At 61.1% G+C, this 57,009-nt stretch carries 49 protein-coding genes and 1 other RNA gene (2 of these 50 cut by a window edge); 26 read left to right on the top strand and 24 right to left on the bottom strand.

The window, feature by feature from the left end; genetic code table 11:
• The 5 genes from AC4PS6_RS21970 to AC4PS6_RS21950 all read left to right on the top strand — a co-directional run.
• Positions 1–390 carry the 3' portion of a secretin N-terminal domain-containing protein gene (locus AC4PS6_RS21970; protein WP_032903098.1) on the top strand. Its footprint begins 342 nt before the window's first position, so 390 of the gene's 732 nt are visible here — the last part of the coding sequence; the start codon falls outside the window, past its left edge; it ends in the stop codon at positions 388–390.
• Between the two features lie 15 nt (positions 391–405).
• Positions 406–621, top strand: coding sequence for a FliM/FliN family flagellar motor switch protein (locus AC4PS6_RS21965; RefSeq protein ID WP_003193267.1), 216 nt, complete (start codon positions 406–408; stop codon positions 619–621).
• A gap of 164 nt (positions 622–785) precedes the next feature.
• The gene (locus AC4PS6_RS21960; RefSeq protein ID WP_014719476.1) at positions 786–1,175 is read left to right on the top strand and encodes a winged helix-turn-helix domain-containing protein; all 390 of its coding nucleotides are present in this window, start codon (positions 786–788) and stop codon (positions 1,173–1,175) included.
• The gene (locus AC4PS6_RS21955) at positions 1,162–1,629 is read left to right on the top strand and encodes a transglycosylase SLT domain-containing protein (RefSeq protein ID WP_032903099.1); all 468 of its coding nucleotides are present in this window, start codon (positions 1,162–1,164) and stop codon (positions 1,627–1,629) included. Before AC4PS6_RS21960 ends, AC4PS6_RS21955 begins: the two co-directional genes overlap by 14 nt.
• A gap of 85 nt (positions 1,630–1,714) precedes the next feature.
• The gene (locus AC4PS6_RS21950) at positions 1,715–2,734 is read left to right on the top strand and encodes a quinone-dependent dihydroorotate dehydrogenase (RefSeq protein ID WP_014719474.1); all 1,020 of its coding nucleotides are present in this window, start codon (positions 1,715–1,717) and stop codon (positions 2,732–2,734) included.
• 121 nt (positions 2,735–2,855) lie between these two features.
• Here the strand turns inward: AC4PS6_RS21950 and rmf are convergent, their stop codons facing one another.
• Positions 2,856–3,071, bottom strand: coding sequence for a ribosome modulation factor (rmf, locus tag AC4PS6_RS21945; RefSeq protein WP_002553055.1), 216 nt, complete (start codon positions 3,069–3,071; stop codon positions 2,856–2,858).
• Positions 3,072–3,603: 532 nt separating this feature from the next.
• Here rmf and rlmKL point away from each other — a divergent pair.
• Positions 3,604–5,868 carry a bifunctional 23S rRNA (guanine(2069)-N(7))-methyltransferase RlmK/23S rRNA (guanine(2445)-N(2))-methyltransferase RlmL gene (gene rlmKL, locus AC4PS6_RS21940; protein WP_014719473.1) on the top strand — a complete coding sequence of 755 codons (2,265 nt, stop codon included), beginning with the start codon at positions 3,604–3,606 and terminating at the stop codon, positions 5,866–5,868.
• 200 nt (positions 5,869–6,068) lie between these two features.
• The gene (locus tag AC4PS6_RS21935; RefSeq protein ID WP_020302639.1) at positions 6,069–8,453 is read left to right on the top strand and encodes a sensor domain-containing diguanylate cyclase; all 2,385 of its coding nucleotides are present in this window, start codon (positions 6,069–6,071) and stop codon (positions 8,451–8,453) included.
• 129 nt (positions 8,454–8,582) lie between these two features.
• Here AC4PS6_RS21935 and dacB read toward each other — a convergent pair whose 3' ends face one another.
• Complete coding sequence (dacB, locus tag AC4PS6_RS21930) at positions 8,583–10,043, bottom strand: D-alanyl-D-alanine carboxypeptidase/D-alanyl-D-alanine endopeptidase (RefSeq protein ID WP_014719471.1); 1,461 nt, start codon at positions 10,041–10,043, stop codon at positions 8,583–8,585.
• A 236-nt stretch (positions 10,044–10,279) separates the two neighbouring features.
• Here dacB and AC4PS6_RS21925 point away from each other — a divergent pair, with 236 nt between their 5' ends.
• The gene (locus tag AC4PS6_RS21925; protein ID WP_003193255.1) at positions 10,280–10,624 is read left to right on the top strand and encodes a YggL family protein; all 345 of its coding nucleotides are present in this window, start codon (positions 10,280–10,282) and stop codon (positions 10,622–10,624) included.
• Between the two features lie 37 nt (positions 10,625–10,661).
• Here AC4PS6_RS21925 and AC4PS6_RS21920 read toward each other — a convergent pair whose 3' ends face one another.
• A complete protein-coding gene (locus AC4PS6_RS21920) occupies positions 10,662–11,852 on the bottom strand; it encodes a benzoate/H(+) symporter BenE family transporter (protein WP_020302648.1) in 1,191 nt (396 codons plus the stop codon).
• A 222-nt stretch (positions 11,853–12,074) separates the two neighbouring features.
• Between AC4PS6_RS21920 and AC4PS6_RS21915 the strand changes: the two genes are divergently transcribed.
• A complete protein-coding gene (locus AC4PS6_RS21915; protein WP_014719469.1) occupies positions 12,075–12,839 on the top strand; it encodes a GntR family transcriptional regulator in 765 nt (254 codons plus the stop codon).
• 154 nt (positions 12,840–12,993) lie between these two features.
• On the opposite strand, the gene guaD is transcribed toward AC4PS6_RS21915, so the two are convergent.
• From guaD to xdhA, 4 genes are all read right to left on the bottom strand, one after another.
• Complete coding sequence (gene guaD / locus AC4PS6_RS21910; protein ID WP_014719468.1) at positions 12,994–14,298, bottom strand: guanine deaminase; 1,305 nt, start codon at positions 14,296–14,298, stop codon at positions 12,994–12,996.
• 12 nt (positions 14,299–14,310) lie between these two features.
• Entirely contained in the window at positions 14,311–15,150 is an 840-nt protein-coding gene (xdhC, locus tag AC4PS6_RS21905) for a xanthine dehydrogenase accessory protein XdhC (protein ID WP_014719467.1), read from the bottom strand.
• 123 nt (positions 15,151–15,273) lie between these two features.
• Entirely contained in the window at positions 15,274–17,673 is a 2,400-nt protein-coding gene (gene xdhB / locus AC4PS6_RS21900; RefSeq protein ID WP_019820507.1) for a xanthine dehydrogenase molybdopterin binding subunit, read from the bottom strand.
• Complete coding sequence (gene xdhA, locus AC4PS6_RS21895; protein WP_014719465.1) at positions 17,666–19,114, bottom strand: xanthine dehydrogenase small subunit; 1,449 nt, start codon at positions 19,112–19,114, stop codon at positions 17,666–17,668. Before xdhA ends, xdhB begins: the two co-directional genes overlap by 8 nt.
• A 279-nt stretch (positions 19,115–19,393) precedes the next feature.
• On the opposite strand from xdhA, the gene AC4PS6_RS21890 reads away from it, so the two are divergent.
• The 9 genes from AC4PS6_RS21890 (at position 19,394) to AC4PS6_RS21850 (ending at position 32,553) form a co-directional block, all read left to right on the top strand.
• A complete protein-coding gene (locus AC4PS6_RS21890) occupies positions 19,394–20,053 on the top strand; it encodes a GntR family transcriptional regulator (protein WP_014719464.1) in 660 nt (219 codons plus the stop codon).
• Between the two features lie 2 nt (positions 20,054–20,055).
• Positions 20,056–23,544 (top strand): chromosome segregation protein SMC, encoded by a 3,489-nt coding sequence (smc, locus tag AC4PS6_RS21885; RefSeq protein ID WP_336826933.1) that lies wholly within the window; start codon positions 20,056–20,058, stop codon positions 23,542–23,544.
• Positions 23,545–23,803: 259 nt separating this feature from the next.
• The gene (gene zipA / locus AC4PS6_RS21880) at positions 23,804–24,667 is read left to right on the top strand and encodes a cell division protein ZipA (protein ID WP_014719462.1); all 864 of its coding nucleotides are present in this window, start codon (positions 23,804–23,806) and stop codon (positions 24,665–24,667) included.
• Positions 24,668–24,754: 87 nt separating this feature from the next.
• Positions 24,755–27,121: an NAD-dependent DNA ligase LigA gene (gene ligA, locus AC4PS6_RS21875; RefSeq protein ID WP_103451353.1), complete on the top strand. Its 2,367-nt coding sequence runs from the start codon at positions 24,755–24,757 to the stop codon at positions 27,119–27,121.
• Between the two features lie 161 nt (positions 27,122–27,282).
• Positions 27,283–28,449, top strand: a complete 1,167-nt coding sequence (locus tag AC4PS6_RS21870) for a putative zinc-binding metallopeptidase (RefSeq protein WP_198833357.1) — start codon at positions 27,283–27,285, stop codon at positions 28,447–28,449.
• A 98-nt stretch (positions 28,450–28,547) separates the two neighbouring features.
• Positions 28,548–28,644: signal recognition particle sRNA small type (gene ffs / locus AC4PS6_RS21865), an RNA gene on the top strand.
• Between the two features lie 150 nt (positions 28,645–28,794).
• A complete protein-coding gene (locus tag AC4PS6_RS21860; RefSeq protein ID WP_020302652.1) occupies positions 28,795–30,756 on the top strand; it encodes a hypothetical protein in 1,962 nt (653 codons plus the stop codon).
• Between the two features lie 158 nt (positions 30,757–30,914).
• The gene (locus AC4PS6_RS21855) at positions 30,915–31,961 is read left to right on the top strand and encodes an N-acetylmuramidase family protein (protein WP_014719458.1); all 1,047 of its coding nucleotides are present in this window, start codon (positions 30,915–30,917) and stop codon (positions 31,959–31,961) included.
• A gap of 1 nt (position 31,962) precedes the next feature.
• Positions 31,963–32,553, top strand: coding sequence for a hypothetical protein (locus AC4PS6_RS21850; RefSeq protein ID WP_014719457.1), 591 nt, complete (start codon positions 31,963–31,965; stop codon positions 32,551–32,553).
• 18 nt (positions 32,554–32,571) lie between these two features.
• Here the strand turns inward: AC4PS6_RS21850 and AC4PS6_RS21845 are convergent, their stop codons facing one another.
• Positions 32,572–33,435 (bottom strand): LysR family transcriptional regulator, encoded by an 864-nt coding sequence (locus AC4PS6_RS21845; RefSeq protein WP_014719456.1) that lies wholly within the window; start codon positions 33,433–33,435, stop codon positions 32,572–32,574.
• Between the two features lie 98 nt (positions 33,436–33,533).
• Between AC4PS6_RS21845 and AC4PS6_RS21840 the strand changes: the two genes are divergently transcribed.
• From AC4PS6_RS21840 to AC4PS6_RS21815, 6 genes are all read left to right on the top strand, one after another.
• Entirely contained in the window at positions 33,534–34,475 is a 942-nt protein-coding gene (locus AC4PS6_RS21840; RefSeq protein ID WP_336826934.1) for a DMT family transporter, read from the top strand.
• Between the two features lie 77 nt (positions 34,476–34,552).
• Entirely contained in the window at positions 34,553–36,634 is a 2,082-nt protein-coding gene (dnaX, locus tag AC4PS6_RS21835; protein ID WP_014719454.1) for a DNA polymerase III subunit gamma/tau, read from the top strand.
• Between the two features lie 43 nt (positions 36,635–36,677).
• The gene (locus AC4PS6_RS21830; RefSeq protein ID WP_003193199.1) at positions 36,678–37,016 is read left to right on the top strand and encodes a YbaB/EbfC family nucleoid-associated protein; all 339 of its coding nucleotides are present in this window, start codon (positions 36,678–36,680) and stop codon (positions 37,014–37,016) included.
• 139 nt (positions 37,017–37,155) lie between these two features.
• Positions 37,156–38,190, top strand: a complete 1,035-nt coding sequence (gene curA / locus AC4PS6_RS21825) for an NADPH-dependent curcumin/dihydrocurcumin reductase (protein WP_003193196.1) — start codon at positions 37,156–37,158, stop codon at positions 38,188–38,190.
• 66 nt (positions 38,191–38,256) lie between these two features.
• Positions 38,257–38,859, top strand: coding sequence for a recombination mediator RecR (recR, locus tag AC4PS6_RS21820; RefSeq protein WP_014719453.1), 603 nt, complete (start codon positions 38,257–38,259; stop codon positions 38,857–38,859).
• Positions 38,860–39,070: 211 nt separating this feature from the next.
• Positions 39,071–40,219 carry an acyl-CoA dehydrogenase family protein gene (locus tag AC4PS6_RS21815; protein ID WP_014719452.1) on the top strand — a complete coding sequence of 383 codons (1,149 nt, stop codon included), beginning with the start codon at positions 39,071–39,073 and terminating at the stop codon, positions 40,217–40,219.
• Between the two features lie 109 nt (positions 40,220–40,328).
• Here the strand turns inward: AC4PS6_RS21815 and AC4PS6_RS21810 are convergent, their stop codons facing one another.
• Together AC4PS6_RS21810 and fnr are read right to left on the bottom strand one after the other, a co-directional pair.
• Positions 40,329–40,877, bottom strand: a complete 549-nt coding sequence (locus tag AC4PS6_RS21810; RefSeq protein ID WP_003193191.1) for an adenine phosphoribosyltransferase — start codon at positions 40,875–40,877, stop codon at positions 40,329–40,331.
• A gap of 76 nt (positions 40,878–40,953) precedes the next feature.
• Positions 40,954–41,688: a fumarate/nitrate reduction transcriptional regulator Fnr gene (gene fnr / locus AC4PS6_RS21805; RefSeq protein WP_005790290.1), complete on the bottom strand. Its 735-nt coding sequence runs from the start codon at positions 41,686–41,688 to the stop codon at positions 40,954–40,956.
• A 155-nt stretch (positions 41,689–41,843) separates the two neighbouring features.
• On the opposite strand from fnr, the gene AC4PS6_RS21800 reads away from it, so the two are divergent.
• Positions 41,844–42,305: a hypothetical protein gene (locus tag AC4PS6_RS21800; protein WP_014719451.1), complete on the top strand. Its 462-nt coding sequence runs from the start codon at positions 41,844–41,846 to the stop codon at positions 42,303–42,305.
• 6 nt (positions 42,306–42,311) lie between these two features.
• On the opposite strand, the gene hemN is transcribed toward AC4PS6_RS21800, so the two are convergent.
• The 14 genes from hemN to ccoN (AC4PS6_RS21730) all read right to left on the bottom strand — a co-directional run bounded on the left by hemN (position 42,312) and on the right by ccoN (AC4PS6_RS21730) (position 56,496).
• Positions 42,312–43,694 carry an oxygen-independent coproporphyrinogen III oxidase gene (gene hemN / locus AC4PS6_RS21795; protein ID WP_073452579.1) on the bottom strand — a complete coding sequence of 461 codons (1,383 nt, stop codon included), beginning with the start codon at positions 43,692–43,694 and terminating at the stop codon, positions 42,312–42,314.
• Between the two features lie 103 nt (positions 43,695–43,797).
• Positions 43,798–44,481, bottom strand: coding sequence for a sulfite exporter TauE/SafE family protein (locus AC4PS6_RS21790; RefSeq protein WP_014719449.1), 684 nt, complete (start codon positions 44,479–44,481; stop codon positions 43,798–43,800).
• Positions 44,474–44,686: a cbb3-type cytochrome oxidase assembly protein CcoS gene (gene ccoS, locus AC4PS6_RS21785; RefSeq protein ID WP_014719448.1), complete on the bottom strand. Its 213-nt coding sequence runs from the start codon at positions 44,684–44,686 to the stop codon at positions 44,474–44,476. Before ccoS ends, AC4PS6_RS21790 begins: the two co-directional genes overlap by 8 nt.
• A 22-nt stretch (positions 44,687–44,708) precedes the next feature.
• Positions 44,709–47,159 (bottom strand): heavy metal translocating P-type ATPase, encoded by a 2,451-nt coding sequence (locus tag AC4PS6_RS21780; protein WP_032903106.1) that lies wholly within the window; start codon positions 47,157–47,159, stop codon positions 44,709–44,711.
• Positions 47,160–47,284: 125 nt separating this feature from the next.
• Positions 47,285–47,824: a FixH family protein gene (locus AC4PS6_RS21775; RefSeq protein WP_014719446.1), complete on the bottom strand. Its 540-nt coding sequence runs from the start codon at positions 47,822–47,824 to the stop codon at positions 47,285–47,287.
• Between the two features lie 14 nt (positions 47,825–47,838).
• Entirely contained in the window at positions 47,839–49,242 is a 1,404-nt protein-coding gene (gene ccoG / locus AC4PS6_RS21770; protein ID WP_019820489.1) for a cytochrome c oxidase accessory protein CcoG, read from the bottom strand.
• 429 nt (positions 49,243–49,671) lie between these two features.
• Positions 49,672–50,649: a cytochrome-c oxidase, cbb3-type subunit III gene (ccoP, locus tag AC4PS6_RS21765; protein ID WP_014719444.1), complete on the bottom strand. Its 978-nt coding sequence runs from the start codon at positions 50,647–50,649 to the stop codon at positions 49,672–49,674.
• Positions 50,646–50,831, bottom strand: coding sequence for a CcoQ/FixQ family Cbb3-type cytochrome c oxidase assembly chaperone (locus AC4PS6_RS21760; RefSeq protein ID WP_003193169.1), 186 nt, complete (start codon positions 50,829–50,831; stop codon positions 50,646–50,648). Before AC4PS6_RS21760 ends, ccoP (AC4PS6_RS21765) begins: the two co-directional genes overlap by 4 nt.
• A 5-nt stretch (positions 50,832–50,836) precedes the next feature.
• On the bottom strand, positions 50,837–51,445 hold the full coding sequence (gene ccoO, locus AC4PS6_RS21755; protein ID WP_003193167.1) for a cytochrome-c oxidase, cbb3-type subunit II: 609 nt from the start codon (positions 51,443–51,445) through the stop codon (positions 50,837–50,839).
• Positions 51,445–52,887: a cytochrome-c oxidase, cbb3-type subunit I gene (ccoN, locus tag AC4PS6_RS21750; RefSeq protein ID WP_014719443.1), complete on the bottom strand. Its 1,443-nt coding sequence runs from the start codon at positions 52,885–52,887 to the stop codon at positions 51,445–51,447. The genes ccoO (AC4PS6_RS21755) and ccoN (AC4PS6_RS21750) overlap by 1 nt, the downstream gene beginning before the upstream one ends.
• 417 nt (positions 52,888–53,304) lie before the next feature.
• On the bottom strand, positions 53,305–54,252 hold the full coding sequence (gene ccoP, locus AC4PS6_RS21745; protein WP_014719442.1) for a cytochrome-c oxidase, cbb3-type subunit III: 948 nt from the start codon (positions 54,250–54,252) through the stop codon (positions 53,305–53,307).
• A complete protein-coding gene (locus AC4PS6_RS21740; RefSeq protein WP_003193161.1) occupies positions 54,249–54,449 on the bottom strand; it encodes a cbb3-type cytochrome oxidase subunit 3 in 201 nt (66 codons plus the stop codon). Before AC4PS6_RS21740 ends, ccoP (AC4PS6_RS21745) begins: the two co-directional genes overlap by 4 nt.
• A gap of 3 nt (positions 54,450–54,452) precedes the next feature.
• A complete protein-coding gene (gene ccoO, locus AC4PS6_RS21735) occupies positions 54,453–55,061 on the bottom strand; it encodes a cytochrome-c oxidase, cbb3-type subunit II (protein WP_003193159.1) in 609 nt (202 codons plus the stop codon).
• Positions 55,062–55,071: 10 nt separating this feature from the next.
• Positions 55,072–56,496, bottom strand: coding sequence for a cytochrome-c oxidase, cbb3-type subunit I (gene ccoN / locus AC4PS6_RS21730; protein ID WP_003193158.1), 1,425 nt, complete (start codon positions 56,494–56,496; stop codon positions 55,072–55,074).
• A 79-nt stretch (positions 56,497–56,575) separates the two neighbouring features.
• Between ccoN (AC4PS6_RS21730) and AC4PS6_RS21725 the strand changes: the two genes are divergently transcribed.
• Positions 56,576–57,009: the 5' portion of an alpha/beta family hydrolase gene (locus AC4PS6_RS21725; protein ID WP_019820480.1), read on the top strand. 259 nt of this gene lie beyond the right edge of the window; the window shows 434 of its 693 coding nt (coding positions 1–434); it begins with the start codon at positions 56,576–56,578; its stop codon lies beyond the right edge, outside the window.

Here is a 57,009-nt window from a genome sequence, read left to right as displayed (position 1 = left end):
TTCGGCGTGGTGAAAGTGATCAACGTCCTCGTGGACGATCACCTGCAGGGCGCAGGTGCCAACAGGATCCTTGTACCGGGCATGGCTTCAATGATCAAAGCTCGGTTATCCCAGGCGCAGAAGGACCAACTGGCCGATGGCCGCCTTGTGTTAATGGCTTATCCGGATACCAACAGTCTGTTGATCAAGGGTTCACCTGCCCAAGTGAAGGTTATCGAAAAACGGGTGGCCGAGTTGGATGTCGCCCAGCCGCTGGATGAAGCCTCGCCGGGGCCGGCGCAGGCTGTCGGTGGAGACGTGCAACTGGTCGGCGCACCTCAGTTGACCGCCGCGCAATATGAGTACGTGCGACGTGCGTTCCTGCGAGCGGACCCTGAGTCTTCCCCCTGAAAAAGGCGTTTGTCCATGCACCTGGAAATATTGCTGCAGGAGCAACTGATCAGCCGCAAGCGTTTGGCCGCATTCGCACCGGGGAAGGTGCTGCCCTTGGACCCAGGCGTCACCCGCTGTGTGGAGGTGCGGGTCAATGGGCAACTGATGGCAGTGGGAGAGTTGGTGCAGTTGGAGGATCGGCTAGGGGTTGAATTGCAGGAAACCTTTCAGGAGTGGCTGCCGCGATAAGGGTGCGAGCGAATTATCTGACCGGCTTCGGCCCAAAAAAGGCAAATGAATGGGTTTTTTCCTAACGCAGGTACGGGGCGCGGTTTTTATAGTCATGCCAATGGCAGATGAATTGGTTCACACAGTATGGATTTGAATGTCAGTAGTCGACTACAGAGGTGCGTATGGCCGTCGTAATGGATGAAACGACGACGTCCCTGGTCTTCGCTCGTTGGACCTTGCATGGCGATGGCCGGTTGACGGGTGTGGAGGCGGATATTCAGTTGGCTCCCAAGGAGGGGCATGTGCTGCGGTTGCTGCTGGCTTCCGGCGGCGCGCTGATGACCAAGGACCGCTTGCTGGAACTGGCCTGGCCTCGGGGGGAAGTGGCCGATGAGTCACTCACGCGGTGTATCTATTCCCTGCGCAAGCACTTGAGGGCCGACAAAGGCTTTATCAAGACGATTTATGGCAAGGGCTATCGCTTTACCTGCCCGGTGCGCACAGGTGATCAACCCAGGGCAGTGGCGCACGTGTGCGCCGTCTGTGGTCAGGCCAGCAATGTCCAGAGTTAAGGCATGGGGCAAAGGCCTGGTGCTCGGGGTATGGATGGGCAGCAGCCAGGCCTGGGCCTTTTGCTGGGAAGAGGCGGCCAGCCGCCACGACCTTGAGCCGGAGTTGCTGCAAGCTATCGCCTCGGTCGAATCGGGTTACCGGGCGCAAGCGATGAACTACACCAACCGCAATGGCACGCGGGATATCGGCTTGATGCAAATCAACAGCATCCATTTGCCGCGCTTGCTCAAGCAGGGCATTACCGAAGAACGGCTGTTGAGCGAGCCCTGCCTGTCGGTAGAAGTAGGCGCCTCGATTCTTGCCGAGTTCATCCAGCGTTTTGGCTATAACTGGACGGCGGTGGGGGCTTACAACGTGGGGCCGGGGCCCGGGCCACAGCGTGAGGCATTACGCCTGCGCTACGCCGAAAGGATCTGGGTGCGTTATGAGGCGTTGACGGCGCAACGTCAATGAGATCAGGTGGCACGCCTCGCATGCAGGCCGCCACCCCGGCTATAATCAGCGTCACCTTTTGCCGCCATCCGAGTCTAGCCCGCCCATGTATACCCTGGCCCGCCAGCTGTTGTTCAAACTCTCCCCGGAAACCTCCCACGATCTGTCCCTGGACCTGATCGGTGCCGGTGGCCGTCTGGGGCTCAATGGCCTGGTATGCAAGGCACCGGCGAAAGTGCCGGTGTCGGTGATGGGGCTCGACTTCCCCAACCCGGTCGGTCTGGCTGCCGGCCTGGACAAGAACGGCGCGGCCATCGACGGGTTTGCGCAACTGGGGTTCGGCTTTGTCGAAATCGGCACCGTGACCCCACGGCCGCAACCGGGCAACCCCAAGCCTCGCATCTTCCGGCTGCCGGAAGCGGAGGCGATCATCAATCGTATGGGCTTCAACAACCTCGGCGTCGACCATCTGCTGTCGCGGGTTCAGGCGGCAAAGTACACCGGCATTCTGGGTATCAACATTGGCAAGAACTTTGACACGCCCGTGGAACGTGCGGTGGATGACTACCTGATATGCCTGGACAAGGTCTACGCCCACGCCAGCTATGTCACCGTCAACGTCAGCTCGCCCAACACCCCGGGGCTGCGCAGCCTGCAATTTGGCGATTCCCTCAAGCAACTGCTCGAAGCCTTGCGCCAGCGCCAGGAAGACCTGGCCGTGCGGCATGGCAAGCGTGTGCCGCTGGCCATCAAGATCGCGCCGGACATGAGCGATGAAGAAACCGTCCTGGTGGCCCAGGCCCTGGTGGATTCTGGGATGGACGCGGTGATTGCGACCAACACCACCCTCAGCCGCGTGGGCGTCGAAGGCCTGGCCCATGGTGACGAGGCCGGCGGCCTGTCGGGCGCGCCGGTGCGGGACAAGAGCACCCATATCGTCAAGGTGCTGGCGGCCGAGTTGGCTGGGCGTTTGCCGATCATCGCGGTGGGCGGTATCACCGAAGGCAAACACGCGGCTGAGAAGATCGCGGCCGGCGCCAGCCTGGTGCAGTTGTACTCCGGCTTCATCTACAAAGGCCCGGCATTGATTCGCCAGTCGGTGGATGCCATCGCTGCCTTGCGCTGATCAGGCAATAAAAAGGGCTCCATAAAGGAGCCCCTGGGCCGAAGCCCGCCGCCCGGATGGGGCGCGCGTGGTTAAGTCGCTACAAGTTCAAAGATGTGTGTGTCGCAATTAAATCCCCTGATTAGCCGACGGCGTGAAGTTCGTTGAGTCTGTGGATGCCCGCAGTGCCAGTCATACCGTCCCAGTTGTCGCCGCGTCCTTCTCGCCAGCCGTTGATCCAGGCTTGGCGTACCGACGGTAGAGTAAATGGGCAAAGCTCACGGGATTTTCCATGAACGCCATATTGATATCCGCGTAAAAATGCTCTTTCCAACGGATCACGCTTAAGTCTTCTCATAGGGTGTTTCCCTCACTTGTTGACTGTCTAGATATCCTTCGGCCTTGTCCAAGGCCGGGCAGAGTTTTTCTGCCGTTGGTGGGCTCGCTGCCGGCGTGGCGAGCCAATGTGTTGGCACCGTTACGGCGCCAACCTGTGTTGAGTTCTAACCAATAGGTCACATGTATTCAATGATCGTTTTGTCATAAGCACGTAACGATAACGATGCTATAGCCATAAGCTGGGCTGGTTATTCGCCCCTTTTATAGGGCAAAGCCAGCTATGATGTGCCCTGTAAAGAGGAAAGGTTTAATTCCTTAGTGAGAATGCCCGCCTATTGCAGTCGGTTATTATTCGACGAAGGGTCGGAATATTTCTTTTTGTTGCGCAACATTCTTCTTCTGCCTCGCCAATAAAGGCTCAAGAGCCCGCCAGACGGGGTGGAACGGCACATTCGTGCCACGCGAGCACTCTTCGAGAAAAGTGCTTGATTGAAAACCGAACCGGCGATGCGTCGCCGGTTCACTTATTGCTGAAAAGCCTGGAATGCCCCATGTCGGACCGTTTTGAACTCTTCCTCACCTGCCCCAAGGGCCTCGAAGGCCTGCTGATCGAGGAAGCCGTCGGGCTTGGCCTTGAGGAAGCCCGCGAGCACACCTCGGCCGTGCGCGGCATGGCCGACATGGAAACCGCCTACCGCTTGTGCCTCTGGTCGCGCTTGGCCAACCGCGTGTTGCTGGTGCTCAAGCGTTTCCCGATGAAAGACGCCGAGGATCTTTACCACGGCGTGCTGGACATCGAGTGGGCTGACCACATGGTCCCCGACGGTACCCTCGCGGTAGAGTTCAGCGGGCACGGCTCGGGCATCGACAACACCCACTTCGGCGCGCTGAAGGTCAAGGATGCGATCGTCGACAAACTGCGCACCCCGACCGGCGAACGTCCGTCCATCGACAAGATTAACCCTGACCTGCGCATTCACCTGCGCCTGGACCGTGGCGAAGCGATCCTGTCCCTGGACCTTTCCGGCCACAGCCTGCATCAGCGTGGCTACCGCCTGCAGCAGGGCGCGGCACCCCTGAAGGAAAACCTGGCAGCGGCGATCCTGATTCGCGCCGGCTGGCCACGTATTGCCGCCGAAGGCGGCGCGCTGACCGACCCGATGTGCGGTGTCGGCACCTTCCTGGTTGAAGGCGCAATGATCGCCGCCGACATGGCCCCCAACCTTAACCGCGAGCTGTGGGGTTTCACCACGTGGCTGGGTCACGTCCCGGCGTTGTGGAAAAAGCTGCATACCGAGGCGACTGAGCGGGCGGCCATCGGCATGAACAAGCCGCCGCTGTGGGTACGTGGCTACGAAGCCGACCCGCGCCTGATCCAGCCCGCACGCAACAACATCGAACGCGCCGGCCTGAGCCACTGGATCAAGGTGTACCAGGGCGAAGTGGGCACGTTCGAGCCGCGCCCGGATCAGAATCAGAAAGGTTTGGTGATCTGCAACCCACCCTACGGTGAGCGCCTGGGTGACGAAGCCAGCCTGTTGTATCTCTATCAGAACCTCGGCGAACGCTTGCGCCAAGCCTGTATGGGCTGGGAAGCCGCAGTGTTCACCGGCGCGCCGGACCTGGGCAAGCGCATGGGTATCCGTAGCCACAAACAATATTCGTTCTGGAACGGCGCATTGCCGTGCAAGTTGCTGCTGATCAAGGTCAATCCGGACCAGTTCGTCACCGGCGAGCGCCGCACCCCGGAACAGCGCCAGGCCGAACGTGAGCAGGCGGCTTACGACCAGGCCCCGAGCGAGCCGGCAGAGCGTCAGTACAACAAGAACGGCAACCCGATCAAGCCCGCCCCGGCCCCCGTGGTGGAGCAGGCGCGCCTGAGCGAAGGCGGGCAGATGTTTGCCAACCGCCTGCAGAAGAACCTCAAGCTGCTGGGCAAATGGGCCAAGCGCGAAGGGGTGGATTGCTACCGTGTGTATGACGCCGACATGCCTGAGTACTCCATGGCGATCGACCTGTACCACGATTGGGTGCACGTGCAGGAATACGCGGCGCCAAAATCCATCGACCCGGAAAAAGCCTCGGCCCGCATGTTCGATGCCTTGGCGGCAATTCCCCAGGCACTGAACGTCGACAAGAGCCGTGTGGTGGTCAAGCGTCGTGAGCGTCAGAGCGGCACCAAGCAATACGAGCGTCAGAGTGCCCAAGGCAAGTTCACCGAGGTCAGTGAAGGCGGCGTTAAGTTGCTGGTCAACCTCACCGATTACCTGGACACCGGCCTGTTCCTCGACCATCGCCCGATGCGCATGCGCATCCAGAAGGAAGCGGCGGGCAAGCGCTTCCTCAATCTGTATTGCTACACCGCCACAGCCAGTGTGCATGCTGCCAAGGGCGGCGCGCGCAGCACCACCAGCGTCGACCTGTCCAAGACCTACCTGGACTGGGCGCGTCGCAATTTCTCCCTCAACGGCTTCTCCGACAAGAACCGCCTGGAACAGGGTGACGTGATGGCGTGGCTGGAAGCGAGCCGCGATGAATTCGACATGATTTTCATCGACCCGCCGACCTTCTCCAACTCCAAGCGCATGGAAGGCATCTTCGACGTGCAGCGTGACCATGTGCAGTTGCTCGACCTGGCCATGGCACGCCTGGCGCCGGGTGGCGTGCTGTACTTCTCCAACAACTTCCGCAAGTTCCAGCTGGAAGACAACCTCAGCGAACGCTATGCGGTCGAGGAAATCAGCGACAAGACCATCGACCCTGATTTTGCGCGCAATGCCAAGATCCACCGCGCCTGGAAAATCACCGCACGCTGATTTTTCTCTGTAGGAGCGAGCTTGCTCGCGAAGATCGTCAACGATAGCGCTGCGTATCCGGTTTAACGCAGCGCTCTCAGGTTCTTCGCGAGCAAGCTCGCTCCTATTGTTTTTGCACTGGTCAAACCCATGACCGATGGCTATAACTTAAGCCCTAGCCAAAGTGACACCCCCGCACACTGGCGCTGTGAGTGTTGCCTATGCCGATGCAAGTCGTTCGCCCGAAAATCCTTGGTTTTATCAGTGAGCAGGCATCGGCTTGGCTGGTGGCATTGGTGGTGTTACTGGTCGGTAGCGCGCTGACGGTGGTCGTCGCGTGGGCGGCTTCGGACCTGTATCAGCAGCAGGTGCGCCAGCGGTTCCAGTTGCTGGTCAACGAACGCTACAGCCGCATCCAGGAACGTTTTGAAGATCAGGAACAACGCCTGGGCAGCCTGCAGCGTTTCTTCGTCAATTCCGCAGAGGTATCCCGCGCCGAGTTCGACGGTTTCGCCAAACCGCTGTTGTTGCATGCCCGTGCCTATGCCTGGGCACCACGGATATTTCGTACGCAGCGCAGCTTGTTTGAGCAGGACATTTCTCGCCAGCGTGGCATTCCCTTCAGTATCCGCGAACTGAATACTGCAGGTGAGTTGGCGCCCGCGGCCGAGCGCGATGAATACGTACCGGTGCTGTACAGCCAGACCCAAAGTTTGCTGGGCTCGCCGCTGGGCTTTGATCTGCTGGCCCAGCCCCTGCGCCGGTCAGCGCTGGCGCGTGCGCAAGAAAGCGGCCAGTTGGCGGTGTCACAGCCCATGCAATTGGTGGGTGTGGAGCCCGCTTATGCGGCAGGCGTGTTGTTGGTGGCGCCCGTGAGCAAAGTCGCAGATGCCGAGCCTTACGGCTTTGTGATGGCGGTGATCAGCATGCGCCAGCTGGTGGCCGAGGGGTTGCCCAGGCCCAACCGGGACAACCTGGTGATGCAGATCGTAGACACCTCCGACACCCAGCAACGGGTGTTGTACGCGTCCAGTAACGCCTTGGGCAGCAGTGGCTTGACGGCTGCACGTCGCCTCACCCTGGGCGATCATGTCTACGCCCTGAGCCTGAGCGCCAGCGAAGTGTTCGACAAGGCCAACCATTCTTCGATGCACGCCATTCTGGCGATGGGCGTGTTGCTCAGCGCCTTGCTCAGTGCGCTGCTTTACATGCTGGTCAGCCAGCGCCAGCGCGCACTGAAACTGGTGGAGCAACGCACCGTTCAATTGCGTGCCCGTGAGCAGGAGTTGCGCGGTGCCCATGGGCAACTGCGCAGCGTGCTGAATGCGGCGACTCAAGTGGCGATCATTGCCACTGACCTGCGCGGTGTGATCAACACCTTCAATGCCGGTGCCGAACAGATGTTGGGCTTTACGGCCGAGGAGGTGCTGGGGCATATGACCTTGGACCGCCTGCACGTGGCCGCGGAACTCGACGCCCGCGCTGAGCCGTTGAGCAGGGCGCTGGGCAAGCGCATTCCAGCGAGCCAGGCGATGCTGGTGGAGAGCCCGGACAGTCAACATGAAGGGCGTGAGTGGACGCTGGTGCGCAAGGATGGCAGCCAACTGACGGTCAACATGTTGCCGACCGTGCTCTTGGATGACCATGGCCTGTGGGTCGGGCACTTGGCGATTTACCTGGATGTCACCGAGCAAAAGCGCGCCTATGAGGCCCTTGCGGTACGCGACCGCCTGCTGAAAAAACTCAGTGCCCATGTACCGGGTGGAATCTTCCAGTTCACTTTGGAACCACAGGACAATTGGCGTTTCATCTATGCCAGCGAAGGCATGCGCGATATCTATGAAATCGAACTGGGCGTGCTGCAGCAGGATGCGGGCAAGGTGCTGGAGCGCATTCACCCTTTGGACCTGGAGCGAGTGCGTGCCTCGATACGCCTTTCTGCGTTGCAACTGAGCCATTGGCGCGAAGAGTACCGCGTGCAATTACCTCAGCGAGGCCTGCGCTGGATTCGCGGCGAAGCGACGCCGGAAGAATTGCCGGGAGGCGGTACGCTTTGGCACGGTTATGTATCGGATATTTCTGATCTCAAACGGGTCGAGGATGAACTGCGCGCACTGTCCATTACCGACTCCCTGACAGGGATCTATAACCGGCGCTATTTCCAGGATCGTCTCAAGGGCGAAATGCTCCGGCTCAACCGTACCTCTGGCGCGCTGTCGTTGATCATGCTCGATATCGACCACTTCAAGCGCATCAACGATCAGCACGGCCATGCTGTGGGCGACGGCGTGTTGCAGGAGTTGTGCAAGCGTATCGGCCAACGCTTGCGCCGTACCGATGTATTTTGCCGGCTGGGTGGGGAAGAGTTTGTGGTGCTGTGCCCCAACACTGATGGCGCACAGGCTTACAGCCTGGCGATGCAGTTGTGGCAGTCGTTGCGTGATGCGGCGATGGAGCCGGTGGGGGTGGTTACCGCCAGCTTCGGCGTGGCCAGTTGGCGGATCGACGAAGGTATCGATGGCTTGCTGCTGCGCGCTGATTCGGCGGTGTACGTGGCCAAGCAGGCGGGCAGGGATCGCGTCGAGGAAGCCCTGACGCTTGAATGATCGTTCCCACGCTCTGCGTGGGATGCATCCTTACACGCTCCGCGTCACGCCTTGAGCGCGGACGCAGAGCGTCCAAAACAGCATTCCCACGCAGAGCGTGGGAACGATCAGACAGGGTGATGTGGTGCTTTAGAGAACCGGTGCGGCTGCAACGGCCTTCGGCTGGCGATACAGGTCCAGCAGCACCTGATCCAACACCGACGAGGCTCCCCAAGGCTTGGAGTCGTTGAGAATCGCCACCACCGCCCAGGTATTGCCATTGTTGTCGCGGCTGTAACCGGCAATGGCGCGCACGGTGTTCAAGGTGCCGGTCTTCACATGGGCTTCGCCGCGCAGGGCGGTGGTTTTCAGGCGTTTACGCATGGTGCCGTCGGTGCCGGCGATCGGCATCGAGCTGATGTACTCCGCCGCATAAGGGCTTTTCCACGCGGCTTGCAGCATGGCCGCCATCTCGCGGGCGCTGACCCGTTCGGCGCGGGACAGGCCGGAGCCGTTTTCCATCACCAGGTGCGGCGCGGTGATGCCTTTCTTGGCCAGCCACTGGCGCACGACGCGTTGCGCGGCCTTGGCATCGTCGCCATCGGCATCGTTGCGAAACTGCGCACCCAGGCTCAGGAACAACTGCTGGGCCATGGTGTTGTTACTGTACTTATTGATGTCGCGGATGATCTCCGCCAGGTCCGGCGAGAAGGCGCGGGCCAGCACCTTGGCATCCTTGGGCACCGGAGCCTGGATGTCACGGCCCTGGATGGTACCGCCCAATTCCTTCCAGATCGCCCGTACAGCACCTGCGGTGTAGGTGGCGTGGTCGAGCAGCGACAGGTAAGTCTGCGAGCTGCAGCCATCACCCAGTTGGCCGCTGACGGTCACGGTCACGCTGCCGTCGGCAGCGGTCACCGGGCTGTAGCGCACGTCACCGGTGCACTGCTTGGCGTTGGTGACTTTCACCTGGTTGTCGATGCGAATGCTGGCAATCGGCGGCTCGACCGATACGATCACCCGCCCCGAATCATTGCGGGTCACGAAGCGCAGGGCCTTGAGGTTGACCAGCAAGGCGTCGGGCTTGACCAGGAACGGCTTGTTCTCATCGTTGCCGTCGTCGTTGAACTCGGGCAATTGCGGCTGGTTGAAGAAATTGCGGTCTAGCACCAGGTCGCCAGTGACTTGCTGCACGCCATTGGCACGCAGGTCGCGCATCAGCAACCAGAGCTTTTCCATGTTCAGTTTGGGATCGCCGCCGCCCTTGAGGTACAGGTTGCCACGCAGCACGCCGCCGCTGAGGGTGCCATCGGTGTAGAACTCGGTCTTCCACTGATGGTTGGGGCCGAGCATTTCCAGGGCCGCATAAGTGGTGACCAGCTTCATGGTGGAAGCCGGGTTCACCGAGACGTCGGCGTTGAAGACCGTAGGGGTACCAGGGCCGTTCAGGGGCAGCATCACCAGGGACAGCGCGGTATTTTGCAGCTTGGCCTTCTGCAAGGCCTGCGCAACGCTGGGTGGCAGGGTGTTATTGACGGGAGCGGCGCAAACGGAAAAGGCCAGGGGCAAGACAACACTGGCAAGTAACACTGAGCGCAAAGATTTGATCATAAGAAATAAAACCCTACTGCTGAGGAGGGTGAAAAAGGCGAGGGGTATGGAAGAAAATCCCTCATTGGTCACGAAAGTGTCGGCATTATGCCCCAAGCTGGCGCCACGTGTAGCTGAACGATAGCTGCTAATCATGGTTTTTTTGCGCGCATTTGCCCGTCGGTCCCAGAGAGTCGGGCAATTGCCGCCTTAAACTGCTAAAGTGCCGCCCGTTAATACTTATGAGGATTGTTCCAATGGCGACTAACCGTTCCCAGCGTCTGCGCAAAAAACTGTGCGTTGATGAATTTCAAGAGCTGGGTTTCGAACTGAACCTGGACTTCAACGAAGGCCTGAGTGAAGAAGCTATCGACGCTTTCCTCGAAGCATTCATCAAAGAAGCCATGGAAGCCAATGGCCTGGGCTATGTCGGCGGCGATGACTACGGTCTGGTTTGCCTGCAAAAGCGTGGCTCGGTCTCCGAAGAGCAGCGTGCTGCCGTGGAAGCCTGGCTGAAAACCCGTTCCGAGCTGACCAAGGCTGAAGTCAGCCCGTTGCTGGACGTGTGGTATCCGGAAAAGCCGATCAACGCGGCTAAGTGATACTGAAAAAAACGGCGACCTGAGGGTCGCCGTTTTTTTATGCCTTGCGCCAATTCAGAATCAGCAGCGTCAACACCCCCGCCACAATCCCCCAGAACGCCGAACCGATGGAAAACAACGTCAAGCCTGACGCCGTGACCATAAAGGTAATCAGCGCCGCTTCCCGTTCCTTCGGCTCATTCATGGCGATGCTCAAGCCATTGATGATCGAGCCAAACAACGCCAACGCCGCAATCGACAGCACCAGTTCCTTGGGAAGGGCTGCGAACAATGCTGCCAGCGTGGCGCCGAATACCCCGGCAATCCCATAGAACACCCCACACCACACCGCAGCGGTGTAGCGCTTGTTGCGGTCTTCATGGGCGTGCGGCCCGGTGCAGATCGCGGCGCTGATCGCCGCCAGGTTGATGCCGTGGGAGCCGAACGGTGCCAGCACCAATGACGCCAGGCCAGTGGCAGTGATCAACGGCGACGCCGGCACGGTGTAGCCGTCGGCTCGCAGCACGGCTACGCCGGGCATGTTCTGCGAGGTCATGGCCACCACGAACAGCGGAATGCCGATGCTGATGGTCGCCGCCAACGAGAAGTGCGGCGTCGTCCAAACAGGCGTCGCCACCTCCAGATGAAAACCGCTGAAATCCAGCAGCCCCATCAGCCCTGACAAGGCGGTACCGATGAGCAAGGCGGCCAGCACGGCATAACGCGGCGACAGGCGCTTGATGATCAGGTAGGTGAAGAACATCCCCAGCACCAGCCCGGTACGATGCTGGGCGGCGACGAAAATCTCGCTGCCGATCTTGAACAGGATCCCCGCCAGCAACGCCGCCGCCAGTGACGCCGGAATCCGCTTGACCAGTTTCTCAAAGCTGCCGGTCAACCCGCAGAGCGTCACCAGTACCGCGCAGGTGATGTAGGCACCGATGGCCTCGCCATAGCTCACGCCGCCCAGGCTGGTGATCAGCAGCGCCGCGCCAGGGGTGGACCAGGCGATGGTGATCGGTGTGCGATAGCGCAGGGACAGGCCGATGCTGCACACCGCCATGCCGATGGAAATCGCCCAGATCCACGAAGAAATCTGCGCCGTGGTCAAGCCGGCGGCCTGGCCGGCCTGGAACATCAGCACCAGGGAGCTGGTGTAGCCGGTCATCATGGCGATAAAGCCGGCGACGACGGCCGACGCAGAAGTGTCGGCCAGTGGGCGCAAGGGCGCTTGGGTGGCGTCGGTCATGGAGAGGTGTTCCTTATTGCCGGGAATTTGCCGCTGGCGGCTCTGATTCAAGCCTAAACTCAAACGTAACGAGTCATTGCAATACAGCCGAGCCCGCAAACAGCCGTACAGTGTGTTGGCGCAGTGGGTTGTGTACAATGTGCGCTGTTTTTAGGTGATACTTGCCAGCGACACGCTGTTGCCGTATTACCGTTAATTCGCCGTTCTCAAACCCGAGTGCCCATGAACGAACAGTTGCAACCTCTCAAGAAACAACCGCGAGCCGGCAAGGCCGGTCGCAGCGGAACCCAGGACGATATCGTCTATGCGCATATCTTCGAGGCGATCCTTGAACAACGCCTGGCGCCCGGAACCAAATTGAGTGAAGAGGCACTGGGCGAGATCTTCGGCGTGAGCCGCACCATCATTCGCCGCGCGCTGTCGCGCCTGGCTCATGAAAGCGTGGTACTGCTGCGGCCCAATCGCGGTGCGGTGGTTGCCAGCCCAAGCGTCGAAGAAGCACGCCAGGTGTTTATGGCCAGGCGCCTGGTGGAGCGGGCGATCACAGAATTGGCGGTGCAGCACGCCACGGCCGAGCAGCTGGCCGAGTTGCGCCAGATGGTCAACGACGAGCGCGACAGCTTCTCGCGCGGTGACCGTGGCGCCGGTATCCGTCTCTCTGGCGAGTTCCACTTGAAGCTGGCCGAAGCCGCGAAGAACGCGCCGCTGATCAGCTTCCAGCGCAGCCTGGTGTCCCAGACGTCATTGATCATCGCCCAGTATGAAAGCGGCAACCGCTCGCACTGTTCCTACGATGAGCACACCCAGTTGATCGACGCGATCGAAGCCCGGGATGCGACGTTGGCGGTGAACTTGATGATGCATCACATGGATCACATCGACAGCAAGCTCAACCTCGATGAAGAGAGTGCGTCGGATGATTTGCACGCGGTGTTTTCGCACCTTTTACAGACTAAAAAACCTGGGCGTTCGTCTGTAAAGTTGTAAACCCAATCAAATGTGGGAGCAGGCTTGTGTGGGAGCTGGCTTGCCTGCGATAGCATCACCGCGGTGTAACTGACATACCGCGGTGCCTGCATCGCGGGCAAGCCCGGCGCCCACATAAGCCCCTCCCACATTGGTTTTGTGGGGGGCTCTGAGATCAGCGCTGGTGAACGAGCTGCCCGGCTGCATAGGTTTGCAGCACCGTCCGGTCATCCCCCAACGTCATCAGTACAAACAACGTCTCGGCAATGTTATTGGCCTGTTTCAGGCGATAGCTCAGCAGCGGCGTGGCGTTGTAATCCAACACCAGGAAGTCTGCATCGGTGCCTGGTTGCAACGTGCCGATCTTGTCTTCCAGGCGCAGCGCTCGAGCGCCGCCCAGGGTGGCCAGGTACAGCGACTTGAACGGGCTCAGCCGCGCACCTTGCAGTTGCATGACCTTGTAGGCTTCGTTCAGGGTTTGCAGCAGCGAGAAGCTGGTGCCGCCGCCCACGTCGGTGCCCAGGCCCACGTTCAAGTTGTGTTTTTCGGCCATCGGCAGGTTGAACAGACCACTGCCGAGGAAGAAGTTCGACGTCGGGCAGAACGCGACTGCCGAGCCGGTCTCTGCCAGCCGTGCGCATTCGTCATCGCACAGGTGTACGCCGTGGGCAAACACCGAGCGCTCGCCGAGCAGCTTGTAGTGGTCGTAGACATCCAGGTAGCCGTTGCGCTCCGGGAACAGCTCATTGACCCACTCGATTTCCTGCTTGTTTTCGCTGATGTGGGTCTGCATGTACAAATCCGGGTATTCGCCCAGCAACTGACCAGCCAGCGTCAATTGCTCCGGCGTACTCGTAGGGGCGAAGCGTGGCGTCACCGCGTAATGCAGGCGCCCCTTGCCGTGCCAGCGTTCGATCAGCGCCTTGCTTTCCTGGTAGCCGGATTCGGCGGTGTCGGTCAGGTAATCAGGCGCGTTGCGGTCCATCATCACCTTGCCGGCAATCATGCGCAGGTCGAGTTTCTCGGCCGCTTCAAAGAATGCATTCACCGATTGCGGGTGCACGCTGCCGAACACCAGCGCTGTGGTGGTGCCGTTGCGCAGCAACTCCTTGATGAAAATATCCGCGACTTCTTCGGCGTGAGCCTTGTCGGCAAACTGGCTTTCACAAGGGAAGGTGTAGGTGTTGAGCCAGTCCAGCAGTTGCTCGCCATAGGCGCCGACCATCCCGGTCTGTGGCAGGTGGATATGGGTGTCGATCAAGCCAGGGGTAATCAGCGCGTCCTGGTAATGGGTGATGTCGATATCGGCGGGCAGGCTCGGCAGCAGGTCGCTGGCGTGACCAAGGGCGCTGATCTGGCCGTTGTCGATCACCAGCAGGCCGTCCTCGAAATATTCATAGGAGGCTTCGATCCCGACCACGGCAGGGTCGGCGATGCTGTGCAGGATGGCGGCACGGTAGGCTTTGCGAGTCAAAGGCATGATCGTCTCGATTTAGATAGCTTGGCTGCGGCGTGAAGCCGGCAGCAGTTTGGCAATAGGTTCGGCGCCGGCAAGGTGCTGGCCGAAATTGGCGTTATAGGTGGCAATGATTTCGCCGGCGATGGAGATGGCGATCTCCACCGGGAGCTTGCCCTTGACCTCGGGGAGGCCCATGGGGCAGCGCATGCGTTGCAATTGCGCGGCGTCAAAGCCGCGATCACGCAGGCGGTGTTCGAATTTGACCCGCTTGGTTTTCGAGCCAATCAGGCCGAAGTAGGCGAAGTCGTTGCGCTTGAGCAGGGCGGCAGTCAGTTCCAGGTCCAGCGCGTGGTTGTGGGTCATGACGATGCAGTAACTGCCTGCTGGCAAGTCGGCAATTTCGTCGACCGGCTCTTCGCTGACGATTTTACGCACGCCTTGGGGGATGTGCTGCGGGAATTCCTGCTCGCGGGAATCGATCCAGCGCACCCGGCAGGGCAGGCTTGCCAGCAATGGCACCAACGCACGGCCGACATGGCCGGCGCCAAACACGGCGATGTGCGCCTGCGCCTGGCCCATGGGCTCGAACAACAGCACGGTGACGCCACCGCAGCACTGGCCCAGGCTGGCGCCGAGGCTGAAGCGCTCCAGATGAGTGTTCTGCTGGCCGCGCACCAACATGTCTCGGGCGATCTGCATCGCCTTGTATTCCAGGTGCCCGCCGCCGATGGTGTCGAAGGTGTGCGCGGCGCTGATGACCATCTTGGAACCGGCGTTGCGCGGGGTTGAGCCGAGTTCCTCGATAATGGTGACGAGCACGCAGGGTTCGCCCTGGTTGTGCAGGGTGGCGAGGGCGCTGATCCAGTTGTCCATGTCTACCTCAACATTTCTGCTGTTAGTTCGGCCGCTATCGCAGGCAAGCCAGCTCCCACATTTGATCGGGTTAGCACCTCAAAATGTGGGAGCCGGGCTTGCCCGCGATGGCAGCGCCTGGGTCTAGAGCGAAGCCAATTCAGTGTCAGCCTCGACAGCCTTCGCCGCCCGCAACTGCCGCATCTGCTCACACCCCCACAACACCCGCTCGGGCGTGGCCGGCGCATCGATCTTGGGCTGCTGGCGATAGTCAGCCAAACTCGCCACCGCGTCCTTGATCGCACACCACGACGCAATCCCCAGCATGAACGGCGGCTCGCCCACGGCCTTGGAATGGAACACCGTGTCTTCCGGGTTCTTGCGGTTCTCTACCAGCTTCACCCGCAGGTCCAGCGGCATGTCGGCCACTGCCGGGATCTTGTAGCTGGCCGGGCCGTTGGTCATCAGCTTGCCTTTGTTGTTCCATACCAGCTCTTCCATGGTCAGCCAGCCCATGCCCTGGATGAAGCCGCCTTCCACCTGGCCGATGTCGATGGCCGGGTTCAGCGAGGCGCCCACGTCATGCAGGATGTCGGTGCGCAGCATTTTGTATTCGCCGGTCAGGGTGTCGACGATCACTTCGCAGCAGGCCGCGCCGAACGCGTAGTAGTAGAACGGCCGCCCGCGTGACTGGCTGCGGTCGTAGAAGATTTTCGGGGTTTTGTAGAAACCTGTGCTGGAGAGCGATACCTGGGCGAAATACGCCTGCTGGATCAACGCCTCGAAGCTCAGGATCTGCTCGCGCACGCGCACATGGCCGTTGCGAAACTCCACGTCCGCCTCGCTTACGTCGTACTTGCGCGCCGCAAATTCCACCAGGCGCTGCTTGATGGTTTCGGCCGCATTCTGCGCGGCCTTGCCGTTCAGGTCGGCGCCGCTGGAGGCAGCGGTGGGCGAGGTGTTGGGTACCTTGTCGGTGTTGGTGGCGGTGATCTGGACGCGGTCGATTTCTACCTGGAATACCTCGGCCACGACTTGCGCGACCTTGGTATTCAAGCCCTGGCCCATCTCGGTGCCGCCGTGGTTCAGGTGGATGCTGCCATCGGTGTAGATATGGATCAGCGCGCCGGCCTGGTTGAGGAAACTGGCGGTGAACGAAATACCGAATTTCACCGGGGTCAGCGCCAGGCCTTTTTTCAGGATCGGGCTGTGGGCGTTGTACAGGCGGATCGCTTCGCGGCGCTCTGCGTATTGGCTGCTGGCCTCAAGCTCGGCGGTCATTTCTTCGAGCATGTTGTGCTCGACGGTCTGGTAGTAGTGGGTAACGTTGCGCTCGGTCTTGCCGTAGTAGTTGGCCTTGCGCACGGCCAGCGGGTCTTGGCCTAGATGGCGGGCGATGGCGTCCATCACCTCTTCGATGGCGACCATGCCCTGCGGGCCGCCGAAGCCGCGATAGGCCGTGTTGGAGGCGGTATTGGTCTTGCAGCGATGGCCGTTGACCGTGGCGTCGCCCAGGTAATACGAGTTGTCGGCGTGGAACATGGCGCGGTCGACAATCGAGTTGGACAGGTCCGGCGAACAACCGCAGTTACCCGCCAGTTCCAGGTTGATGCCGTGCAGTCGGCCGTTGTCGTCAAACCCTACGTCGTATTCGATATAGAAGGGGTGGCGCTTGCCGGTCATCAGCATGTCTTCGACCCGTGGCAGGCGCATCTTGGTCGGCTGGCCAGTGAGGCGCGCCACCACGGCGCACAGGCACGCCGGGCTGGCGGCCTGGGTTTCCTTGCCGCCAAAACCACCGCCCATGCGGCGCATGTCGACCACGATCTTGTTCATCGACACATCCAGCACTTCGGCCACCAGCTTCTGCACTTCGGTGGGGTTTTGCGTGGAGCAGTAGACGATCATGCCGCCGTCTTCGGTGGGCATCACCGAAGAGATCTGGGTTTCCAGATAAAAGTGTTCCTGGCCGCCGATATGCAAGGTGCCCTGTATGCGATGCTTGGCGCTTGCCAGCGCAGTGGCCGAGTCGCCGCGTTGGTGGGTGTGGCTGTCGAGCACGAAGTGCTTGTTGCGAAACGCCTCGACCACATCCAGCACTGGCTCCAGGTCTTCATATTCGATCACTGCCGCCATTGCCGCCTTGCGTGCGGTCTCCAGGTCGCGGGCGGCCACGGCCAGCACCACCTGGCCGACGAACTGAACGGTGTCGATGGCCAGCAGTGGGTCGCCGGGCATCAACGGGCCGATGTCTTTCAGGCCCGGTACGTCTTCATGGGTGATCGCAATGCGCACGCCGTCGAAGGCGTAGCAGGGCGCGGTGTCGATGCTGATGATCCGGGCGTGGGCGCGGTCCGACATGCGCGCATACAGGTGCAACTGGTTGGGAAATTCCAGGCGGTCGTCGATGTACTGTGCTTCACCGCTGACGTGTTTGGCGGCGCTGTCATGCTTGACGCTGCGCCCGACTCCGGTGGTGAGGTCCTGGGCAAACAGTGCGGCAAGTTCGGCCTGGGTTTTTACCACGGCGTGATGGTTAGACATAAGCGGTCACCCGAGTCTCGATGTGCGGCGTTTGCAGTTCGATGAAGTATTTGCGCAGCAGGTTCTGCGCGCTGAGCAGGCGGTATTCCTTGCTGGCGCGGAAGTCCGACAGTGGGGTGAAGTCGCCGGCCAGGGCGGTGCAGGCTTTTTCTACCGTGGCCGCATTCCAAGTGGCGCCTACCAGCGCAGCCTCGCAGCGGGTTGCGCGTTTTGGCGTGGCGGCCATGCCGCCGAACGCAACGCGCGCTTCGCTGACCACGCCGTTGTCGATCTTCAGGTTGAACGCTGCGCATACGGCGGAAATATCGTCGTCCAGGCGCTTGGACACCTTGTAGGCCCGGAACAGCGTGTGGCCCTTGGGCACGATGATGGTCTCGATGAACTCGCTGTCCTGGCGCGCGGTGACGCGGTAGTCGATGAAATAGTCTTCCAGCGCCAGGGTGCGGCGGGTGTTGCCCTTGCACAGTACGATCTGCGCGCCCAGGGCAATCAGCAGCGGCGGCGAGTCACCAATCGGCGAAGCGTTGCCGATATTGCCGCCCAGGGTGCCTTGGTTGCGAATTTGCAGGGAGGCGAAGCGTTGCAGCAGTTCGCCGAAGTCCGGGTATTCATGGTGCAGCGCGGCGTAGCAGTCGGAGAGGGCGGTGGCCGCGCCGATTTCCAGACGGTCGTCGAACTGCTCGATGCGCTTCATGGCTTCAATGTTGCCGACGTAGATCATCACCGGCAGGGTGCGGTGGAACTGGGTGACTTCCAGCGCCAGGTCAGTGCCGCCGGCCAGCAGCCGGGCTTGTGGGTAGGCGTCATAGAGGTCGGCCAGGTCGGCAACGGTCAGTGGCACCAGGCAGCGCTTGTCACCACTGTTGAGTTCGCCGGTCTGGGTCGGCGCGATAGCCTTGAGGCGGGCGATGGTTTCAGCCTGGCGGCTGTCGAATTGATCCAGGGGCTTGTTGCAGCAGGCCTGTTCGGCGGCGGCGAGAATCGGGCGATAACCGGTGCAGCGGCACAGGTTGCCGGCCAGGGCTTCATGGGCTTTGTGGCTGTCGGGGGCGTCGCTGTTCTTTTGCAGGGCAAACAGCGACATCACGAAGCCCGGGGTGCAAAAGCCGCACTGTGAGCCATGGCACTCGACCATGGCCTGTTGCACGCTGTGCAGTTGACCCTTGTGCTTGAGGTCTTCAACGCTGATCAGTTGTTTGCCGTGCAGCGACGACACGAACGTCAGGCAGGAATTGAGGCTGCGGTAACGAATCTGCTCGGCGCCTTGCTCGTCGGTGTGCAGCTCGCCGACCACCACGGTGCACGCGCCACAGTCGCCGCTGGCGCAGCCTTCCTTGGTACCGGGTTTGCCCACATGCTCGCGCAGATAGTTGAGCACGGTCAGGTTGGGGTCCAGGGCGTGCTCGCTACGGAGTTCCTGGTTAAGTAAAAACTGGATCACGGAAGGCCTCGCAGACTCATTATTGTTGTTAACCGCTTTGCGCCGAATCTAGTCATGTCTGACTTTTCGGTCAATGGTTTTCTGACCTAAGGGTCAAGAAAATCCGGTCGCAACACTTTCAATTATGGTCCAGTCTTCTGGAACCGGCGTTTTTGGCGGCTTACAGGCTTCAACTTTGCTTATTTCATGCCAAATTCGCCACGGTGGGCGTAGCGCCATCAGCGGGCCAATGCGCTACACTGCCGCGCTTGTACTGATAGAAGATTTTGAAGGGAAAACATGACGTTCAAGGCGCCGGACAGTCTCGCCGAGCAAATTGCTCACCACCTCGCCGAACGTATCATTCGCGGCGATCTCAAGCCTGGGGAGCGGATCCAGGAACAGAAGGTCACGCTGGCGCTCAACGTCAGCCGTGGTTCCGTGCGCGAAGCTTTGCTGATCCTTGAGCGCCGCCATTTGATTGCGATCCTGCCGCGCCGTGGCGCTCACGTCACCGAACTTACCGCGCACAAGGTGCAGAGCCTGTGTACGTTGATGGGCGAGATGTACATCCTGCTCGGCAATGCGGTTGCCGAAGGCTGGCAGACCCAGGCCGACATGGCGCCGTTTCTGCAGATCCAGCAACGCCTTCAATTGAGCCTGGAGCGTGAGGACATCCGCGCTTTCGTCGAAGAAAGCTTCAGCGTGATGCGCGCCGCGTACCCCTTCGCCAACAACCCTTATTTGCAGGAAACCGTCGAAAACCTGCAGCCGGCGATGAACCGCGCTTATTACCTGGCCCTGGATCAGCGCAAGGCGTCCATGAGCGAGTTCCTGGCGCTGTTCGAGCAATTGCTCGCCGCAGTACTGGCCCGTGACCTGGTGCAGATTCGCCTGGTGCTCACAGCCTATTGCCAGCGCAGCAGTTCGCTGGTCATCGCAGCCTTGGCGGACGCCTAAGCGTGCGGCTCAAGTGCATCAAGTTGGCGGGGTTCAAATCCTTCGTCGACCCCACCACCGTCAACTTCCCCAGCAACATGGCGGCGGTGGTGGGGCCCAATGGCTGCGGCAAGTCGAACATCATCGACGCCGTGCGATGGGTGATGGGCGAGAGCTCGGCGAAAAACCTGCGCGGCGAGTCGATGACCGACGTCATTTTCAACGGCTCCACCAGCCGCAAGCCGGTGAGCCAGGCCAGTATCGAACTGGTATTCGATAACTCCGACGGCACCCTGATCGGCGAATACGCCGCCTACGCGGAAATTTCCATCCGTCGTAAAGTCACCCGCGACAGCCAGAACAGCTACTTCCTCAACGGCACCAAGTGCCGCCGTCGCGATATCACCGATATTTTCCTCGGCACCGGCCTGGGCCCGCGCAGCTATTCGATCATCGAGCAGGGCATGATCTCCAAGCTGATCGAAGCCAAGCCCGAAGACCTGCGTAACTTTATCGAAGAAGCGGCCGGCATCTCCAAGTACAAGGAGCGCCGTCGCGAGACTGAAAACCGTATCCGTCGCACCCACGAAAACCTCGCCCGCCTGACCGACCTGCGCGAAGAGCTGGAGCGCCAGCTCGAACGCCTGCACCGCCAGGCGCAGGCCGCCGAGAAGTATCAGGAATACAAGGGCGAAGAGCGCCAGCTCAAGGCGCAACTGTCGGCCCTGCGCTGGCAGGCCTTGAATGACCAGGTGGGCCAGCGCGAAGCGATTATTGGCACCCAGGAAGTCAGCTTTGAAGCGCTGGTGGCCGAGCAGCGCAATGCCGACGCCAGCATTGAGCGCCTGCGTGACGGTCACCATGAGTTGTCCGAACGCTTCAATCTGGTGCAGGGCCGCTTCTATTCGGTGGGCGGTGATATTGCCCGGGTCGAGCAGAGTATCCAGCACGGCCAGCAGCGTTTGCGCCAGTTGCAGGATGACTTGAAGGAAGCCGAACGCGCACGCCTGGAAACCGAATCGCACCTGGGCCATGACCGTACCTTGCTGCTGACCTTGGGCGAAGAGCTGGACATGCTCACCCCCGAGCAGGAAATCACCAGCGCCGCCGCCGAAGAGGCCGCCGCCGCCCTGGAAGAATCCGAAGCCACCATGCACGGCTGGCAGGAGCAGTGGGACGCCTTCAACCTGCGATCCGCCGAGCCACGCCGCCAGGCCGAGGTGCAGCAGTCGCGCATCCAGCAGCTGGAAACCAGCATGGAACGCCTGGCCGAGCGCCAGCGCCGGCTGCAGGAAGAGCGCGTACTGCTCGCCGCCGACCCGGAAGACGCGGCGATCATGGCGCTGAGCGAACAACTGGCCGAAAGCGAAATGACCCTGGAAGAGCTGGAGGCCAGCGAAGAGCAGCAAGTGGAGCGCCTGGAGCAACTGCGTCAGCAATTGCACACCGCGACCCAGGCGCAGCAGCAAGCCCAGGGCGACTTGCAGCGGCTCAATGGTCGGTTGGCTTCGCTGGAGGCCTTGCAGCAAGCCGCGCTCGACCCCGGTACCGGCACCGCCGAATGGCTGCGCGACCAGCATTTGGCCGAACGCCCCCGCCTGGCCGAAGGCTTGAAAGTCGAAGCCGGCTGGGAATTGGCGGTGGAAACCGTGCTGGGCGCCGATCTGCAAGCTGTGCTAGTGGATGATTTTGGCGGCTTCGACCTGGCCGGGTTTGCCCAGGGCGATTTGCGCCTGCTCAGCCCGGCGCCCGAGGGTGCGCGGGTGCCGGGTAGTTTGCTGGACAAGGTCGAGGCGGCGATGGATCTGTCGCCTTGGCTGGGCCAGGTCAGGCCGGTGGAGTCTCTGGAGCAAGCCTTGGCCCAACGCGGCCAATTGGCGGCCGGCGAAAGCTTGATCAGCCGCGATGGTTATTGGGTCGGCCGCCACTTCCTGCGCGTGCGCCGCGCCAGTGAGGCGGAAAGTGGCGTATTGGCCCGTGGCCAGGAAATCGTCAACCTGAGCGCTGAGCGTGAAGAACGCGAAGCCACACTGGAAAGCCTGGAAACCGAACTGCAAACCCTGCGTGCTACCCAGCGTCAGCAGGAAACCGGCCGCGAACACCTGCGTCGGCTGTTGCAGGACGAAGCGCGCCAGCAAGGCGAATTGAAAGCCCAGTTGTCTGCGAGCAGGGCCAAGGTGGAGCAATTGACCCTGCGCCGCACCCGTCTTGACGAAGAAGTGGCCGAGATGGGCGAACAGCGCGCCCTGGAACACGAACAGATCGGTGAAGCGCGCCTGCACTTGCAGGAAGCCCTCGACAGCATGGCCCTGGACACCGAACAGCGCGAGTTGCTGCTGGCCCAGCGCGACAGCCTGCGTGAGCGCCTTGACCGCGTGCGCCAGGAAGCCCGGCAGCACAAGGACCACGCCCATCAGTTGGCCGTACGCTTGGGCTCGTTGCGCGCCCAGCATGATTCCACGCGCCAGGCCCTTGAGCGCCTGGAGATGCAGTCCGAACGCCTGACCGAAAAGCGCGAGCAACTGAGCCTCAACCTGGAGGAGGGCGAGGCGCCGCTGGAAGAGCTGCGCCTCAAGCTTGAGGAATTGCTCGACAAGCGCATGACCGTCGATGTCGAACTCAAGACCGCCCAGATCGCCCTGGAAGACGCCGACCGTGAACTGCGCGACGCCGAAAAGCGTCGCACCATGGCCGAGCAGCAATCGCAGTTGATCCGCGGCCAGCTCGAACAACAGCGTATGGAATGGCAAGCCCTCAGCGTGCGCCGCAAGACCTTGCAAGACCAATTGCTGGAAGATGGCTATGACCTGCACGGCGTGCTCAACACCCTGACCGCCCAGGCCAACGAGAAAGACGCCGAAGAAGAACTTGAGCGAATTGCCGCACGTATTCAACGCCTGGGCGCGATCAACCTCGCCGCTATCGATGAGTACCAGCAGCAGTCCGAGCGTAAACGTTATCTGGATGCCCAGGACGCTGATCTGGTTGAAGCCCTGGACACCCTGGAAAACGTGATCCGCAAGATCGACAAGGAAACCCGCAACCGCTTCAAAGATACCTTTGATCAGATTAATGGCGGTTTACAGGCGTTATTCCCAAAAGTTTTCGGTGGTGGCAGCGCCTACTTGGAACTGACGGGCGAAGATCTACTCGATACAGGGGTAACGATCATGGCGCGGCCTCCGGGCAAGAAGAACAGCACCATCCATTTATTGTCCGGCGGCGAAAAAGCCCTGACCGCATTGGCCCTGGTATTTGCCATCTTCAAGTTGAACCCGGCCCCGTTCTGCATGCTCGACGAGGTTGACGCACCGCTGGATGACGCTAACGTTGGACGCTACGCTCGGTTGGTCAAAGAGATGTCCCAGACCGTGCAGTTCATCTATATCACCCACAACAAGATCGCCATGGAAATGGCCGACCAGTTGATGGGGGTGACGATGCATGAGCCGGGCTGTTCGCGATTGGTCGCAGTGGATGTGGAAGAGGCGATGGCGATGGTGGAATCCTGAGCCACGCTGGGAGAGAGAATTTACAGCACGCTGTAGGGCGATTTACCGGCCTGGGGAAAGTGGCAAATGGACATATTTGTTCAAGGCATTTTGACAGACGGTGTAAAGTTATCTTTGGTCGTGCTAGTTTAATGTCAATTTTTCGTGTGCGTGGGCAAAACGTCAGTCAGAACATAGAGTTGGCGCCACGTTTTAAAGCGGTTTGCACGGTGCTAAACCCCTTATTTTTCAGCATTTTTTATTAGAGGCACGGGATTACATGGAAATCGGTCTGCGCGAGTGGCTGATCGTCATCGGCATCATTGTCATTGCCGGTATTCTTTTCGATGGCTGGCGCCGTATGCGCGGTGGCAAGGGCAAGCTCAAGTTCCGTCTGGACCGAAACCTGTCCAACTTGCCTGACGACGACGGCGCCGCCGAGCTGCTGGGGCCGCCCCGTGTGCTGGATACCCATAAAGAGCCGCAACTGGACGAGCACGACCTGCCGTCGATGAGCGCCCCGCTGCGTGAAGCCCGCGAACCGTCCTCCAAGCGCGGCAAGCGTGGTGGCGCGGCGGTTGCCGAGCCACACCAGGGCGACCTGAACCTCGACGTTGACGACGGCCCGAGCTTCAGCAGCCGTGATGATGATTTCCCGGACGAGACCGCGACCAAAAGCGCGTCGCGCCAATCGGTGAACGATCAGCCGGCTGCCGAAGAAGTGCTGGTCATCAGCGTGATCTGCCGCGACGCCGGCGGTTTCAAAGGCCCGGCACTCTTGCAGAACATCCTCGAAAGCGGCCTGCGTTTTGGCGAGATGGATATCTTCCATCGTCACGAAAGCATGGCCGGTAACGGCGAAGTGCTGTTCTCCATGGCCAACGCGGTCAAGCCGGGCACGTTCGATCTGGACGATATCGACCTGTTCAGCACCCCGGCGGTGAGTTTCTTCCTTGGTCTGCCAGGCCCGCGTCACCCCAAACAAGCGTTCGACGTGATGGTGGCCGCCGCCCGCAAGCTGTCCCAGGAACTCAACGGCGAGCTCAAAGACGACCAACGCAGCGTGCTCACCGCCCAGACCATCGAACACTACCGTCAGCGCATCGTCGAGTTCGAGCGTCGCGCCCTGACACAGAAACGCTGAGGAACGATCTTAAGCGTTGTCTGTAGAATCCGTGCACTAACATATTGAGCAGCTTCGGCTGCTCTTTTGCTTTATGAGAGAACACCCATGACCGCCGCCCATACCCGCATCCTCGAACTGCGCGCTGAACTGGATCAGCATAACTACCGCTACCACGTCCTCGACGAGCCGAGCATCCCGGACGCCGAATACGACCGCCTGTTCCACGAGCTCAAAGCCCTGGAGGCCGAGCACCCGGAACTGGTGACGCGTGATTCGCCGACGCAGCGGGTCGGCAGTGCGGCATTGTCGGCGTTCACCCAGGTCAAGCACGAGATCCCGATGCTCAGCCTGGGCAACGCCTTCGATGAAACCACCATGCTGGAGTTTGATCGCCGGGTCACCGAGGGCCTTGACCTGCCGGTGGGCGATCTGTTTGGCGCTGGCGCGGCGGTGGAATACAGCTGCGAGCCGAAGCTGGATGGCCTGGCGGTCAGCCTGTTGTACCAGGATGGCGAGCTGGTGCGCGGTGCCACCCGGGGCGACGGCACCACGGGCGAGGACATCAGCGTCAACGTGCGCACCGTGCGCAATATCCCCCTGAAACTGCACGGCACGGGCTGGCCAGCCACCCTGGAAGTGCGCGGTGAAGTGTTCATGTCCAAGGCCGGTTTCGAGCGGTTGAACGCCTCGCAACTGGAAGTGGGTGGCAAGACCTTCGCCAACCCGCGCAACGCTGCGGCGGGCAGCCTGCGCCAACTGGATTCGAAGATCACCGCCAGTCGCCCGCTGGAGTTCTGCTGCTATGGCATCGGCCAGGTGACCGCGGATATCAGCGACACCCATATCGGCAACCTCAAGCAGTTGCAGAAGTGGGGCATGCCCATCAGCCACGAGTTGAAGCTGGCCAAGGGCATTCAGGAATGCCTGGACTACTACCGCGACATCGGCGAGCGCCGCAATGAGCTGGGCTATGAAATCGACGGCGTGGTGTTCAAGGTCAACAGCATTGCCTACCAGCGTGAACTGGGCTTCCGTGCCCGCGAGCCGCGCTGGGCGATCGCGCACAAATTCCCGGCCATGGAAGAACTCACCGAGCTGCTCGACGTGGAATTCCAGGTCGGCCGTACCGGTGCGGTCACGCCGGTGGCGCGCCTCAAGCCGGTCAAGGTGGCCGGTGTGACCGTGTCCAATGCCACCCTGCACAACATGGACGAAGTGGCACGCTTGGGGCTGATGATCGGTGACACCGTGATCATCCGCCGCGCCGGTGATGTGATTCCGCAGGTGGTCTCGGTGGTCACCGAACGCCGCCCGGAAAACGCCCGCGCTGTGCAGATCCCGCAAAATTGCCCGGTGTGCGGTTCCCATGTGGAGCGCACGCAGTTGGTCAAGCGCAGTAAGGGCAAGGAAACCGTCAGCGAAGGCGCGGTGTACCGTTGCGTCGGGCGTCTGGCCTGCGGTGCGCAACTCAAGCAGGCCATCATTCATTTCGTCTCGCGCCGGGCCATGGACATCGACGGCCTGGGCGACAAGACCATCGAGCAACTGGTGGATGAACAGCTCATCGGCTCGCCGGCCGATCTCTACAAGCTCAAATACGAACAGATCATCGACCTGGAAGGCTTTGCCGATACCTCCAGCAAGAAGCTGATCAGCGCCATCGAAAACAGCAAGACCCCGACCCTGGCACGCTTTATCTACGCCTTGGGCATTCCCGATGTGGGCGAGGAGACGGCCAAGGTGCTGGCGCGCTCGCTGGCGTCCCTGGAGCGTGTTCAAAAGGCGTTGCCAGAGGTGCTGACGTACTTGCCGGATGTAGGGCTGGAAGTGGCCCATGAGATCCATAGCTTCTTTGAAGACGGGCACAACCAGCAGGTGATTGGCGCACTGTTGTCGCCAGACGAATGCGGCCTGCAATTGCAGGAGCAGGGCGAACTCAGCGCGGAATTCGCCGCCAGCACCACCTTGGGCGGTTTGCTCGACAAGCTGCACGTGCCTTCGGTGGGACCGGGCGCGGCGCAGAAGCTCGCGGACAAGTTCGGTTCGCTGGAGGGCATCATCAAGGCTGACTGGCTCGACATGCGCCAGGCGCTGCCCGAGAAGCAAGCCAAGGCTGTACGGGAGTTTTTCGACAATGCCGACAACGCCAACCATGCCCTGGCCATCGAGCAGCAGCTCAAGGACTTCGGCATGCACTGGCAGAGCGAGAAAAAGGTCGTTGAAGGCTTGCCCGAAGCCGGGCACACCTGGGTACTCACCGGCTCCCTGGAGTTGATGAGCCGCGATGTGGCCAAGGACAAGCTCGAAAGCCTGGGGGCCAAGGTGGCCGGTTCCGTTTCGGCGAAAACCCACTGCGTGGTGGCGGGACCGGGCGCCGGCTCGAAATTGGCCAAGGCCAATGAGCTGGGCCTGAAAGTACTGGACGAAGAGGCCTTCGTCGCCTTCCTGGCCAAGCACAACATCACCGTCTGATTGATCGTCCCCACGCTCCGCGTGGGAATGCATCCTGTGACGCTCCGCGTCACGGCCTTCGCGCAGACGCAGAGCGTCCAAGGCGGCATTCCCACGCGGAGCGTGGGAACGTTCTCTCCCGAGAAATGATCTAGTCTCTGTCACCCCAGGGAGAGATCGCCATGTTCCGCTACTTCGAGCAACTCAGCACGCGCATCGCCGCTCCGTTCATGGCCGAAACCTCGCGCAACAGCAAGGTGTGGCGATGCCGGTGTGGCCAGTCGCTGTTCTTTCGCAACAGCCAATGCCTGGCCTGCCAGGCGGCGTTGGGTTACCAGCCGCAGCAAAGCCGCCTGTCGTCCCTGCAACCTGGGCCGGTGGTCGGTACTTGGCTGGCCGACGACAATCTTGATGCTGGCGCTTTTCGGCGCTGCGCCAACCTCGAATCACCGGCTGCGTGCAACTGGCTGATTCCTGCCCACAGCACCGCGCCGTTGTGCGTGGCCTGTAGCCTGAACCGCACCATTCCTGACCTATCAATTGCGGAAAACCCCGAACGCTGGCGCAAGGTCGAAACCGCCAAGCGCCGCTTGGTGGCGCAACTGATCAGCCTGGGCCTGCAAGTGGTGCCCAAGAGCGTTGACGAAGAGACTGGCCTGGCCTTCGACTTTATCGGTATCGACCTGGAAGGCAACGCGCCCACCACCGGCCACGCCAATGGGCTGATCACCCTGGACATCAAGGAAGCCGATGACGCCCACCGCGAAAAAGTCCGCGTACAGATGCGCGAGCCGTACCGCACCTTGCTCGGCCATTTTCGCCATGAAGTCGGTCATTACTACTGGGACCGCCTGATCGCCAACAGCCACTGGCTCCCTCATTTTCGCAACCTGTTCGGCGACGAACGCGCCAGTTATGCCGAGGCCCTCGACCAGCACTACCAGAACGGCCCGCGCCCCGACTGGCAACTCACCTGCGTGAGCGCCTACGCCACCATGCACCCCTGGGAAGATTGGGCTGAAACCTGGGCCCACTACCTGCACATGATGGACGCCGTGGACACAGCCCTGGGCTTTGGCATGAGCGCCCGCGAGATGGACCTGGATTACCAGCCATTCCCCCTGACCACGCTCTACGACCCGCAACACCCAGGCGGCCCGGCATTCCTTTCCTTCGTCAATGCCTGGATCGAACTGGCCGGCATGCTCAACGAACTGTCCCGCGCCATGGGCCAGCCGGATTTCTACCCCTTCGTGCTGCCGCCCGCGGTGATTGCCAAGCTGCACTTTATTCACCTGGTCATCCAGGAAGAGGGCGGCAGGGCTGATGGGGTTATGGCAAGTGCTTGAGCCTTCTCATTTTTTAATCCGGAACCAACGGTTGTAACTTCCGATGAGATGGGTACAATGGCGCGGCTTGCCGAGAGGCAGCGTCGTTATGGTGACCCCATCGGTCCCCCCGCAACGATTACCCGTGAACCTGGTCAGAGCCGGAAGGCAGCAGCCACAGCGGGAACATTGTGTGCCGGGGTGTGGCTGGTGGGGTTGCCTCCATAACGCTCCCTTCTGCAGTCCCTTCTAAATCTCAAGTTATTTTCAGCCCGTCATCTGTGATGCTTCCTGCACAGTGCATGACGGTCATTTCCCGTCTAGTGGCATACTCCCAAGCGTCTCTTCCCCTGGCTACGAGGCTCTATGCACTCGGAACATTTCAATTTATCCAGCCCTGTTTTCTTGCCGATCACCGAGCACACCTGTGCGGGGTTGTTGGGCAGTGAGGGTTTCGATGCGCTTGTAGCCCTGAGTGAGCCCCAATTGGCGGCGGTGTTGGTGATCCAGAACCTGGCGCAGGTGCCGGAAAGCGACCTTAGCGCCAACGGTGCTGAAAAAGTGTTGGCCAAGCTGATTGACTGGGCAGTCGATGCCCGCCATTCGGCCAGTGTGTCCCTGCTCTCTGAAGCGCAGCGGCTGTTCGATCAGAGGAAGCTGTACTTCGGCCTCAATGTGGTCAAAAGCCTGAAGCTGCGCTTTCTGCTGGAGGAGGAAGTCCAGGCGCAGGACTACCTGTTACCCAGTGGCAAATGGGACGTCGAGTATAAAGTCCGCCATCTCAAGGCCAATGATCCGTTCAGCCAGCAGGTGATCACGCCCAGGCATCGCGAGCGCTGGTTGAGCGCCGAGCAGGACAAGCTGCTCAGAACCTTCCGTGCCAACCTGAACGAAGACCTGCATGTGCAAGGCTACGCAGGCATTGGCAAGAGTCACCTGCTGGTGGCCTTGCTGGAGCACCTGCGCCCGGAAAAGACCTTGCTGCTGGCACGCACCCCGGCAAAACTCGAAACCCTGCGTGCTCGCATGGTGGGAGCGCGGGAGCGTAAGGCCGGGCATACCTTTCAGGACTTCGCCCATGCTCTATTGCATGGCCCCAGGCCAAAGCCGCTGAATGCGCCGGTGAGGGTGCCGACCAAGCAGGCGCTCGCCCAAGAACTGAATATCTTTGGTTTTCGTCGCCTGGAAGGGCAAGCGGTAGTGGAGGTGTGCCTCAAGGTGCTTGAAGCCTACTGCCGCTCTTGGGAGTACAGCTTGTCGGCCCAGCATTTGCCGCATTTCAAGCAACCGCTCGCCGGCGTCGATGCCAGGGTGCTGCTCGAATATGCCAGCCGGTTGTGGGGCTACCTTGAGGCGAACCCGGCCTGGGGCCGGCATACCGGGTTTGAAGCCTTGTTGATGATCAAGCGCGCCAGCCTTGCAGGCTGCGTCGTCCCCGAGCGCTATACCCACGTGCTCATCGATGAGAGCCAGGACATCCCCGCGCCGTTGCTGCAAATCATCGAGCGCGGCCGCCAGGTGCTGATCACTTTGGGGGATGAGTATCAGCAGGCCAGTGGCGGCGTGGTCAAACGCGCCCGTGAGGTTCGCCATACCGACGTGTGCTACTCCGTGCGTTCCGGGCGCAATGTCGAGCGCCTGGTCAACCCGTTGATCAGCTTGCATTCGGAAAAAAGCAAATCGCTTTTCGAGGGCGCACGCGATGCCGATGTCGGCATTGAGTTTTATCCGCAGGGTTTTGTACCCCCGCAAGGTTGCGTGGTGTTGACCGCTTCCCATTGGGACACCATGCAGTGGGCGATCCAACTGAGCCACGCCCGTTGTGCGTTCGGCCTGGCGAGCAAAGAGGCCCAGCAGTCGCTCAAGCATTTCATGGACACGGTCATCGCGTTGTTCAAACCCGATTTCTATAGCAATGAGTTCAATGACCTCGGCCCCCATGCGTTTTTCAGTGACATGGCCGATTGGCAGCAGGTGCGCGAAGCCTGCCAGTTCGATGAGGCGTTTCTGTGGGTCGAGGCCGAACTGGAAAAAGGCTTTAACGTGGCGGATGTCACGCGTTTGAACAGATTGATCGGCCATCCGGACGAGCGCGTCCTGTTGATGCTGGCGCAGGATGCGGGCGGCATGGAGTTCGACCGGGTATTGCTTACGCCGGAACTGTTGACCAACGTGAAGTTCCAGGACGCCTACGCGTTCGATCAACGACTCTGTGCGGTGTATATCGCGATTTCACGAGCCCGGGTGCAGTTGTACCTGCCCTACGATGTGGTCGAGTGGCTCGACTACCACAAGTATCAAAAGGCCCGTGAATCCCACGGTTACTGACGGATTTAATCCGGCTGTTTCACAACTTTCATAAAGCCCTCTGGACAACCCGCAGACCGCCTTGTTAGCTTCCGCCGGCCACTTGTTTCAGAGTATGACAAGGGCATGGATTTGATATTGAAGTGCTATCGCTTCTTTCACTCACAAGGATGTCTGTCATGAAAAGCCTGCAAGGGTTGCCTCGTCTTATCAGTGCTTCGGTAGGGACGCCCGGCAAAGCCCGCAACTTGCCCGCCGATGTTCAGTGCATCCAGTATCTATTCAATTTGATCATTCCCAAGATGGGGTTTGCCTTGCTGGAAAACGGCAAGTGCGACGGCCAGTTGGTGCAGTGCATCAGCCAGTATCAGTTTCGCCATCTCAAGTACGCCCATCCCGATGGCGTGATCGACCCCACCGGGCGAACGTTCAACAGTCTGATCGAAGAGGCGCTGAAGGTGCCGGTGCGGGCTTTTCCTAACACGCGCATTCCGACGTTTCTCAACATTTTCGGCAATAACAACATCGATGCGGTACAGGCCACGGTCAATGTGTACCTGGACCGTGTGCGTGCGGTGATCGAGGCCGAGCGGCGTAACCGGCAGTTGATGATGCAGTCCACCTGCGACGGCGGGACGACCTTGAGCGATACGGATTTCCAGAACGCCGCCAAGCAATTGGGCAACGGTATTTCGGTGAATGTGGTCAAGGCGTTCGCCACGGTGGAGTCGGGCGGGAAGGTGGGGTTCGGGCCTGCCAAGTTGCCGATCATCGCCTTTGAAGGGCACCACTTTCGCAAGTACACCAAGCACATCTACGACCAGTCGCAGCCGCTGCTGTCGTATGTCTACAAGAAAAAAGCCGGCCCGCAATGGCAGACGAACAACAAGGATCAGGTCAAGGCCTGGGAGACCATGGCCACTGCCTTTGCGCTGGACCAGGAAGCGGCCTTGATGTCGGCCTCCTGGGGCATGTTTCAAATCATGGGGTTCAATTTCGCGGCGTGCGGATTCAAGACGGTGTTTGAGTTCGTGGCGTCATTGAAGGTCAATGCCGGTAATCAACTCAAGGCCTATCTCAGCCTTTGCAGCCACAACTCGGCCTTGTTGAGCGCGATGAAAAACAAGGATTTTACCGCCATGGCCCGAAACTATAATGGCGACGATTACGGCAACTATGACGTCCTGATGAAACAAGCCTACGAAGCCTTTGAAGGGAAGAAATAAGATGATTCGTTATCTGGCGATGGGAGTGTTGTCGTGGTGCGCCGTGGCGCCCGCGTTGGCCGGCTCGGCGGCGTTGCATTCAGGTAAATATGAAGGGCTGATGCTGGCGGTGACGCCTGGGCATCAGGTCGAGGGGTTCTATCAGGAATCGATGGGCGAGGGTGTGGCCCGTGGTTGCACGTTCTACCTGCAAGGCAAGCCCGAAGCGCTCACCACCTGGCGGGACGCTGCCTACCCAGGCAGTGTGGCCGCGGCGCCCGACGGGGTGACCCTGACCGTGGCGCAGGGCCGCCAACACCCTGGCTGCATCAATGTGCTGATGCCGGAAATCGCCACGGGCCTGGAGCTGAGCCAGACCGCCAGCAAACAATGGATCGGCTTGGTGACGGTGTCTGCCGACAAGGCTTACCTGCTTAAAACGCCGGGCGCCAAAGCGGCAAAGCGGCCCTACATCGTCAAGCATGACGTGGTGGGCGTACTGGCGTTCAAGGACGGTTGGGCGCAGGTGGAATTCATCAACGCTGACGACCGCTCTTTCACGGGCTGGATCAGCCAGGGCCAGTACGCACGGTTGGCTGCCCCGAAGCCCTAAATTGTAGGAGCGAGCAAGTCAGCCAAAGGTCTCGCGCAGTAGCCCGGCGAACGCATCTCGCGCCAGGTGCCGCTGGGTGTCCGTATGCCAGAACAACAGGTTGTCCACGGGCGTCAGCGCTTCAAAGCGATAAGACGCCAACTGATTGGCCTGTTCATAGCGCGCCAGGATCCCCTCGGGTGCCAACGCCACGCCAATCCCCGCGCTGACGCAACCGATGATCGTGCCCCAGCTTGCATAGCTGGCAATCGCTGGCTTGACGTTATGGGGCTTGAGCCAGTTTTCCAGGGCGGCGCGATAAGGGCAGCCCGGCGGCCATACCAGCAATGTACGGCCGGCCAAGTCCTCGGCGCTATTGATAGGCGCGCTGCACGCGCTGGCGATCAGCACCAGGCGTTCGCTGTAGACCACGCTCTGTTCCAGCTTCGTGCGTTTGCCGCCGGCGGCCACCAGCGCCACGTCCAGGCGGTGGTGCTGCAGGTCGTCCAGCAGTTGCGCCCAGGCACCGGTGACCAGTTCCAGGCTGACATTGGGATAACGCCGGTGGTATTCCGCCAGCAGCGGCGGCAAGCGCCCGCTGGCACTGGATTCCACCGCACCGATGCGCAAGGTGCCACGGGGAATGGCGCTGGCATCCACCGCGCGTTTGGATTCATCCACCAAGGCCAGGATACGTTCGCAGTAATCCAGGAAGATTTCTCCCGCAGCGCTGATCGCCAGCCCTCGGCCAGCACGGATAAACAGCGGCGTGCCCAACTCGCTTTCCAGCTGCTTGATGCGCGTGGTGATGTTGGACGGCACACAGTGCAATTGCAGTGCCGCCTGGGCCACGCTGCCGGTTTGCGCCACGGCTCGCACCATTTTCAGTTGGGCCAGTTCCATTGCTCAGTTCCAATGATTTCAGAAGTCAGAAACGCTTAATTGTCCTATGCCTGGCCTGGGCCAAGACTGGCAGCATTCCTTTTGCGTGGATGCTGTCGATGAATACTCCGTCACCTCTGAAGCTTACGCTAGTCATTGCCAGCGTCATCCTCTGCTGGGCGTATTCGCCCATCGGCGTACACATGGGGTTGCACAGTTATAGCCCCGGCCAATTGGCGCTGCTGCGGTTTTTGATCGCGTCGGTATTCATGGGCTGCGTGGCCTGGGGGGTGGGAATTGGACGGCCACCATTGCGCGACCTGCCGTGGTTGTTGGTGCTGGGCTTTTTCGGGGTGTTCCTGCACCACACCAGTCTCAATCATGGGCAGCAATGGGTGACGACGGCAGCGTCGAGTGTGTTGGCACAGTCGGCGCCGTTGTTCAGTGTGTTGATCGCGTTTTTCTGCTTGAAAGAGCAGGTCAGCGCCTGGCGCTGGGGTTGCGTACTGTTGGGGTTGGCTGGCGTACTGGTGGTGATCTGGGGCGACCAGGGCATGGGCGATCTCAACCCACGGGGTTTGCTGATCTTGTTGGCGGCCTGCTCATGGAGTGTGTACTTCGCCATCCAGCGACATTACGCCCATCGCTACAGCCCGTTGACGATGGCGTGCTACATGGTGTGGTCCGGTACGCTGATGCTGTGCGTGAACCTGCCGGGACTGCCCGCCGCCATCGTGCAGGCACCGATGGGGGAGAATCTCGCCGTGCTGGTGCTGGGTATTTTTCCCAGTGCCTTGGCCTATCTGGCCTGGGGTTATGTGTTGAAGCACGTCGAGGTCAGTCGTGCGTCGGTGGCGATGTACCTGATTCCACCGGTTGCCATGCTGATGGCCGCCACGCTGCTTGGCGAACACGTCACCCTGCAGGTGATGCTGGGCGCAGTGGTCGTGCTGGCCAGCGTCGCCGCTATCAGTCTGGAAGGGCGTTGGCGCTCCAAGGTGCCAGCAAAACGTCCTCAGGTGCCCTCTGGGAGGCCAATCGAACAAGCTTCGTCAGATTAGACGAGCGTGCCGGATGCAATTTCCCCCTTGCTCCGCTAGCATTACCGGCTTCTGCTTCCCAGTTGCGACGGTTTTCGATGAGTTATCAGGTTCTTGCACGTAAATGGCGCCCGCGCTCGTTCCGCGAAATGGTCGGCCAGACCCATGTGCTCAAGGCTCTGATCAATGCCTTGGACAGCCAACGGCTGCACCACGCCTACCTGTTCACCGGTACGCGCGGGGTGGGCAAGACCACGATTGCGCGCATCATCGCCAAATGCCTGAATTGTGAAACCGGTATTACCTCGACGCCTTGTGGCACCTGTTCGGTGTGCCGTGAGATCGACGAAGGGCGTTTCGTCGACCTGATCGAGATCGACGCCGCGAGTCGTACCAAGGTCGAAGACACCCGCGAACTGCTGGACAACGTGCAGTACGCGCCGAGCCGTGGCCGCTTCAAGGTCTACCTGATCGACGAAGTGCACATGCTGTCCAGCCACTCCTTCAACGCCTTGTTGAAAACCCTGGAAGAGCCGCCGCCCTACGTCAAATTCATCCTGGCCACCACCGACCCGCAGAAACTTCCGGCAACGATTTTGTCGCGGTGCCTGCAGTTCTCCCTGAAAAACATGACCCCCGAGCGTGTGGTCGAGCATTTGACCCACGTGCTGGGCGTCGAGAACGTACCGTTCGAAGACGACGCGCTGTGGTTGCTGGGCCGTGCCGCCGATGGTTCGATGCGCGATGCCATGAGCCTCACCGACCAGGCCATCGCGTTTGGTGAAGGCAAGGTCATGGCCGCCGACGTGCGCGCCATGCTCGGTACCCTGGACCACGGCCAGGTGTTCGACGTGCTGCACGCGCTGATCGAGGGTGACGCCAAGGCGTTGCTCGAAGCGGTGCGCCACCTGTCGGAGCAAGGCCCGGATTGGAATGGCGTGCTTTCGGAAATCCTCAACGTATTGCACCGCGTCGCCATCGCCCAGGCCCTGCCGGAAGGCGTGGACAACGGTCATGGCGACCGTGATCGCGTATTGGCCCTGGCCCAGGCCTTGCCGGCCGAAGACGTGCAGTTCTACTACCAGATGGGCCTGATCGGTCGCCGCGACTTGCCCCTGGCACCCGACCCGCGGGGTGGCTTTGAAATGGTGCTGCTGCGCATGCTGGCGTTCCGGCCGGCAGATTCGGCAGACGCACCGAGACAGCCGCTAAAGCCAGTGGGGATCAGCCAGGCCACAGTTGATTCCGCCAAACCCGTGGCTGGGGCGGCCGTTGTCGCGCCAGTAGTTGCAGCGCCTGCGGTTGCTGTGCCTGAGCCGGTTGCGCCGGCACCTGAGCCTGAACCTGCGCCGGTTGCCGTCGCACCGGTGGTCGAGCCCGAGCCGGTCATTGAGCCCGAGCCCGAACCCGTGGTCGACTTGCCCTGGAATGACCCGGTCGAAGCGCAAGTAGAGCCCGAGCAACAGCCCGCCGTGGAGCCCGTGCTGGAAACCACCGGCGAGCAACCCGAGCTGACGCCGATGCCTACGCCGACTCCGGACAGCGTGGTGCCGGATGCCCCTGAGTGGGTATCGGCGCCCGTTCCTGAACCGACGGTCGCCCAGGTCGACGCGGCCACGCCGGGCATTGACCTGGATGACGAACCGCCGCTGGACGAAGACTACATCGAGCCGGACATGGATTCGGCCTACAGCTACCTGGACGAACTGGCCAGCGAGCACACCGCGGAACCGGCGCCCGAGCCCGAGGCAGAACCTGCCGCGGCCCCGGCTACCGGTCTGGCCCTGCAATGGCTGGAATTGTTTCCGAAATTGCCGATCTCCGGCATGACCGGCAGTATCGCCGCCAACTGCACCCTGATTTCCATCGAAGGCGACCACTGGCTGCTGCACCTGGACCCGGCCCATAGCGCCTTGTTCAACGCCACCCAGCAGCGCCGGCTCAACGATGCGCTCAACCAGTACCATGGGCGCACGCTGACCATTGCCATCGAGCTGATCAAGCCCGAGCAGGAAACGCCGGCCCAGGCCGCGACCCGTCGGCGCCTTAACCGCCAGCGCGAGGCTGAGGATTCGATCCACGCAGATCCGCTTATCCAACAAATGATGCAACAGTTCGGTGCGGTCGTCCGCCACGATACTATTGAACCTGTCGAAGCCCCGGTGCCCCAAGCGTCATGACACCGGGCTATTCATTGATCCACGTACTTTTGAGGTGATTCCCATGATGAAAGGTGGCATGGCCGGCCTGATGAAGCAGGCGCAGCAGATGCAGGAAAAAATGGCCAAGATGCAGGAAGAGCTGGCCAACGCCGAAGTCACCGGTAAAGCCGGTGGCGATATGGTCAGCGTGGTGATGACCGGTCGTCACGACATCAAGCGTGTCAGCATCGACCCAAGCGTATTGCCGGGCGTGGGTGAAGATGACCTGGAAATGCTCGAAGCGCTGTTCGCCGCAGCCGTCAACGACGCTGTGCGCAAGATCGAAGCCAACAGCCAGGACAAAATGTCCGGCGTGACCGCTGGCATGCAACTGCCACCGGGCATGAAACTGCCGTTCTGATACACGCTTTAGCTAGACTCAAATGCCAGGCATCGTGCCTGGCATTTTTTTCGCCGGTCGAAACATCGAACCCCAAGCCTTCACCGATGGTCTGCACCCTATACCGTTGAAACCACTCACCGATAAAGGAGCCCCGCTGATGCCTCAAGAAATGACGCTCAACCAACGCATCGTTCTGGTCTCACGCCCTCAAGGCGCCCCCACGCCGGAAAACTTTCGCCTGGAACGTGTCAGCCTGCCGGACCTGGCAGACGGCCAGGTGCTGCTCAAGACCCTGTACCTGTCTTTGGACCCCTACATGCGTGGACGCATGAGTGACGCGCCGTCCTACGCCGCACCCGTGGAAATCGGTGAAGTGATGACCGGTGGGGCTGTCAGCCGTGTCGAGCAATCGCGCAACCCGAAATTCGAAGTGGGCGACCTGGTGGTCGGCGCCACTGGCTGGCAAAGCCACTGCATTTGCGAAGGCCATAACCTGATCCCGCTGCCCAAGGGTCTGCCGAGTCCGTCGATGGCCCTGGGCGTACTGGGTATGCCGGGCATGACGGCCTATATGGGCCTGATGGATATCGGCCAGCCCAAGGCCGGGGAAACCCTGGTGGTGGCGGCTGCGTCGGGCGCGGTGGGGTCGGTGGTGGGCCAGGTGGCCAAGCTCAAGGGCTTGCGCGTGGTGGGCATCGCCGGTGGCGCGGACAAATGCCGCTATGTGGTGGATGAGTTGGGCTTTGACGCCTGTATCGACCACAAGAGCGAAGACTTTGCCCATGAACTGGCCCTGGCCTGCTTCAAAGGCGTGGACATCTACTTTGAAAACGTCGGCGGTAAAGTCTTCGATGCTGTGCTGCCTTTGCTCAACCCCAAGGCGCGCGTGCCGCTGTGCGGGTTGATCGCCGGCTATAACGCCCATGAAGCGCCCAGCGGCCCTGACCGTTTGCCGGCGCTGCAACGCACCTTGCTGACCAAGCGGGTGCGGATCCAGGGCTTTATTGTGTTCGACGACTATGGCGACCGCCAGCCGGAGTTCCTCAGCGCTATGGCGCCTTGGGTGCGCGAGGGCAAGATCAAGTTCCGCGAGGACGTGGTCGATGGCCTGGAGCAGGCGCCCGAAGCCTTTATCGGCCTGCTCGAAGGGCGCAACTTCGGCAAGTTGGTGGTGCGCGTCGCGCAGGATTGAGTATTTGACGCTAATCCGGGGCGCGGGTATAAACCGCGTCTCGTTGTTTTGTCGGACCCTTCGCCCATGAGCTTCAGCCCCCTGATTCGCCAACTGATCGACGCCTTGCGCACTTTGCCCGGCGTCGGCCAGAAAACTGCCCAGCGCATGGCGCTGCAACTGCTGGAGCGTGATCGCAGCGGCGGCACTCGCCTGGCCCAGGCCCTGAGCCAGGCCATGGAAGGTGTGGGCCATTGCCGCCAGTGCCGCACCCTTACCGAAGAAGAACTCTGCCCGCAATGCGCCGACCCGCGTCGCGACGACACGTTGCTGTGCGTGGTGGAAGGGCCGATGGATGTGTACGCCGTGGAGCAGACCGGTTACCGCGGGCGTTACTTCGTGCTCAAGGGCCACCTGTCGCCGCTCGATGGCCTGGGGCCGGAAGCCATCGGTATTCCACAACTGGTGGCGCGAATCGAAGAGCAGGGCACCTTTACTGAAGTGATCCTGGCGACCAACCCGACGGTGGAAGGTGAAGCCACGGCGCACTACATCGCTCAGTTGCTGACCAATAAAGGTTTGATTACTTCACGGATCGCCCATGGCGTACCGTTGGGTGGCGAGCTGGAATTGGTGGACGGCGGCACCCTGGCGCACTCGTTCGCAGGCCGCAAACCCATCGCGCTTTAAAACCCACTGCAGTCCCAATGTGGGAGCTGGCTTGTCGGGTCGCCGCATCGCTGCGATAGCATCACCACGGTGTACCTGAAAAACCGAGGCGTCTGCATCGCGGGCAAGCCCGGCTCCCACATTGGTTTTGTGTGACGGTAAAAAATGTATTCGGCTTGATAACCAAGCAAGCGCTTGGTAAGTTCGCTCCATCCCGCCATGGAGCTTGCCGATGTCTGCCTTTCAGGAATACTTCGATCCCAGCCACCAATTGGTCCGCGACAGCGTGCGCCGCTTCGTCGAACGCGAGATGTTGCCCGGCATCGAGCAATGGGAGGAAGCGGAAAGTTTTCCCCGCGAGCTTTACCTCAAGGCCGGTGCGGCGGGCGTTCTGGGCATCGGCTACCCCGAGGCGCTGGGTGGCAGCCACGAAGGCGATCTGTTCGCCAAGGTCGCCGCCAGCGAAGAGCTGATGCGGTGCGGCTCCGGTGGCGTGGTGGCCGGGCTCGGCTCCCTGGATATTGGCCTGCCGCCCATCGTCAAATGGGCCCGGCCCGACGTGCGTGAGCGCATAGCGCCTCTGGTGCTCGCCGGCGAGAAGATCATCGCCCTGGCGGTCACCGAGCCCAGCGGCGGCTCGGATGTAGCCAACCTGCAAACCCGCGCCGTACGTGAAGGCGAGCATTACCGCGTGAGCGGCGCCAAGACCTTTATCACCAGCGGCATTCGCGCTGATTTCTACACCGTGGCCGTGCGCACAGGTGGGCCGGGCTTTGGCGGTATCAGCCTGCTGCTGATCGAAAAGGGCATCCCGGGTTTCACCGTCGGCCAGCCGCTGAAGAAGATGGGCTGGTGGGCGTCGGACACCGCCGAGTTGTTCTTCGACGATTGCCGCGTGCCTGTGGGCAATCTCATCGGTGTCGAGAACATGGGCTTTGCCTGCATCATGGGCAACTTCCAGAGCGAGCGCCTGGCCTTGGCCCTCATGGCCAACATGACCGCGCAACTGGCCTTGGAGGAAAGCCTCCAGTGGGCCGCCCAGCGCGAAGCATTCGGCAAACCCATCGGCAAATTCCAGGTGCTCAAGCATCGCCTGGCGGAAATGGCTACCGCCGTGGAGGTTTCCCGCGAGTTCACCTATCGTCAGGCCGCGAAGATGGCCGCTGGCAAGAGTGTGATCAAAGAGATTTCCATGGCCAAGAACCTGGCCACCGATACCGCTGATCGGGTGACGTATGACGCGGTGCAAATATTGGGGGGGCAGGGGTATATGCGTGGCAGCCTGGTGGAACGGCTTTATCGCGATAACCGGATTCTGTCGATTGGTGGCGGGACGCGTGAAGTGATGAATGAAATCATCAGTAAACAGATGGGGTTGTAAACCGGGGTGTTCTTTCGGGCCTCATCGCGGGCAAGCCCAGCTCCCACAGGGGAATGCATTCCAAGGTGGGAGCCGGGCTTGCCCGCGATGACGGCAGTACTGACGACCCTTATCTCTCAGTCAGCCCAAATTGCGTCAGGCAAAACGTCGGAATCCCCATGTCTGCCAAGCGCTGCGAGCCACCCAGCTCTGGCAAATCAATAATCGCCGCAGCCTCAAAAATCTTTGCCCCCATGCGCCGCACCAGGTTCGCTGCAGCAATCAGGGTGCCGCCGGTGGCGATCAGGTCATCGAACATCAGCACCGAATCGCCTTCGCACAGGCTGTCGGCGTGCACTTCCAGGAAGGCTTCGCCGTACTCGGTCTGGTAACCCTCGGCCAGCACGTCCGCCGGCAGCTTGCCTTGCTTGCGAAACAGGATGAGCGGCTTGTTGAGCTGGTAGGCGATGATCGAGCCGATCAGGAAGCCACGGGCATCCATCGCACCGATATGGGTGAAGTCGGCTTCGACATAGCGTTGGGCAAAGCTGTCGGCCACCAGGCGCAGGGCGCGGGGCGATTGGAACAGCGGCGTGATGTCACGGAAGATCACCCCAGGCTTGGGGAAGTCGATGACGGGGCGAATCAGGGATTTGATGTCGAACGAATCAAAAGTCATCGTCGAGGAGTCCAGAGCGGAAAACGGACTCGAAGTATACCTGCGGCCTCGCCGATTGGCGCGGCCGCAGCCTGGATCAGACCTCCAGGGAACCGCCAGCCAATGCACACAGCTGGATCGGGTCGAGGATATGCACCTCTTTGCCCTCGGCGGCGATCAACTGGTTCTGCTGGAAACGAGTAAACACGCGGGACACGGTCTCAACCGCCAGGCCCAGGTAATTACCGATCTCATTGCGCGACATGCTCAGGCGGAACTGGTTGGCCGAGAACCCACGGGCGCGAAAGCGCGCCGACAGGTTGACCAGGAAGGTGGCAATGCGCTCATCGGCGGTTTTCTTCGACAGCAGCAGCATCATTTGCTGGTCGTCACGAATCTCGCGGCTCATCACGCGCATCAATTGGCGGCGCAATTGCGGCAGTTGCAGGGCCAGTTCATCCAGGCGCTCGAATGGGATTTCGCACACCGAGGTGGTTTCCAGGGCCTGGGCCGACACCGGGTGAATCTCGGTGTCCATCCCCGACAGCCCGACCAACTCGCTTGGCAGGTGGAAACCGGTGATTTGCTCTTCGCCGCCGTCGCTGAGGCTGAAGGTCTTCAACGCGCCAGAGCGTACTGCATAGACGGAATCAAACTTGTCGCCCTGGCGAAACAGAAACTCGCCTTTTTTCAGCGGGCGGCCGCGTTTGACGATGTCGTCCAGCGCATCCATGTCTTCCAGATTCAATGAAAGTGGCAGGCAGAGGGGAGCCAGGCTGCAATCCTTGCAATGGGCCTGGCTGTGAGCGCGCAGTTTGACTGGCTCGGACATTTCTTAAATCCTTGTGGGAAAACACACATAAGACGTAAGGGTAACGCACTGGGGGGCACGGAGGCCAGCGTGTACAAAAAACCGACCGGTATATAAAGATTTGGCTAAAACCGCCGATAGTACTGCTATCGACTACAAATACGGCGGCTCAGACCATGTTAGCCCTCACTGCTCAACTCGCTTCGCGCACTCAGATCCAGGCACTGCCCGAACCCAAGAAAGCTGCCGAACCGGATGTTGCCGCGATCCCGACGACCGACGAAGCCAAGCCTGCCGTTTCGGTGACCATCTCCGGCGCCGCGATGAAAGCTGCTGCGGCGGAAAAAGCCACAAACAGTGACATCGACGACAGCGGCCTGGCGGACAACGTCAAGAATCTGCTCAAGATGATTCGTGAGATCAAAAAGCAGATTGCCGAGAAACAAGCCGAGATGGCTGCGGTAATGGCCGACAGAAATCTCAGCCCAGAACAGGCCCGTGCCCGACTCTCCGGGCTGCAGTCAGCGTTGAGCGCACTGCAAGCCAGCTTGACCAGCGCCCAGGCGTCCCTGACCAAGGCGATGAAAGACATGAGTGCCGGTGATGCAGTCAAGGCTGCCAGCCTGGCCATGAAGTAAGTACGTCTAGATGACCCGCGAAAATCGTTGCCTGTTCTGGTGCTCCAGGTAGGCATCGAACACCATGCACACTGAACGCACCAGCAAGCGCCCGGCCGGGAGCACACGAATGCCGTGGGCGTCCAACGCGATCAGGCCGTCGGCGGCCATCGTTTCCAGCTGCGGCCATAACTCGGCAAAATAACCGCGAAAATCGATGTTGTACGCCTGTTCGATCCCCTCGAATGCCAGGCTGAAATTGCAGATCAACTGCTGGATTACAGCCCGTCGCAACCGGTCGTCCGTAGTGCAGACCAGGCCGCGGCTGGTCGCCAATTGCGCACCCGCCAAGGCATTCTGGTACTGGTTCAGATCACTGCTGTTCTGGCAATACAGGTCGCCGATCTGACTGATCGCTGACACCCCCAGCCCAATCAAGTCGCAGTGCCCGTGGGTGGTGTAACCCTGGAAGTTGCGCTGCAGTTTGCCTTCTTCCTGGGCGACGGCCAATTCGTCGTCTGGCAGGGCAAAGTGGTCCATGCCGATGTAGCGGTAACCGGCCTGGGTCAGTTGTTCGATGGTGGTTTGCAGCATCAGCAGTTTTTCCGCTGGTGAGGGCAGCTCGTCAGTGTTGATCCGCCGTTGGGGCATGAAGCGTTCCGGCAGGTGCGCGTAGTTGAACACGGACAGGCGGTCAGGCTGTAAGCGGATGACTTCTTCCACGGTGCGCGCAAAGTTCAACGGTGACTGCTTGGGCAGGCCGTAGATCAGGTCGATATTGATCGAGCGAAATTGCAAGGTGCGCGCTGCATCGATCACGGCGCGGGTTTCTTCCAGGCTTTGCAGGCGGTTGACCGCCCTTTGCACCTCGGGGTCGAGGTCTTGCAGGCCGATGCTCACGCGGTTAAAGCCCAGTTCGCGTAGCAGGCCCATGGTGGCCCAGTCGGCTTCGCGCGGGTCGATTTCGATGCCGTAGTCGCCCGAATCGTCATCCAGCAAATTGAAATGCTGGCGCAGGCATTTCATCACCTGGCGCAGTTCATCGTGGCTGAGAAACGTGGGCGTACCGCCGCCCAAATGCAGTTGCTCCACGGGCTGCTGCGGGTCGAGGTGGCAGGCCACCAGCTGGATTTCCTGCTCCAGGCGCTGCAGGTAGGCCTGGGCGCGGCCACGGTCCTTGGTGATCACCTTGTTGCAGGCGCAGTAGTAACAAATGTTGGCGCAGAACGGCACATGCACATACAGCGACAGTGGCCTTACGGCCTTGCGGCTGTCACGCAGGGCGTGGAGCAGGTCGAAGGTGCCGACCTGGCTGTCAAATTGTACGGCGGTGGGGTAGGACGTGTAGCGCGGTCCCGCCAAGTCGTAGCGGTGAATCAGATCTGTGTCCCAACGAATGGCGTCGAGCATGCGGGCGGTCCCCCGGATTGGCTAGTGGGCCGAGTCTAGGGGCAGGGCGGTGCAGGCATCTTGATTTGCATCAACGGGGAGCGGCGCTATGCCACAGGGCCTGCTAATGCCCCATTAGCCAGTGCTGATGGGGGCCGGGCAAGGTCCAGAGGCCGAAGATCATCACCAGCACCCCACCGGTCACCCGCACGCTGCGCTTGCGCAATAACGCCGTCACCCGTTCGGCGGCCAGCCCGGTGGCCAGTAGCACCGGCCAGGTGCCCAGCCCGAACGCCAGCATCAGCAAGGCGCTGTCCAGTGCATTGCCCTGGCTCGCCGCCCATAGCAGGGTGCTGTAGACGAGCCCGCACGGCAACCAGCCCCACAGCGCGCCTAGCAGCAAGGCACGGGGCAGGCTGGACACCGGCAGCAAACGGTTGGCCACCGGCTGCAGATGCCGCCACAGGCCGCGTCCCAGGCTTTCGATACGGGTGAGGCCGCTCCACCAGCCGGCCAGGTACAGGCCCATGCAGATCAGCAGCAGCCCGGCAAGCACTCGCATGAACATCGCCGCGGGGCTGTTGGCCACCGCCCAACCGGCCAGGCCGATCAATAAACCGGCGGTGGCATAGCTGAGGATGCGCCCCAGGTTGTACGCCAGCAGCAGGCGAAAACGGCGGCTGCGTTGTTCCTTGGGGATCGCCAGGGTCAGCGCGCCCATCAGTCCGCCGCACATGCCCAGGCAATGGCCGCCGCCAAGCAGGCCTAGGATCAGCGCCGAGACCAGCAAGGGCGCCAGCTCAAGCATGGGGCGGCTCTTTGGGCGCTTGCTCGGGGTTGTTGGCTTCATCGATGGCGGCCAGGTGGTTCGGGTCCTGGTCGTCGAACAGCACGCTGTGGGCCGGGCCATCGAGGTCTTCGTACTGGCCGCTGTCCACGGCCCAGAAGAAGATGTAGATGGCCACGCCCACTAACAGCAGTGCCGCCGGAATCATTACATAGAGAGCTGGCATCTGTACTCCATGCCCACGCGGCTCAGGCCGGCAGCGGGCGGGTTGCTGGGGCGGTCCCCGGCGCTTGCGCGCTCGGCAGGCGAGTGAGGCGCAACGCGTTGAGCACCACGGTCAACGAACTGAGGGACATGCCGATCGCCGCCCAGATCGGAGTGATCCAACCCAGGGCCGCAAACGGCAGCATAAGCCCATTGTACAACCCGGCCCACAACAGGTTCTCGATGATCACTCGGCGAGTGCGCCGCGCCAGGCTGAAGGCCTGCACCAGCGCATCCAGGCGGTTGGACAACAGCACCGCATCGGCGCTGGTTTTCGCCAGGTCCGTGGCCGAGCCCATCGCCACGCTGATATCAGCGGCGGCCAGCACCGGCACATCATTGACTCCATCGCCCAGCATCAGCACTTTGCGACCTTCTTTGTGCAGGTTTTGCAGTACCTTCAGCTTGTCGTCAGGGCGCAGGCTGCCGTGGGCTTCGTCGATACCCAGCTCAGAGGCGACACTGGCCACCATCGGCGAACTGTCGCCGGAGAGCAACAGCGTGCGCCAGCCCCGCGCCTTGCATGCGGCGAGCAAGGCGGGTGCGTCGCTGCGCAGGCGGTCATCCAGTACGAACCAGGCCAGCGCCCCGCTGCGGTCGCCCAGCAGCAGCCATTGCCCGGCTTCGTCCGGTGAGGCGGGAATCGCACAGCCACTGAGTTCACAGACAAAACCCGGCTGGCCGATGCGCAACAAACGTTCGCCCACACGACCTTCCAGGCCCAGGCCTGGGGTGCTCAGCACTTCATCGGCGGCCAGCGGCGCACGGCCGAAGGCACGGGCAATCGGGTGTTCGGAACGGTTCTCCAGGGCGGCGGCCAGGCCCAGGCATTGGTCGCTGTCCAGCGCACTCAAGGGCCGAATGGCGCGCAACGCCAGGCGCCCTTCGGTGAGGGTGCCGGTCTTGTCGAAAATCACCGTATCAACCTGGTTCAGGCCCTCCAGCACATGGCCGCGGGTCAGCAGCAACCCGAGACTGTGCAAGGTGCCGGTGGCGGCGGTGAGCGCGGTGGGCGTGGCCAGGGACAGAGCGCACGGACAGGTCGCCACCAGCATCGCCAGCACAATCCAGAACGCCCGCGACGGGTCCAGCTCCCACCACAGCAGGCCGATCAGCGCGGCGGCGATCAGCGAGCACAACAAGAACCACTGCGCAGCGCGGTCGGCAATCTGTGCCAGGCGCGGCTTCTCGGCCTGGGCGCGCTCCAGTAGGCGCACGATGGCAGACAAGCGCGTGTCATGGCCCAATGCGCGCACTTGGACGGTCAGCGCGCCTTCGACATTCAGCGTGCCGGCCGTGACGTTGTCGCCCGTGCGCCGAGGTTGCGGCAGGTACTCGCCGGTCAGCAGGGATTCATCGATGCTGGATTGGCCGTCGAGAATCACGCCATCCGCCGGCAGTACGGAGCCGGGGTGTACCAGCACGCGATCACCCAGCGCCAATTCGCTAAGCAGGATGCGCTCGCTCTGGCCATCGTCTTTGAGGCGCAGGCAGGAGGCGGGCAACAGGTTGACCAGTTGGGCGGTGGCTGCGGCAGTGCGCTCCCGGGCGCGGCGCTCAAGGTAGCGCCCGGCCAGCAGGAACAGGGCAAACATGCCCACGGCATCGAAATACAACTCGCCTACGCCAGTGATCGCGGTCCAGATGCCGGCCAGGTACGCGCCGCCAATCGCCAGGGACACCGAGACGTCCATGGTCAGGTGGCGTGTGCGCAAGTCACGCAGGGCGCCTTTGAAGAAGGGCGCGCAGCTGTAGAACACGATGGGCGTTGTCAGAAACATCGCAACCCAGCGCAGGATGACGTGCAATTCCGGGCTCAGGTCGATATTGAATTCCGGCCAAGTGGCCATGGTTGCCATCATGGCCTGGAACCACAGCAAGCCGGCGACTCCCAGTTGTCGCAGGGCCAGTCGATTCTCGCTGGCCAATTGTTCGGCTGCGCGGTCGGCCTGATAAGGATGGGCGGCGTAACCGATATGGCGCAGCTCGCTGAGCAGTTGGCTCAACGGCAATTGCCCATCGGCCCAGCGCACGTGCAGGCGGTGGTTGGACAGGTTCAGTCGCGCTTCGGCCACGGCAGGCAGGCTGCGCAGGTGTTTCTCGATCAACCAGCCGCAGGCGGCGCAACTGATGCCTTCCATCAGCAGGGTGGTTTCGGCCAGCTCGCCCTGATGGCGTACAAAGGGTTTTTGCACATCGGCGCGGTCGTACAGCGCCAGCTCGTCCACCAACTGCACGGGCAGCGCCTCGGGGTTGGCCGAGGCTTCGCTGCGGTGTTGGTAATAGCTTTCCAGCCCGCCGGCCACTATCGCCTCGGCCACGGCCTGGCAGCCCGGGCAGCAGAGTTCACGGCGTTCGCCGAGGATCTGGGCGGTGAACCGACTGCCGGAGGGGACGGGTAGGGCGCAGTGGTAGCAGGGGGTGGGTTGGGTCATTGCTCAGTTCCGTAGATCGTTCCCACGCTTTGCGTGGGAATGTTGCCCGTGACGCTCTGCGTCACAAGGCAGACGCAGAGCGTCCAGCAAGGCGTTACCACGCAGAGCGTGGGAACGATCATCGTCTACTTCTTCAGGTCCTCGGCGCCCTGCAACGGTTCGTCACCCAGCAGCAAGTCCTTGTCGTGGCTGACCTCTTCTTCTTCGAACAGGCGCCAGGTGTTGCCGCCCTCCACGCCAAGCAGTTCCACGAAACGGCGACCTTCGACCTTGTCGGTGACCTGGCCGATGTAGCGACCGGGCTCGCTGTCGCTGCGGGTGAGGTTGATCTTGCGATCCTTCTCTGGCTGGGTCGGGGAGATCAGGTTCAGCTCCAGAGTATTTGGATTGCTGTAGCCAGTCAGTTGCAGCTCGACCTCGCCGGTCAGTTCGTCCAGGTGCAGCTTGCCGCGCAGTTGCAGGGTCTGGGCCAGGCGTTCGCGGTCCAGGGAGCGGTTGATGCCTTTGCCGGCCTCGTAGTAGTTGTCGTTGACCAGGTTGTCCGGGTTGTTCACTGCGATGGTCACCATGGACAAGGTCAGGGTCACTGAGCAGGCCAGAATCGCGATGATGATCCAGGGCCAGAGGTGTTTGTACCAAGGGCTGGCGGCAGTAGTTGCAGGCATGCGTGTGTTCCCTGTTAACGAACTTGTGGGCCGATGAATCGGCTCTTGGCTTCAATATGGACGCTGGTGTCATCGGCGTCCTTGAGGATGAAGGTCACCTCGTTGGTGCTCGACGGCAACTGCTCCGGCGCACTCGACAACTCCACCGGCATGCTGACGATATCGCCCGCGGCCACTTTGATTTCACGTCGGCCTTGCAGCTTGAGGTCTGGCAGGCCAGCGGCGTCGAGCACGTAGGTGTGGTCGCGCTGGTCTTTGTTCATGATCTTCAGGCTGTAGACGTTTTCGATGCGTCCTTCGGCGTTTTCACGGTACAGCACGCGGTCCTTGCTGACGTCGAAACCCACCAGCGAGCGCATGAAGAAGGCCGCCACCAACAGGCTGATCATCGCCAGCAACACCAGGGCGTAACCGATCAGGCGCGGGCGCAGCTTATGGGTTTTCTGCCCCGACAGGTTGTGTTCGGTGGTGTAGCTGATCAGGCCGCGTGGGTACTCCATCTTGTCCATGATGTTATCGCAGGCATCGATACAGGCGGCGCAGCCGATGCATTCGATTTGCAGCCCGTCGCGGATATCGATACCGGTAGGGCACACCTGCACGCACATCGTGCAGTCGATGCAGTCGCCCAGGCCCTGGGCCTTGTAGTCGGTACCCTTTTTACGCGGGCCACGCACTTCGCCACGGCGGGGGTCATAGGACACGATCAAGGTGTCCTTGTCGAACATCACGCTCTGGAAGCGCGCATAGGGGCACATGTAGATGCACACCTGCTCACGCAGCCAGCCGGCGTTGCCGTAGGTGGCGAGGGTGAAGAAACCCACCCAGAAATACGACCAGCCATCGGCCTGGCCGGTGAAGAAATCGAATACCAGTTCACGGATCGGTGAAAAGTAGCCGACAAAAGTGAGGCCGGTGGCAAAGCCGATCAGCAGCCACAGGCTGTGCTTGCTGAATTTGCGCAGGAATTTGTTGGCGCTCATGGGCGCCTTGTCGAGCTTGATGCGCTGGTTGCGGTCGCCTTCGGTGACCTTTTCGCACCACATGAAGATCCATGTCCACACGCTTTGCGGGCAGGTATAGCCGCACCACACGCGCCCGGCGTATACGGTGATAAAGAACAGGCCAAAGGCCGCGACAATGAGAATGCCCGACAGCAGGATGAAATCCTGAGGCCAGAACGTTGCACCAAAAATAAAGAATTTACGCTCCGGCAGGTTCCACCATACCGCCTGGTGACCCCCCCAGTTCAGCCACACGGTGCCGAAGTACAGCAGAAACAGAGCGGCACCGCCGACCATGCGCAGATTGCGGAACAAGCCAGTGAAGGCGCGGGTGTAAATCTTCTCACGCGAAGCGTAGAGGTCGACGGTTTTGGCAGGCGGGGTAACGTCATGTACCGGTATCTGGTCGCTCATCATTGCATCCCACGGCGGTGGAGATTTGCCTCGGCCAGTACGTGCCAGCCGGGGTCAAATTAAGGGTGTTGCAGTGGCCTAATGATACGCCCCCGATGGTGCGCAAAGGGTGCGACCTTTGGTCGCGTTGGGGGAAATCAATTGATGGTGTAAGTGACCTGGATCAATTGACTTGGCAAGTATGGACGGTTTTTGTGGTTGTGGTGACGCGGCAGGTCTCAAGGCCATCCCGTCAACAGGCCCGGTCTTGAATGTGCAGGAGGACAAATGTGGGAGCTGGCTTGCCTGCGAAAGCGATGGGCCGGTCAGCCTATTTGTGACGGACAGAGCGCTTTCGCAGGCACGCCAGCTCCCACCCCGGATCTAAGCTTTTCAAGAAATGACCCCGCCGCTCTCTCAGTGGCGAGGCCATGGCGTGCTCAGCTAACTTTACTGCTCCTCAGCCTTCTTATCCCCATGAGACAAGCTATACACATACGCCGCAAGCAAGTGCACTTTGTCATTGCCCTGCAACTGCTCCTGCGCCGGCATCTGGCCCTGGCGGCCATAACGGATGGTCTGCTGCAGTTGCGCGAAGCTTGAACCGTAGATGAACGCACCCGGATGCGTCAGGTCGGGCGCGCCCATGGCTGGGGTGCCTTTACCAGCCGGGCCGTGGCAGGCCACGCAGTTGGCGGCGAAGAGTTTCTCACCGTTGGCCACATCGGCCTTGGCGCCTTCCGGCAGTTTGCGGCCATCGAGTTGGGTCACCACAAAGCCTGCTACGTCAGCCACGCCTTGCTCACCGATGACTTCGGCCCAGCCCGGCATCACCGCGTGGCGGCCCTTCATGATGGTTTCCTTGATGGTGTTGGGTTCACCGCCCCAGCGCCAGTCGGCGTCGGTCAGGTTGGGGAAGCCGTAGGCGCCTTTGGCGTCGGAGCCGTGGCACACCGAGCAGTTGGAGGCGAACAGGCGGCCGCCCATCTTCAAGGCTTGCGGGTCCTTGGCGACTTCTTCAATCGGCATCGACGCGAATTTGGCGAAGATCGGCCCGAACTTGGCCTCCGACCTGGCCATTTCCTTTTCCCACTCGTGCACGCCGGTCCAGCCGGTCTGGCCGTTGGCGAACGGGGTTTGCTTGTCGTTGTCGAGGTAGTTGTAGCCTGGCAGCAGGCCCTTCCAGTTGCCGAGGCCAGGGTAGAGCACCAGGTAACCAAGGGCGAAGACGATGGTGCCGACAAACAGCATGAACCACCACTTGGGCAGCGGGTTGTCGTACTCCTCGATGCCGTCGAACGAGTGGCCGACGGTCTCGTCCGTCTGCTCGGTGCGCTGGCCCTTGCGGGTCGACAGCAGCAGCCAGGTCAGGGCGAAGATGGTACCCAGACTGAGGACTGTGACGTACAGACTCCAGAACGTAGTCATTCTTTGTTACTCCTAGAAGCTTGCTCGACGTGCTTGATGGCTTCGGGGTCATCTGCGAAGGGCAGCATGGTCGCGTCGTCAAACTCCGACTTGCGCCGTGGGCTGAACACCCACAACGCCAGGCCGATAAAGGCCACCATCACCACAACGGTGCCCAGGCCACGAATCATCCCGATATCCATGTAGGTCACCGTTTGCTTTTGATGATGGTGCCAAGGCCTTGCAGGTAGGCCACCAATGCGTCCATTTCGGTCTTGCCCTTCACGGCGGCGGCCGCACCGGCGATGTCTTCGTCGGTGTAGGGCACGCCCAGGGTGCGCAAGACTTCCATCTTCTTCGCGGTGTCCTTGCCGTCGAGCTTGTTTTCCACGAGGAACGGGTACGCCGGCATTTTCGACTCAGGCACGACGTTGCGCGGGTTGTACAGGTGCGCACGCTGCCAGTCATCGGAGTAACGCCCGCCCACACGGGCCAGGTCCGGGCCGGTGCGCTTGGAACCCCACAGGAACGGGTGGTCCCACACGCTTTCACCGGCGACCGAGTAGTGGCCGTAGCGTTCGGTTTCGGCGCGGAAAGGGCGGATCATCTGCGAGTGGCAGCCCACGCAACCGTTGGCGATGTAGACGTCGCGGCCTTCCAGTTCAAGGGCGGTGCGCGGCTTCATGCCTTCGACCGGCTTGTTGGTCACGTCCTGGAAAAACAGTGGGACGATTTGGGTCAGGCCGCCAATGCTCACGGCGATGACCATGAAGAAGGCCAGCAGGCCGATGTTCTTCTCGACGACTTCATGCTTCATCAGTGAGCTCCCACAACGGCGATCTTGGCGGCGGCTTCGGCTTCTACAGGGTCGCTGGCACGCACGGTGCGCCAGACGTTGTAGGCCATCAACAGCATGCCACTGGCAAAGAACGCACCGCCCAGGGCACGTACGATAAAGCCCGGGTGGCTGGCTTGCAGCGCTTCGACGAAGGAATAGGTGAGGGTGCCGTCATCGTTGATCGCACGCCACATCAGGCCCTGGGTGATGCCGTTGACCCACATCGAGGCGATGTAGAGCACGGTGCCGATAGTGGCCAGCCAGAAGTGTGCGTTGATCAGCCCGACGCTGTGCATCTGCACGCGGCCGAACAGTTTGGGGATCATGTGGTACAGCGCGCCGATGGAGATCATCGCTACCCAGCCCAGAGCGCCGGCATGTACGTGGCCGATGGTCCAGTCGGTGTAGTGGGACAGCGAGTTGACGGTCTTGATTGCCATCATCGGCCCTTCGAAGGTCGACATGCCGTAGAACGCCAGGGACACCACCAAAAACCGCAGGATCGGGTCGGTGCGCAGCTTATGCCAGGCGCCCGAGAGGGTCATCATGCCGTTGATCATGCCGCCCCAGCTTGGCGCCAGCAGGATGATCGACATCGCCATGCCCAGGGACTGTGCCCAATCCGGCAAGGCGGTGTAGTGCAAGTGGTGAGGGCCGGCCCAGATGTACAGGGTGATCAGCGCCCAGAAGTGCACGATGGACAGGCGATAAGAGTAGATCGGACGCTCGGCCTGCTTGGGCACGAAGTAGTACATCATCCCCAGGAAACCGGTGGTGAGGAAGAAGCCTACGGCGTTGTGGCCGTACCACCACTGGATCATCGCGTCCGTTGCGCCGGAATAGGCCGAATAGGACTTGAACAGGTTCACCGGCAGGGAGGCGTGGTTGACGATGTGCAGCATCGCAGTGACCACGATAAAGGCCCCGTAGAACCAGTTGCCTACGTAGATGTGTTTGGTCTTGCGCTTGACGATGGTGCCGAAGAACACCAGGCCGTAGGTCACCCACACAATGGCAAGCAAAATGGCGATCGGCCATTCCAGCTCAGCGTATTCCTTGGTGGTGGTGTAGCCCAGGGGCAGGCTGATGATGGCGCCGACGATGACCGCCTGCCAGCCCCAGAAGGTGAAGGCGGCAAGACCATCGGAAATCAGTCGCGTCTGGCAAGTGCGCTGCACGACATAGTAGGAGGTGGCAAACAGTGCACATCCGCCGAAGGCGAAGATCACCAGGTTGGTATGCAGCGGGCGCAGGCGGCCGAAGGTCGTCCAGGGCAGGTCGAAATTCAATTGCGGCCAAACCAGTTGCGAGGCGATGAACACCCCGAGCCCCATGCCAAGGATCCCCCAGACCACCGTCATGATGGCGAACTGGCGGACTACCTTATAGTTATAAGCAGTCGGACTGATTGCTGTGCTCATTCTAAGGTTCCACGGTTTAGGTTTTTTTATAGGTAAAATCGGCCGCAAGTATGTAGAAACCGAGGGGCCATTGCAACGCAATGGCTGACCTGTATCAATGCGTTCCACGCCAGATTCTGCGCCCTTTCCATGTTTGGTGTAAGGATAAAGACCGAAATAGAAAGCTGATCAAGTGGACAGGAATTTTAGGGGGCGCAACGAATACCGTCGCCTACGCCAGAATTGCTCCACTGTGGGAACAAGCGTAGACCCGAATAGGAGGAGGGGAAAGTTGGGTATGGAAGGGGTGCGACACTTGGTCGCGACTTATGTCTGTGGCGAGGGAGCTTGCTCCCGTTGGGCTGCGCAGCGGCCCCAAAATCGTGGGAGCGCTTCGCACTCCAGCGGGAGCAAGCTCCCTCGCCACAGGTAGAGCTTTTACTGCGGTTGGCTATCTGGCGTTGCACCATCAGCGTTATGGGACAGGCTGTACACGTAAGCCGCCAGCAGGTGCACTTTGTCATTGCCTTGCAGCACGTCCTGGGCCGGCATCTGGCCCTGGCGACCATGGCGGATGGTCTGCTGCAACTGTGCCAGGCTGGTGCCGTAGATAAACCCGGCAGGCTCGGTCAGGTTGGGCGCGCCCATGGCTTCCACGCCGTGACCTTGCGGACCATGACACGCCACGCAGGTGGTGCTGAAGGCGGCTTGGCCGGCTGCCAGGTCGGCGGTGTTGTCGGCGGGCAACGGCAACTTGGCCAGGTCGTGGCGCACGTAAGCGGCGACGTTTTTCACCCCGTCCTCGCCCAGCACTTCACCCCAGGCCGGCATCGCCGCATGGCGACCGTTCAGAATGGTGGCCTTGATGGCCTCGGCCGAACCGCCCCAGCGCCAGTTGCTGTCCGCCAGGTTGGGGAAGCCATAGGCGCCCTTGGCGTCCGAGCCGTGGCATACCGCGCAGTTGGAGGCGAACAGGCGACCGCCCATCTTCAATGCTTGCGGGTCCTTGGCCACTTCTTCTACCGGCATGGCCGCGAACTTGGCGAAGATCGGCCCGAACCTGGCGTCGGCCTTGGCCATTTCCTTGTCCCATTCCTTGGTCTGGGTCCAGCCGTCCTCATAGCCCGGCAGTACACCTTTCCAGTTGCCCAGGCCCGGGTAGAGGATCAGGTAGCCGACGGCAAACACCAGGGTGCCGGCGAACAACATGAACCACCACTGGGGCAGCGGGTTATCGTATTCCTCGATACCGTCGAAGGCGTGGCCCATGGTCTGGTCGACGCTGCCCTTGGTCTCGCCCTTGCGAGTGCCGACCAACAGCCAGGTCAGGCCGATGAGGCTGCCCAGGGTCAATACGCAGATCCATGTACTCCAGAACGTAGTCATGGCCGAGTGCTCCTTGTGGCTGGCTCTGCTTGAGCGTCGGGTGGGGAAGGTTCATCGGCAAACGGCAGCAGGCGCGCCTGCTCGAATTCCGCGTTGCGGCGGTTGTTGAACACCCACAGCGACAGGCCGATAAAGGCGATGGCGACCACCAGCGTGCCAAGGCCGCGGATGGTGCCCGCATCGAATTCAAATCCCATGGCTCACCTCTTGCTCTTGATGGCAGTGCCGAGCACTTGCAGGTAGGAAACCAGCGCGTCCATCTCGGTCTTGCCCTTGAGGCTGGCGACGGCGCCGTTGATGTCGTCGTCGGTGTACGGCACGCCGAGGGTGCGCATCACTTTCAACTTGGTCTCGGTGTGGCTGCTGTCGACGGCGGCGGTGACCAGCCATGGGTAGGCCGGCATTTTCGACTCTGGCACCACGTTGCGCGGGTTGTACAAGTGCGCGCGGTGCCAGTCGTCCGAGTAGCGTGCGCCGACGCGGGCCAGGTCCGGGCCGGTACGCTTGGAGCCCCACAGGAACGGGTGGTCCCACACGCTTTCGCCGGCCACCGAGTAGTGGCCGTAGCGCTCGGTCTCGGCGCGGAACGGGCGGATCATCTGCGAGTGGCACTGCACGCAGCCTTCACGGATGTAGATGTCGCGGCCTTCCAGTTGCAGTGCGGTGTAGGGCTTCATGCCTTCGACCGGCTTGTTGGTCACGTCCTGGAAGAACAGCGGGACGATCTGGGTCAGGCCGCCGATGCTCACGGCGAGCACCATCAGCAGCATCAACAGGCCGACGTTCTTTTCAATCGTTTCGTGTTTCATCATCGACTCCTCAGGCCATCTGCGCGGCAGCGGTGACTTCGGCAGGTTGCGCCGAACGCACGGTGCGCCATGTGTTGTAAGCCATCAGGAACATGCCGCTGAGGAAGATCGCACCGCCCACCAGTCGCACGATGAAGCCTGGGTGGCTGGCCACCAGGGTTTCGACGAAGGAGTAGGTGAGGGTGCCGTCTTCGTTGACCGCACGCCACATCAGGCCCTGGGCGATGCCGTTGACCCACATCGACGCGATGTAGAGCACGGTGCCGATGGTGGCCAGCCAGAAATGCGCGTTGATCAGGCCGAGGCTGTACATCTGCTCGCGACCGAAGATTTTCGGGATCATGTGGTACAGCGCGCCGATGGAGATCATCGCCACCCAGCCCAGCGCCCCGGCGTGTACGTGGCCGATGGTCCAGTCGGTGTAGTGGGAGAGGGCGTTGACGGTCTTGATCGCCATCATCGGGCCTTCGAAGGTCGACATGCCGTAGAAGGCCAGGGAGACGACGAGGAAGCGCAGGATCGGGTCGCTGCGCAACTTATGCCAGGCACCCGAGAGGGTCATCATGCCGTTGATCATGCCGCCCCAGCTTGGCGCCAGCAGCACCAGTGACATCACCATGCCCAGGGACTGCGCCCAGTCCGGCAAGGCGGTGTAGTGCAAGTGGTGAGGGCCGGCCCAGATGTACAGGGTGATCAGCGCCCAGAAGTGCACAATCGACAAGCGATAGGAATACACCGGGCGTTCGGCCTGCTTGGGCACGAAGTAGTACATCATGCCGAGGAAACCCGCAGTGAGGAAAAAGCCTACCGCGTTGTGCCCATACCACCACTGCACCATGGCATCCGTCGCCCCGCCGTACAGCGAGTAGGACTTGGTCAGGCTGACCGGGATTTCCAGGTTATTGACGATATGCAAGATGGCCACGGTGATGATGAACGCGCCGAAGAACCAGTTGCCCACATAGATGTGCTTGGTCTTGCGTTTCATGATCGTGCCGAAGAACACGATGGCGTAGGCGACCCAGACGATGGTGATCAGGATGTCGATCGGCCATTCCAGCTCGGCGTATTCCTTGGAGCTGGTGTAGCCCAGTGGCAGGCTGATTGCCGCCAGCAGGATCACAAGCTGCCAGCCCCAGAAGCAGAACGCGGCGACTTTCGGCGCGAACAGCTGCGTCTGGCAGGTGCGTTGCACCGAGTAAAAGGAGCTGGCGAACAGCGCACAGCCACCGAACGCGAAGATCACCGCGTTGGTGTGCAAAGGGCGCAGGCGACCGAAGCTGGTCCAAGGCAAATCGAAGTTGAGCGCAGGCCAAACCAATTGGGCAGCGAGAAAAACCCCGAGCCCCATGCCGACGATGCCCCACACCACCGTCATAATGGCGAATTGGCGGACCACCTTGTAGTTATAGGCGGTACTTAAAGTAGTGTTCATGGTTCCCCATCCACGGTTCAACCCAAGCAAGTGCGGCACTTGGGCTGGAGTTATAGGCAGACTAAAAAGCGAGGCAAGCATGGGCAAAGAGCACAAGGCCAGTATTGACGGGGATCAATGGGCGCAGTGTGTACGGGAACATGGCTGGTTGTGGGATGTCGCCACCGGCGCGACGTCGGGTGAGCCGGTCACGCTGATCCTGGCCCACGGCGCTGGCGCACCGATGGACTCGGCGTTCATGAACGATATGGCCGCACGCCTTGCCGGGCATGGCGTGAGCGTGTTGCGCTTCGAGTTTCCGTACATGGCCCAGCGTCGCGTGGACGGCGGCAAACGCCCCCCGAATCCGGCGCCGAAACTGCTGGAGTGCTGGCGCGAGGTGTATGCCGAGGTGCGACGTCATGTCGCTGGGAAACTGGCGATGGGCGGCAAGTCCATGGGCGGGCGGATGGCCAGTTTACTGGCCGATGAACTGGGCGCCGATGGGTTGGTGTGCCTGGGCTATCCGTTCTA

The organism is Pseudomonas sp. DW-iso17, from assembly GCF_058725345.1.
Note: the sequence above shows the minus strand (reverse complement) of the source record. Positions and strands in the feature narration are given on the sequence as shown.

Excerpts from the sequence above, each read along its gene's own strand:
- AC4PS6_RS21965 (WP_003193267.1), top strand. The coding sequence starts at position 406 with ATGCACCTGGAAATATTGCTGCAGGAGCAACTGATCAGCCGCAAGCGT.
- AC4PS6_RS21960 (WP_014719476.1), top strand. The coding sequence starts at position 786 with ATGGCCGTCGTAATGGATGAAACGACGACGTCCCTGGTCTTCGCTCGT.
- AC4PS6_RS21955 (WP_032903099.1), top strand. The coding sequence starts at position 1,162 with ATGTCCAGAGTTAAGGCATGGGGCAAAGGCCTGGTGCTCGGGGTATGG.
- AC4PS6_RS21950 (WP_014719474.1), top strand. The coding sequence starts at position 1,715 with ATGTATACCCTGGCCCGCCAGCTGTTGTTCAAACTCTCCCCGGAAACC.
- rmf (WP_002553055.1), bottom strand. The coding sequence starts at position 3,071 with ATGAGAAGACTTAAGCGTGATCCGTTGGAAAGAGCATTTTTACGCGGA.
- rlmKL (WP_014719473.1), top strand. The coding sequence starts at position 3,604 with ATGTCGGACCGTTTTGAACTCTTCCTCACCTGCCCCAAGGGCCTCGAA.
- AC4PS6_RS21935 (WP_020302639.1), top strand. The coding sequence starts at position 6,069 with ATGCCGATGCAAGTCGTTCGCCCGAAAATCCTTGGTTTTATCAGTGAG.
- dacB (WP_014719471.1), bottom strand. The coding sequence starts at position 10,043 with ATGATCAAATCTTTGCGCTCAGTGTTACTTGCCAGTGTTGTCTTGCCC.
- AC4PS6_RS21925 (WP_003193255.1), top strand. The coding sequence starts at position 10,280 with ATGGCGACTAACCGTTCCCAGCGTCTGCGCAAAAAACTGTGCGTTGAT.
- AC4PS6_RS21920 (WP_020302648.1), bottom strand. The coding sequence starts at position 11,852 with ATGACCGACGCCACCCAAGCGCCCTTGCGCCCACTGGCCGACACTTCT.
- AC4PS6_RS21915 (WP_014719469.1), top strand. The coding sequence starts at position 12,075 with ATGAACGAACAGTTGCAACCTCTCAAGAAACAACCGCGAGCCGGCAAG.
- guaD (WP_014719468.1), bottom strand. The coding sequence starts at position 14,298 with ATGCCTTTGACTCGCAAAGCCTACCGTGCCGCCATCCTGCACAGCATC.
- xdhC (WP_014719467.1), bottom strand. The coding sequence starts at position 15,150 with ATGGACAACTGGATCAGCGCCCTCGCCACCCTGCACAACCAGGGCGAA.
- xdhB (WP_019820507.1), bottom strand. The coding sequence starts at position 17,673 with ATGTCTAACCATCACGCCGTGGTAAAAACCCAGGCCGAACTTGCCGCA.
- AC4PS6_RS21890 (WP_014719464.1), top strand. The coding sequence starts at position 19,394 with ATGACGTTCAAGGCGCCGGACAGTCTCGCCGAGCAAATTGCTCACCAC.
- zipA (WP_014719462.1), top strand. The coding sequence starts at position 23,804 with ATGGAAATCGGTCTGCGCGAGTGGCTGATCGTCATCGGCATCATTGTC.
- ligA (WP_103451353.1), top strand. The coding sequence starts at position 24,755 with ATGACCGCCGCCCATACCCGCATCCTCGAACTGCGCGCTGAACTGGAT.
- AC4PS6_RS21870 (WP_198833357.1), top strand. The coding sequence starts at position 27,283 with ATGTTCCGCTACTTCGAGCAACTCAGCACGCGCATCGCCGCTCCGTTC.
- AC4PS6_RS21860 (WP_020302652.1), top strand. The coding sequence starts at position 28,795 with ATGCACTCGGAACATTTCAATTTATCCAGCCCTGTTTTCTTGCCGATC.
- AC4PS6_RS21855 (WP_014719458.1), top strand. The coding sequence starts at position 30,915 with ATGAAAAGCCTGCAAGGGTTGCCTCGTCTTATCAGTGCTTCGGTAGGG.
- AC4PS6_RS21850 (WP_014719457.1), top strand. The coding sequence starts at position 31,963 with ATGATTCGTTATCTGGCGATGGGAGTGTTGTCGTGGTGCGCCGTGGCG.
- AC4PS6_RS21845 (WP_014719456.1), bottom strand. The coding sequence starts at position 33,435 with ATGGAACTGGCCCAACTGAAAATGGTGCGAGCCGTGGCGCAAACCGGC.
- AC4PS6_RS21840 (WP_336826934.1), top strand. The coding sequence starts at position 33,534 with ATGAATACTCCGTCACCTCTGAAGCTTACGCTAGTCATTGCCAGCGTC.
- dnaX (WP_014719454.1), top strand. The coding sequence starts at position 34,553 with ATGAGTTATCAGGTTCTTGCACGTAAATGGCGCCCGCGCTCGTTCCGC.
- AC4PS6_RS21830 (WP_003193199.1), top strand. The coding sequence starts at position 36,678 with ATGATGAAAGGTGGCATGGCCGGCCTGATGAAGCAGGCGCAGCAGATG.
- curA (WP_003193196.1), top strand. The coding sequence starts at position 37,156 with ATGCCTCAAGAAATGACGCTCAACCAACGCATCGTTCTGGTCTCACGC.
- recR (WP_014719453.1), top strand. The coding sequence starts at position 38,257 with ATGAGCTTCAGCCCCCTGATTCGCCAACTGATCGACGCCTTGCGCACT.
- AC4PS6_RS21815 (WP_014719452.1), top strand. The coding sequence starts at position 39,071 with ATGTCTGCCTTTCAGGAATACTTCGATCCCAGCCACCAATTGGTCCGC.
- AC4PS6_RS21810 (WP_003193191.1), bottom strand. The coding sequence starts at position 40,877 with ATGACTTTTGATTCGTTCGACATCAAATCCCTGATTCGCCCCGTCATC.
- fnr (WP_005790290.1), bottom strand. The coding sequence starts at position 41,688 with ATGTCCGAGCCAGTCAAACTGCGCGCTCACAGCCAGGCCCATTGCAAG.
- AC4PS6_RS21800 (WP_014719451.1), top strand. The coding sequence starts at position 41,844 with ATGTTAGCCCTCACTGCTCAACTCGCTTCGCGCACTCAGATCCAGGCA.
- hemN (WP_073452579.1), bottom strand. The coding sequence starts at position 43,694 with ATGCTCGACGCCATTCGTTGGGACACAGATCTGATTCACCGCTACGAC.
- AC4PS6_RS21790 (WP_014719449.1), bottom strand. The coding sequence starts at position 44,481 with ATGCTTGAGCTGGCGCCCTTGCTGGTCTCGGCGCTGATCCTAGGCCTG.
- ccoS (WP_014719448.1), bottom strand. The coding sequence starts at position 44,686 with ATGCCAGCTCTCTATGTAATGATTCCGGCGGCACTGCTGTTAGTGGGC.
- AC4PS6_RS21780 (WP_032903106.1), bottom strand. The coding sequence starts at position 47,159 with ATGACCCAACCCACCCCCTGCTACCACTGCGCCCTACCCGTCCCCTCC.
- AC4PS6_RS21775 (WP_014719446.1), bottom strand. The coding sequence starts at position 47,824 with ATGCCTGCAACTACTGCCGCCAGCCCTTGGTACAAACACCTCTGGCCC.
- ccoG (WP_019820489.1), bottom strand. The coding sequence starts at position 49,242 with ATGAGCGACCAGATACCGGTACATGACGTTACCCCGCCTGCCAAAACC.
- ccoP (WP_014719444.1), bottom strand. The coding sequence starts at position 50,649 with ATGACTACGTTCTGGAGTCTGTACGTCACAGTCCTCAGTCTGGGTACC.
- AC4PS6_RS21760 (WP_003193169.1), bottom strand. The coding sequence starts at position 50,831 with ATGGATATCGGGATGATTCGTGGCCTGGGCACCGTTGTGGTGATGGTG.
- ccoO (WP_003193167.1), bottom strand. The coding sequence starts at position 51,445 with ATGAAGCATGAAGTCGTCGAGAAGAACATCGGCCTGCTGGCCTTCTTC.
- ccoN (WP_014719443.1), bottom strand. The coding sequence starts at position 52,887 with ATGAGCACAGCAATCAGTCCGACTGCTTATAACTATAAGGTAGTCCGC.
- ccoP (WP_014719442.1), bottom strand. The coding sequence starts at position 54,252 with ATGACTACGTTCTGGAGTACATGGATCTGCGTATTGACCCTGGGCAGC.
- AC4PS6_RS21740 (WP_003193161.1), bottom strand. The coding sequence starts at position 54,449 with ATGGGATTTGAATTCGATGCGGGCACCATCCGCGGCCTTGGCACGCTG.
- ccoO (WP_003193159.1), bottom strand. The coding sequence starts at position 55,061 with ATGAAACACGAAACGATTGAAAAGAACGTCGGCCTGTTGATGCTGCTG.
- ccoN (WP_003193158.1), bottom strand. The coding sequence starts at position 56,496 with ATGAACACTACTTTAAGTACCGCCTATAACTACAAGGTGGTCCGCCAA.